The following is a 57,671-nucleotide window of genomic DNA, read 5'->3' as shown; positions in this document are numbered from 1 at the left end:
TACCCACACTTACGACACAAATCAAGAAGACAATAGCTTTATTTTTGGCCCCATCAACTTGACACTTTATCCTCAAGAATTAGTCTTCATTGTTGGCGGGAATGGTAGCGGTAAATCGACCCTAGCGAAACTAATTACTGGACTTTACATTCCTGATAACGGCGAAATTTTGTTTGATAATCAGCTAATTAGCGAACAGAACCGAGAATGGTATCGCCAGCATTTTTCTGTGGTATTTTCCGACTTTTATTTATTTGAAGAACTTTTAGGATTAAAAAACTTTAACTTGGATGCTCAAGCCACAAAATATTTAAAGCAACTGCAACTAGACCAAAAAGTTAAAGTTGAAAATGGGCAACTTTCCACCACAGCACTTTCTCAAGGACAACGGAAACGGCTGGCTTTGCTCACAGCCTACTTGGAAGATCGACCAATTTATCTATTTGATGAGTGGGCAGCTGATCAAGATCCAGTATTCAAGGAAATATTCTACACTCAACTTCTACCAGAACTGCGATCGCGGGGCAAAACAGTGCTGGTGATTAGCCACGACGATCGCTATTTTCATTTAGCAGACCGAATTATCAAACTTGACTATGGACAAATAGAGTATGACAAAACTTAACCCAAGCGGATTCAATACTGCATAGGTTTTGAGTAGATCCCCCCAACCCCCCTTAAAAAGGCGGGCTAAAAATGCCTTATTTTTCCCCCTTTTTAAGGGGGACTAAGGGGGATCTCAAATGACTATGCACCAAAAACCGAGCAGTATTGCAAGCGGATTGGGTTAAAGCAGAGCTTCATATAGAAATTATTTTAACTCGAAGCACTGGTATAAAACCGCAACGCAAACCGCCAAAACCAAGTAGAAGTAAAAAACAGCACTCCTGCTAATATTGCCGCACCTATTAACCAGCTTATTTCACTCCGACCCAACAGCGCTTGGGCTGGTATAGTAGTTAAGAAAGCTACTGGCATTACAAAGGTGAAGAAAAAGCGATAAGCAGTGGGATATGCAGCGATGGGATATCGTCCAGCTTCCAACAAACCACGTAACACTTCAGTAGCGTTGTATATTTTGACGAACCAAATACTCGTCGCTCCCAGCATAAACCACAGGCTATACAAAATCACCAAGCTGAACAATAACGGCAGTACACCAAGTAGATAGTCGTCTATCCCGACACCGAGGCGTTTACCTGCATACCCAATAATAATACTACCAAAAACTAGATCCGGCAGTCCCCAAGGTGAAAGGGTATGAGTGGAAAGCCAAAACTGACTACGGATAGGTTTTAATAATATAAAATCCAAAGTGCCTTCCTGTACATGACGGACAATGCGATTCAAGTTCGACGCCAGAAAAGTAGCAGAAAATCCTTGGAGTAAGGTAAAAATCCCTAGAACTACTAAAGCTGCTTCCCATGACCAGCCACTAAAAGTGTAGCCAGTCCGGTAAAACAAGAATAGGCCAAACAGGCTACCGATAAGATTTCCTAAGCTGCTGAGGGTAGCTATGAAAAAATTAATCCGATACTCCAACTCCGCCGCGATCGCAGCACCCCAAAATAGTCTTAGTACTTTCAAATATCTTCGCATCTTAAACCTATATAGCGTTTCCTAATCACATGAGGTACATCATAGCCCCCTCTTCGCTTGCTCTTAGGCAGGGTGGTTTCATACGAAAAAAGAAAAATATGGAAGTCTTTATTTCTCGTGTATAACCATAGATTTTGACCCCTCTCCAAACCTCTCCCCGAAGCGGAGAGAGGCTTTGAAACCCAGTTTTAGTTTTTCTCTGCTTGTATGAAACCACCCTGCTCCTCGCTTGCTCTTAGGGGGTTGGAGATGGGGTTCAGTACCCACTCAAGCGAGAACCGCTATAACTCAAAATCTGCCATCTGGAATGACATTTTCCAAAATTACACAATAACTTTACGTAAATTTAATATTACTTTTTATCCAGGAAAATTGCTAAACGTTAAGATGTTGTGGATCTATTCTTGAAACGTAAGAAATTCTATGCATCTGGATTTACCACAACTGATTAAATCACTCGGCTACTTTGGGGTATGGGCGATTGTCTTTGCTGAATCTGGCTTGTTAATTGGTTTTTTCCTGCCTGGAGATAGTTTATTGTTCACTGCTGGATTTGTCGCATCTCAGAATTTACTGAACATTTGGGTTCTGATTTTTGGTGCTTTTATTTGTGCAGTCTTAGGTGACAATGTTGGCTATTTTACTGGGCATAAATTTGGCAGAAGACTATTTCAGAAGGAAGATTCATGGTTGTTTCATAAAAAACATCTTGTGAAAACCCAAAACTTTTATCAACAGCACGGTAAAAAAACGGTTGTTTTAGCACGTTTTCTACCCATTGTACGGACTTTCGCGCCGATTGTGGCTGGGATTGGGGCGATGCATTATCGCACATTTATGTCTTACAACTTAATCGGTGGCTTTCTTTGGACATTCGGCATCACCATGTTAGGGTTTTTCTTAGGAAAATCTCTACCACCTGAACAAGTAGACAAGTATTTGTTACCGATTATTGGATTAATTATAGTTGTTTCTTTAGTGCCATCGATTATTCATCTAATACAAGAAAATAGAGGAAAGAAAAGTTAAAATATTTTTCGGATTTTGTGTAAATATTCGGTATATTTATTTACTTAATTTTGCTAAATATTGGTGATGTATGGCTAGACTGTCTAAGAGGTTGTTTGAAAAATATTTTTCGTAACATCAAAGCCTCTCGGACTGTGGGGGAGAGGAATGGAAGCGGGGTTTCTAGTATACTTTGCGACTTTTCAAACATCCTCTCAGGAAGATCGACTGGTTACAGCAGAAATCATGTATTTGAACCACATCTGTCGTAGGGGCACAGCAATGCTGTACCCTTACTGCGTGGTCTATTTACCTGAAAATAGCTGTAAAAAGAATTGAAGATCGCTCGTCCTCGTCTGAGCTATATGTGTACTACTTTAGCAGGTAGAGTGACCATTGGTATAGCGATCGCCTGCATTAAACTCAACAACATATTGCACTCCCTGTTCTCTAGCATTGGTTTGGATTTTCTAAAGGCAAGCGCAGTTGTTCACGAAATTCTCGACTATAGCAGGCTTGATCCCAATTTTCGGCTGTTTTTAACTTTTGAGGAGTTAGGTGACGAGCGCTTTTCAGGTTGGCACTCTTGAGCTTGGCACCTTCAAAGTTAGTACCTTCAAGGTTGGCATTTTCCAGGTTGGCATTTTCCAGGTTAGTACCCTCAAGGTTGGCATTTTCCAGGTTGGCACTCTTGAGTTTAGCATTTTCCAGGTTGGCATTTTCCAGATTGGCGTTGGAGAGCTTGGCACCTTCAAAGTTGGCGTTGGACAACTTGGCACCTTCAAAGTTGGCACTCTTGAGGTTGGCACTCTTGAGGTTGGCACTGGAGAAGTCGGCATCTTTGAGATTGGCACTAGAGAGATTGGCACCTTCAAAGTTGACATTAAATAAGTCCGCATCTTGCATTTGGGTACTTTCTTTGAGGTCAACACGTTTGAGGTTGGCACCTTCGAGGTTGGCACCTTCAAAGTTGGCGCGTTCGAGGTCAGCACCTTCAAGGTTGGCACTCTTGAGGTCGGCACTCTTGAGGTCGGCACTGCTGAGGTCGGCATCCTCAAGGTTGGCACTCTTGAGGTTGGCACTTTTAAGGTCGGCACTGCTTAGGTCGGCAGTATTGAGGTTGGTACGTTTGAGGTTGGCACGTTTGAGGTTGGCACCTTTGAGCTCGGCATCTTTGAGGTTGGCAGTGGAGAAATTAGCATCTTCAAGGTTGGCACTGGAGAAATTGGCATTTTCAAGTTTGGCACCTTCAATGTTGGCATCATTCAATGAAATATTATTCAGGGCGTTATCAGCCTTAACCAGTTTTTCCAGCGCTTCAATTCTTTCTATGCTGTCTTTTTGTCCTTGAAGAGCTTCGACAGTATCCAAAAGTTGTTTTATTCGTATCTTTTTGTATACAACAGTTCCCACAAATATTACTACAGCCACGAGGAGAATAGAAGTAAAACCAATTGACCTAGAGCGATCATTTTTTATGTCCATAATACTTTGCTAAATAAACTCACAAACTCAACTCGATTGCACCAGTTTTGCAGCTTTTTACTGCTGAAATACTTGACTTGATTTAAGTAAGTTGGCGTGAATAATTAAAGATTTGTAGTAAGCAGCTTTAGCCCGCTTCCCTCTTCAAACACAACTTCAACTGCACAAGAAAATTGGTCAGCATTGGCTGTGATTTGCTGGAGGTAAGCCTAGTTGTTTGCGAAATTCTAGGTCGTAGCAAGCTCTCTCCCAATTTTTAGCTGCTTTGAGCTTTTGAAGAGTTAGGTTTTGGGCATCTTGAAGGTTGGCATCTTGAAGGTTAGCACCTTGAAGATTGGCACCTAGAAGATTTGTACTCTTGAGGTCGGCATTTTCAAGGTTGGCATCTTTAAGGTTGGCATCTTCAAGGTTGGCACTCTTGATGTTGACACCTTGAAGGTTGACACCTTGAAGGTTGACACTGCTGAGTTTTGCACTCGTGATATTAGCACCTTGAAGGTTAGCACCTTGAAGGTTAGCACCTTGAAGGTCAGCACTACTGAAGTTGGTACCGCTAAGGTTAGCACCTTGAAGGTGGGCATCTCTGAGATTGACACTAGTTAGATTGGCACTGCTGAGGTTGGCATTGGTTAGGTTGGCATTGCTGAGGTTAGCACTGGTTAGGTCGGCATTGGTTAAGTTGGCATTGGTTAGGTCGGCACTGGTTAGGTCGGCACTCTTCAGGTCGGCATCTTTAAGAATGGCACGTTCCAGCTTGGTACCTTCGAGGTCGGCACTCTTGAGGTCGGTATCTTCAAGGTCAGCATCTTCAAGGTTGACACTGGAGAAATCGACATTATTCAATGGAATCTTATGCAGGGTGTTATCAGTCTTAACCAGTTTTTCCAGCGCTTCAATTCTTGCTGTACTGTCTTTTTGTTCTTGAGCAACTTCGACACTATACCAAAGTAGTTTTATTTGGATTTTTCTCCCTACAAAAATTGCTATAAGTATTACTAAAGCTACGAGGGGAATAAAACCAAAACCAATCGACCTAAAGCGATTATTTTGTATGTCCATGATACTTTACTGAATAAACTCACAAACTCAACTCGATTGTGCTAGGTTGACAATTTACTCCTGCTGAAATGCCTTGGCTTCAGGGAGCATCTTACTTTCGTAAAAAGCCTTGTAAAACCTCACCCCAACCCTCTCCGTGGGTTCGGAGAGGGAGCAAGAATCTTGTTTCTCATTTGGTATATTTGCAAAACTGAGATGCTCCCTTGGCTTCATTTAGTTGTTTCTTTAGAAGCAAATAATTCGTTGATTCATTGGCTGGTATTATAGAAAACCAAAAAATCCTAAATATGACTTCCTCGCTTCGGTAATTTCATTAGTATCAGTTTTGCATTATCCCACAGACTCTTAATTGAGGCAACAGTTTTGTTTTATTCGTGCTGATTTTTATAAATAAAGCTCTGAAAAACTCTCTGTCATACATGGAAGTTAGGATGCTAAAGCGAGATATTCAGAAGACATTAATAAAGCCTCTGAAATACGTGGTGGGATGATGAAAAAAACTTAAAGATAAGTAAAAAGCAGGTAATCCCACCTGATGCAAATGAATAAATATATTCATGCTCAGATTTGCACATTTGTTTGACAAATCTATGACAAATTCATGACGCAAATGTGACGAGATTGATTATGCTGCTTAAAAGTAACAACTTATTAACTTGATTGTATATAAAAAAATTATTGAAGAAGAATTCAGGAGTCAGAATTTAGGAGCGGAGCCGGAGGCGCTCACGGACTGGAAAAACACTAAATCTGCATATAGGAATCATATTTGATTTATGAAAAAATCTCGGTAGTCTTGTAGTGGACCGTCATGGCTTTAATGTTGCAAAAAAATTGTCGGTTGGGTGGAGGCTTTGCGTAACCCAACATCCTGATAATCAGTTGGGTTGCGCTCCGCTCCACCCAACCTACGTCTACGTCTAATGTACTATTAAAGCCATGAGAGTCCACTACGTGGATTTCAAAAATAAAATACTAGTCCTATATTTAGTAGGGGTGTAAAAAGGCCGTTTATTCAGATGCCAATCCTACAGAATTAATGCTGAATTATCGAAACAGAATAAAGGCGCCATTCGTCAGAATTCAGAATGAATTCTCACCGAAAAAGTGGATAACTAACCGGCGTTTTTGCACCCCCACCAAATTTTCAATTTGGTGGTCTTCAATTCATTTGGGGTCAGAATCCCCAAATGAATTAATTCTGATTCCTGAATTCTGACTTCTGAATTCTTCTTCATGACTCCTGAATTCTATTTTGATATAATTATTTGATAATCCTGACATTCTACCCTATAGGACTCACCAATTTCAGATTATTTGGCATCGTCATCTATACTAAGTTAGATTCTACAGAGGTTGAATTTTATAACCAGGGTTGTATATACAGAAGTTATCGGAAAGTAATTTAATATCCCAATATTACCTAATTCCTAAAAAATCATACTTAAGCACATAAAATCTATCTAAAGATACCAATTTGAATGATTAGAGAATTCCCTTTAAAGATAAAATAAATACCATAGATCAACAAAACTAATGTCTGGGGACAAAATATTAGTCGAAGTATATTCAATAATTACGCAAAATTATGAAATAACATAGACGCATTTGCGAGCGTCTCGTTGACGCAGCTTCTCCTAGAAAATAAAAGCAGCTGATCGCAAAGTTCTTGCGTAAGTCCTAATATTGTGAAACCATAGCTTGTGACTTACTGATTCAACTGCAACTAGTCTGTCTCTCGCCTGACTCCAGAAAAAAGTACTGGTACTAGTAACAATCATGACGCCATCTCCAAATTCAGAAAATAATCAGAAACCATCTAATCGTCGTCTGTGGCTTCTGCTTTTAGGACGTACCAGTTTGGCTCTAGGTGGGGTTTTGCTGGTTGGAATTGCAGTTGGTGCTTGGTGGGCTAGAAGCTATGTATATAAGGATTTAGCACCGTTAGTACAGCAAAATCTTCAGCAATTGCTTGGGCGTACCGTAAAAGTAGGGAAAGTTGAACGTTTTTCGCTCACTAGTCTAAGATTTAGCTCTCTATCGATACCAGCAACTCCCACCGATCAAGATCAGGTGGTAGCAAAAGCTTTGGAGGTGCAGTTTTCGCCGTTGCAAGTTCTCTTCACCCGAAAACTAGCATTAAATGTCACGTTAGTTCAGCCCAATGTCTACATTCAAGAAGATAAAGATGGTCGTTGGGTGACAGCCCAAGTTAAAGCTGCGGAGGGACAAGGCTTTATTCAAACTGAGTTGGAGACACTTCAAATTCAAGATGGTGATGTAGAGTTGAAGCCATTCGCCGCACCAACTAAACCGAAAGGCTCAGTAATATTAGATCAAGTTGGTGGTGTCGCCCGATTTTCCGATCGCAATCAAAGAATCGGTTATGACATCAATGCTCAACTCAGTAGGGGAGGCGCTGTTAAAATCGTTGGCGAAACACAACTAAAAGCTCAACAAACTAGCCTCAACCTGCAAGCACAAAATTTACAAGTATCAGAGGTCAGTCGATTAATTCAGTTGCCAATTACCTTGCAAGCAGGGTATTTAAATGCTGACTTAGGGGTTCAGATTCCACCCAAATTGTCAGAAATAGCCGTTACAGGAACAGCTACAGCTAATCAAATTACTGCTAAAATTCAAAATATTCCTCAGCAAGTTTCTAATTTTAATGGGAGATTTGTATTTCAAGGTCAGACAGTTGCTTTAGATAATCTGAATACGAACTTTGGTAAAGTTCCCATTCTCGCAAATGGAACAATTAATACTCAAACAGGTTTTAATATCTCTGCTCAGATAAAACCTATTAGTGCGAAAAATATCTTAGACACATTGAACGTAAATTCGTCAGTCCCAGCTAGTGGCGAAGTTCAAGCAAATATTCAGGTACGCGGCGCACTTGGGCAACCAGTCGTTAGCGGTACTGTAAGCAACACAAAACCTATTCAAGTTGACCGCGTTCAATTTAAAACCGTCAACACTGATTTCCGCTTAAATGCATCTCAAACTGCATCTCAACTTATCGTCTCCAATCTGAAAATAGTCCCCGCAGCCGGTGGTCAAATTATCGGCGGCGGTCAAGCTAAATTGGGAGTTAAAAAAGATGTAATTTTTAATGCTCAAGCTGATGGGATATCAGGGGATATACTAGCACGCAGCTATGGCGTTACTCTACCGATCACAGTTGGAAATGTTTCAGCAAAAGCCCAAATTTCTGGCTCTCTTGACAAACAGCCGTTGAAACTTGATGTTTCCAATGTTCGGGTGACGCCGCCAGCCGGAGGGCAAATCACAGCCAATGGTCAAATTCAACTGGCTCCCCAAGGTCAGGTAGGCGTAGATATTCAAGCTCAAGGTATCCCCGGAAATGCGATCGCTCAAGGTTATGGCATTTCAACTCCAATTCAGGTTGGTGGTATATCTGCGAACGCTAGAATTTCTGGTTCTCTGGGTACACCGTTAAACGTCAATGTAACTCGCGTTCAGGCAAATCCAGAGGTGGGAGGGCAAGTTACAGCTAGCGGTCAACTTCAGCTAGCACCCAAAGGTAGGGTATCATTTAATGTGGAAGCCCAAAATTTACCAGGGGATGCGATCGCACGAGCGTACAAATCCTCACCTTCGATCACCATTGGGAATGTGTCGGCAAATGCCAATATTTCCGGCACTCTGAACAATCTGCAAACAGTAGCGCGGGTGCAAGCACCGAAAGCCACCTATCCCACTACCGGACGAGTTGTTGTTGCTAAACAAGGAGAGAAAATTCTCTTCCCAGATGCAGTTTTGAACGTCGCAGGGGGGACAATCACGGCTAGTGGTCAACTTGCACAACAACGCTGGCAAGGGGTTGTCAAAACTTCTGAAATTCAACTTAACCGTTTCTCACCACAACTGCGAGGACGGCTTAATAGCAACATCCAGTTAGCAGGCACAACAAAATCTTTTCAGCTTGCAGATATTCGCGCCGCCGGACAAATCCGCCTTCCCCAAGGGATAGCACAGCTGCAAAAACCGCTCACCGCTCAATTTAAGTGGAATGGACAGCAGATTATAGTTGAAAACGCAAGTACCCCAGGATTGAGTGCTAATGGTGCGATCGCTATTCAGTCTCCACCAACTGGCGCACCCAAAATCGCCGGATTTAATTTAAATGTACTGGCGCAGAATTTCAACTTAAAAAATACAGGCTTCAAAGTTCCCGGTGACGTAGCGGTAGCAGGGTTAGTGGATTTTAATGGAAAAGTTACAGGGACTCCAGATGTTCCCCAAGCTAATGGCAATATCCGGCTGCGGAATTTCCAGGTGAGTGACTTAGCATTTGACCCACTTTTAACTGGAAACGTGAATTTTCAAGGGGGACAAGGAGCAAGTCTGCGATTAGCTGGGAAGCAAGATAAGATTGCGCTTAACTTAGGTGCAGATTATCGTCCCACTTCATTTTTAGTTCGACGTGATGGCGCAGTTACCACGGGGAGAACTGAGGGAGAGAACTTGCTCATCAACGCCCAACAGTTTCCCATCGCTCTGATTGGGGGCTTTTTACCTAACAATCAATTGAAACCACTGGGGGGGCAACTATCGGGAAATTTAGTTGTCAATCTTAATAATTATGCAGTTGCGGGAGACGTTGCGATCGCAGCGCCTCGTGTTGCTAGAGTTGCAGCAGATGAATTTCGCGGCACGATCAATTATGCTGATGGTACTGCTAGTTTGGCTAATGGTCAATTGCGGATTGGAGATAGCAACATCGCCCTGAGTGGAAATGTGCAAACAGGGAATGACCCGAAATTTCAATTTCAAGCTAATTTTGATCAAGCCAAAATCCAGAGACTTTTACAAGCATTTAATATCTTCGACTTTCAAGACTTTGGTACCGGGTTGCAGCCTCCGAAGTTGGCTAAAGCAGAAGTACTTAACACTGAATCTATCAGTTTGCCCGATGCAGATTTGAAAACACAGTTAGCATATTTCTCAAAAGTTACCGCATTGGCAGCAAAACAACGGCAAGTAGAGACAAAACAAACTCCATCTTTGCCCACCCTTGCAGAATTAACTGGTGCTTTAAGTGGAGCAATTACAGCGAATGGCTCGTTAAAATCTGGGTTGAATGTCGGCTTTAATTTTCAAGGTGCAAACTGGCAATGGGGTGAGTATTCTATTAATCAAGTCATTGCTCAAGGCACTTTTGCCGATGGTATCGTGACACTTTCGCCCTTGAGTGTTGGGATAAATCAAGGATTGGTGGCCTTTTCAGGACAGTTAGGAACTGAGCAACTATCTGGAAAGTTGAATGTAGCAAGTTTACCTTTATCACTTTTAGAGCCTTTTATTCAAAAATACCCCATAGATATTACTGGGAAAGTGAATGCTGACGCCACATTAGCAGGTAGTTTACAAGATCCTAGTGTTAAAGGGCAAGTTGCGATCGCGGATGCAACTCTCAATAAAAAACCTGTGCAAACCGGACAGGTAAACTTTGATTACAACAAAGCTCGCTTGAATTTTGATAGCACTTTATTAGTGACAGGAACGCAGCCAGTTACTATTACAGGTAGCCTACCGGCTCCTTTGCCTTTTGCGGCAGTGCAACCAGATAGCAATCAAATCAGCATCAACGCCAATGTGCAAAATGAAGGATTGGCACTGTTAAACGTATTTACCAACAATCAAGTCGCTTGGGTAGACGGTCAAGGAAAAGTAGATTTAAACATTCAAGGCACTTTAAACGAACCAATTATTAACGGAAATGCCACACTTAATAATGCAACTTTTAGCGCTCAAGCTTTATCTGAACCCCTAACGAATGTCACAGGAACAGTGCAATTTAATGGTAAAACGCTGAATGTCGAAGGTATCCAAGGCACTTACAATAAAGGGCAAGTGAGTGCATCAGGTATTCTGCCAATTTTTACTTCTGGGCAAGTCGCAGCGAATCCCCTAACACTATCAATAGCAGACAAACTCAATTTTAAGCTTGCAGGATTGTATGAAGGCGGTGTTGGCGGGGATGTCGTAATTCGGGGAACAGCGTTAAAACCTGTAATTGGTGGAGAGATTAAACTGAGTGATGGTCAGGTGATTATTGGAAACTCGGCTACTGCGAATAAAAAATCAGCAGCGACAGCAGAGGCTAACGCTAATGTCATAAACAGAGAAGAAGTTAATGCTAACGTCACACCTACACCAGAGAATAGCGCTGACCCAGTAGTTACAGCAACCGGAAGTACTAGCGCAGTAACTCCACCCAATTTACCTAATTTACCTATAGAGTTTGCAGATTTAAAGTTGACTTTAGATAAGGATATTCGTGTTACCACTCAGTCCCTATTGAGCTTTGTACCAGGAGGAGCCGCATTAAGTCAGCCCCTATTGAGCTTTGACGCCAAAGGCGACTTGACCATTAATGGTACATTAGCCAAGCCGCTTCCTGAAGGAGTCATTCGTTTGACAGGAGGAAAACTGAGCTTATTTTCCACTGAGTTCACCTTGGCGCGAGGCTACGAACAAACTGCGCGGTTTACTCCAAGTCAAGGACTTGACCCGACTTTGGATGTCCGACTTACCGCAATTGTACCCGAAGCATCGGTAAGGAACAGTCAAACTTTGGAATCACCATTGTCTTCAGAAGTCAGCGATGTTTCTGTAAACAACTTTGGGACTTTACGTACCGTTACCATTCAAGCCAGGGTGAACGCGCCAGCTAGTAAATTGGGTGACAGTCTAGAATTGACGAGTGAACCCAGCCGTAGTAAGGGAGAAATAGTTGCTCTACTGGGTGGCTCGATTCTGAATTCTTTCGGTCAAGCAGATGCAGGCCAAGGGCTAACTAATTTCGCTAGTTCGACCATTTTAGGTGGTTTGCAAGGAACCATCACTGCGATCGGACAGTCTGTTGGTTTCAGTGAGTTTCGGATCTATCCGACTCCATCTACTAATAATACTAAAACAGCGACTGCTTCAGTTCTTAATTTATCAGCAGAAGGTGTGTTTGACATCAATAGAAATTTTTCTGCCTCTTTATCACGCCCTCTTACTAGCGATGACTCTTTCCTTTACAATGTGCTATATCGAGTCAATGACGAAATTCTCATGCGAGGCTCAACTAATTTGGGGGATGAAAATCAATTCCAAGTTGAGTATGAAACCCGATTTTAGATTAACACAATTGAGTTAAGTATTTCTTCGTTCTATAGCGTTTCCTAATCACATGAGGTACATCATAGTCCAATACGCTTGGTTTTGTGAAAAATAGCTTTGTTGGGTTTCGTTCCTCATACCAATTCTGTATGAAGATGCGCTAAACCATATTTAAGTACAAGAAAGAAAAACGAACCGTAAAGGAGAGGCAGCGCGTTGCGGTGAGGCAGTCGCTCAGAGGGGGTATGAGGAACTGCCGTTCGCCCTTGGCGTGGCGGAGGCATCACCCGAAGGGGGGGTTCCAAGAGTTGTAGCGACTGCCGTCGCAAAGGACACAAAGAAAGAAAGAAGTTAAAAGGGTTTGGCGCCTGACTTTTCACGGCATGTGGAAAATACCATTTTGAGGGTTTTTCAAGCCCTGATTTTTCCGTTAGCTATTTTCACTAACTTAAAGCTATTGAGAGAAAGAATTGTGATAGTGACGACGAGTATCATTGAGAACTAGTTTAATATTCCATTGTTCGCCAGATTTTAAGTATAATTACTATGGATTTCTGGTTAAAACAAAGGTATGTCTTTATGAACATGAAAAGAATTGTTTCATCTTGTTTGTTAGGCGTGTTGCTGAGTTCGAGTGTTTTAGTAGAGCGTGCATCTGCTCAGATAGAAATAATTTTTGGAAACAATGATCGACATGAGTGGCGCTACCGAGAACGTGAAAGGTTAATATTTTTACGTAGAGAACGTGAAGAACGTGAGCGTCGTGAATGGCGACGTAGAGAACATGAAAGACGTGAATGGCGTGAAAGACGTGAATGGCGTGGGGGAGATGAAAGACATGAATGGCGGAGGGGAGATGAAGGGCATGAATGGCGTAAAAGACGCAGAGATTAGACCTTTGTTGCCAATTAAATTGCAATTTAGGCAATAAATCTTTAAACACTCGCTCAAATAATTCATCAGGAAAAACTAAAAATCTTTCTGATAGGGACTGTTGAGTAAATTTAGTAGGTATACACCATAATAAACCTTCTCTTGCCAAAAGACGATTTAACTCTTGAACACCAGGTACTTGCCTCCACAATAACGTTAATACTGCTGGTACCATGAACGATAAATTCAGAATTCTATCTCGGCATCCTACTGCTTATAATATTTTTGTTGAGCAAAAATAGCTGGAGTTAATAAAGCTTCTAATTGCTGAGAAATTGCCTCATTATCTATAGTAGGAGTATTATGTTTGTGTGCGTGGTCAGAGTTTTGCTTTGGTCGCTTGGGCATGGCGGTAAACCAAACTTTTCATTAACTCATTTAATAATTGAATTTACCTAATAATGTTGCCCGCTTCTTATAAATTTATTCTGCTGTTACAATACCCTTTCCCTTTAAATTTTAATTTTCAACAGCACTATTTTGAGTATTTTAACTGATGACAAAATGCGCTTTATTTTAACCTCTCACGGATGGACGCAGTTTCAGGTTTTTGGTTTTTGGCGCTAACCCAAGAGTATTGCATCATAGTCCCCTCTCCTCGCTTGCTCTTAGGGGGTTGGGGGTGGGGTTCAGTACCTACTCAAACGAGAACCGCAATATTGTGAACAACCAGATTCCCAATTTCTCAACCAAGTGGAAAATCTGACTCGTGGGAATATGACAGCCTGTCTTTTGACATGATTTTACTATTACAGCAACAATACTACTTGGTGACTGTTTTTACTTGGTGTGAAAGAGAACGTGAAAAAGGATTTTTCGTTGCTAACAGTAGCTTTACCGAGTTTACTGATAGCGTTTCCTAGCTTTGCTATTGAGAGTGAAATTAAGCAGAGAAATACTGATAAAAAACTCCACCCACAAGTGGATGGAGTTTTTGGGCATGGGGAATGGCGCATAGGGCATGGGGAAGAAGTTACCAATGCCCCATGCCCTATGCCCCAAGGGTTGGGGGGAGCAACCTCGACCACCCACGAGGGGATGAAGTTTCCCGCCGCTTTCAATAAATCACTTCGGTTGATTTCAGATATTCCGAGTTTGAGTGAAATCGAGCTACCCGCCACTAATGCCGAATTATTAACTCAACAATCTGCACCGAATGAAGTTAATCCAGAAACTCAGCCAGAAACAGAGCAAACTCCGAGCGATGAGCCAGATATTTCCTTAGAAGCGATCGCAGAACCAGATAACCTACCTCAATCTACTCCAACTTACGTAATTGATCAAGAAGAAATTAAAAAGCAGGGCGCTAAAAGTTTAGCCGATATTTTGAAAAGAATGCCTGGTTTTGCAATTAATGACGTCGGTCATGGTGCAGATATTCACACAGGTACATACTACCGGGGAGCCTCAATTAATCAATCTGTATTTCTGATTAATGGCAGACCAATTAACAATAACGTCAACATTTATCATGGTGGAACTGACTTAAACAGTATTCCGGTAGAGGCGATTGAACGAGTAGAATTATATAGCGGCACAGCTTCCGCTTTGTATGGTTCATCAGCCTTTGGGGGAGTTGTGAATATCATCACCAAGGAAGGTTATGGCAAACCTAAATTGAGTGCTAGTGCAGAATTTGGCTCATTGAGTTTAAATAATCAACAAGTTACCTATGGTGGTTCATCTGCTAATGTCAAGTATAACTTTAGCTTTGAAAGATTCTTTACAGATAACCGTTACCGTGTCCCTGTAGGTGCAGCAAATCGTGATATTCAGGGGTTTTTATCAAATGCAGACACAGCTACAAGTACTTACTTCGGTAGCATTGGACTAGATTTAGATCAGAAAAATTCATTGAATTTAGATGTTAGTAAATTCAGCAGTCGTCGCGGCTTAATTTATTTCGGGTTCCCTCTCCAAAGAGATAGATTAGACCACGATGGTTTAAACGTTGGCTTATCTTGGAAAACTCGGCTAGGTAATGGGGAAAGCTCCAATATTACAACCTCAATTGGTTATAACCAAGATTATTTTAGCACCTATGGCCCTACAGGAGCATTTTACCGTACAGGAGCTTTAGATACACAACAACTCACAGCCAGAGTCGAGCATGAGTGGAAAGTTACTTCCAGTAATAAATTGCGCTGGGGATTAGATTTTAAAAACACCGACTTAAGCGGTGATGTTTTGAGTACAGATCCTAGTAGAATTGCTAAAAACGAAACTGAAGATCGGAGTTTGTTCAATACAGCTTTATTTGCTGTCAATACTTGGAATATTGGCGAGAATTTTCTGATAGATTTAGGGCTAAGACAAAGCTTTGACAGCCAGTTTGGAAATTATCTTAACCCTAGTGTTGGCTTACGTTATGCCGTCACACCAATAGTAGCAGTGCGGGGAAGTTGGGCAGGGGGACAACGCAATCCTGGGTTAGATCAGTTGTATGTTTATGATACAGTTCATGGTTGGGAACCTAATCCCGATTTAAGACCGGAAAATGGCTCTACTTGGAGTGCGGGAGTAGATGTCAATTTTTCGGAAAATCTGATTGGACAGTTTACTTACTTTGGTAGTAGTATAGGCGATCGCTTGGGAGTCATCGCCGGAAAATGGGCAAACATTGGGCTAGTAGATACCAATGGTTTAGAGGCTGCATTGCAATTAAAAATTGCGGCTGGCTGGTCAACTTTCCTCAACTATACTTATACAGATTCCCAAATAAAAACAGGCTCAGAAAAAGGTTTACAATTAGGTTTGATTCCCTACTCTGTACTTCAAAGTGGTGTAGGTTATCAAAATGCGGGTTGGCAGGCTAACTTGTATGTTACTTACAATAGTGGCGCTCGTAGATCCATCTTCGCTAACCCTAGTGACAAGCCTACAGATTTTGCACCATCTTTCGTGAATTTAGATTTGAGCGGTCGTATACCTCTAACTAGCAATTTAGGGCTGACAGTTTACTTAGAAAATCTACTCGGTGAGCAATATGAGCGAGTTAATCGCATATATAGCCCTGGATTCACTTTTCGTGTGGGTTTAAGCTCCAATTTTTAGGTATTACAGCAGAATTCAGGATTCAGAATTCAGGAGTCAGAATTCAGAAAACCCGTCGCTACTTGATTGGCAGCCAGAGTAATTACTAGCAGGGCATCAATCGAGGCGATCGCTATTCCTGATATTAATGCTATGAATAATCCTAAGTAAATATTACCTGTAGTTACCCGTAGCCTATCACTGATGATTAAGCTGATTGTTTGGATGTTCATCCTTTGTAACTGTAGGTGATACTGCCATTACCACACTTTGTTCTTGGGCTTGTATTTCCAGTAGTTGGGGAATCGTCACAAATCGATAGCCTTGCGCTTTCAAACCTGCGATCATTTCTGGTAAAGCCTTCACAGATTTGGAACGGTTGCCGCCCCCATCGTGCAACAGTACAATTGCACCTGGTTTTGCATATTTAAGCACATTTTTGACCAGCATCGGCACTTGAGGCGAACGACGTTCAGCATCTCCTGACTCTTCTGACCACATCATGACGGCATACTTCTTGTTTTTGGCATATTCGGCTAATCCATTATTCAAAAAGCCACCAGGGGGACGAAACAGAGTAGTTTTCTCTCCAGTAGTCTTGTAAATGATCTCTGCTGTGCGATCAATTTCACTAGCCGCAGTCGCTAAGTCCATCTGGCGATACCAATGATGCCATGTGTGATTGCCAATTACATGACCATCAGCAGCCACTTGCTTGGCAACTTGGGGAAAATATTTCACCATTTCTCCAACCATGAAGAATGTCGCTTTGATTTGATTTTTCTTCAAAATTTCTAAAATCTGTGCCGTATTTTTGGGGCCAGGGCCATCATCAAAGCTCAAGGCGATGACTTTCTCATTTGCTTTTAGTTTCGCTTGATAAACGATTGTTCCCTGAAATTCCTTTGGCACTTCATTCATCTGGTTTATTGCTGGGGAAACAGCCTGTGCAGATGCACTCATCACCCTACCTAAACCCGCTCTCGTATTCTTGCTTTTTGGTGTTTGAATTCCCAACAGATGGTTAAATCTAGTTGTGCCTACAAGCAGACTGATACCCAAAGTACTAACACCAGTAAGCAATATAATGATTGCTACTTTCAAACTTAGAGCTAATTTATAACTGGACACATTAAATCTCCTTAAATATTAGTCATTGGGCAATTCAATATTGGATTTTGGTGAAGCAGCGCGGGAACAGGGGAGCCAGTACGTTGGGGAGCCAGCGCCGTGGGCGGGTTTCCCGACTTGAGGCGACTGGTGTCCGGCGAGCCACTCTTGCTGCATCTGGCGTGGTTTCCCCCATGAGTGACTGCACCAAGCCGTCCCTTGCGCGTCTCCCCTTGGGAGAAGGGATTGACGATTTTGGATTAAATTTCAATTCTTTAATCCCAAATCTAAAATCTAAAATTCTCATTCCCCCTCATCTCCCTCTTATCTAATTCGCACTCGGTTGTAAATTAATATATCTGCTGCTAAAAGAAAAAAGAATGAAATACCCCGAAACATCCCAACTAAAGTTAAAGGAAGTCCCAATTTACAGCTATTTTCAGGTAAATAGACCACGCGGTAAGGGCACAGAAAAAGCTCATTGGTGTCAACTTAAGGTGAAAGTTAGTCTAGAAGCAGCATTTAGAGATTGTCTCGTTGTCTCGTTCCCAGTCTCCGACTGGGAATGCATTCCGAGAGGCTCCGCCTCAAGACTTGCGGCAGAGCCGCGATGATCTGCATTTCCAGCCTCTGGCTGGAAACGAGGTTTTAAAAGGGTTTTGGCTTAAGTTTACACCAATGAGCATTGCTGTGCCCCTACGACATATGCGGTTCAAATACATGAAAACTGCTGTAATAGAGTTAGCCAAATTGTGCGTAGGTAATCGCTCTTTAATCCCACCATACACCGCAACTTTGGGACTCGCACCAACTACCCGCACGCTGAAACCAAAAAACGATAAATATTTAATATAAAAGCATTCAACATAAAAATCACCATTAGGTGATGTGGGGCACGATCGCTGTCTTCGGTGCCAGAAATCCCAGTATTCATCCGCTTATAGCCTCCCACATCACACGCAACACTATCTAATGTTACTCTTGAGACTCCTCAGATATAGGTTCTGATTCGGTTTCAAGTTCTTCTGTTTTGACTTTGGCTGGAGGTTTAACCGGTTTTGGGCCACGCGCTAGGGCAGGATTCCCCGGCTGCCTGTTATCATCCCCATAGTTGGATGCTTTTTTCTCTGTGCCAGACGAACGATTACGGCTCGGTTTTGAGCTTTTGGGGTTGGATTCAATCGGAGATATAGAATCCGACTTTTCGGAATTGTTGTCAGTACTTCCTTGGGACTGACGTTCCGATTTCTTGATTGGGCGTTCTACCATTGTTGATTTTTGTAAGTTTATCTTTTATCTTTATGCTACATCGGTTTGGTGACTATCAAGCTGTTAAGTAGCATTTTTTAAAGATTTTATCAGAAAAAAATTTAGTAGTCAGTAGTCAGAATTCAGAATTGAAATATGAAAATGGGTGCGTTACCGATAGCTGAACGCACCCGACAACTATTGAACGCACCCCAACTAAATCAAAGATTATAGTTGAGGGTTCTTTCGCTTTAAAGCCTTCTGACTTCTGGGCGTTACCAGGGATACTGGCGTTCTCAGTGTGTCGTGGGAACTTTTGACGTGCGTTCACCCTAGTAAAAAGTATTATTAACATAATGACTTTTTACTGGTTATAGATAATTAGTGAAATTGGTCTATGTCTCCAGATATAAAGCTTTTGCAGTACCGCAAAAACTAATTATTAGAATGATAACATGAAAGAAGAATTGTTACTTCGTGCAATAATATTTATTTCGCTAACCCCACCTTAAATGTAGATATTTTTTAGTATTTTTAGGTGGGGACTGCGCTCAACATTTTTGTTCAACAAAATCAGGTCGTGCCTGTTGCATTGATTTTAACTTTGACTCTAAAACTGTCCAATTTTCTTGCTCAATTAAGTTAGTCAACTCATCGAGATTGTGACGATATTGTTGCAGCGATCGCAGCAATGCTTGACGATTATATCGCGCCATCATCACGCCCAACTCTGGATTCCCACCACCGACACGACTGGTATCCCGAAAACCTGAACTAGCTAACTTTTGGGCTAATTGCAAAACATCGGGGTCAGTTTCACTCAAACAAGCCGCAATTAAGGAGGAACTGACCATTACAGGTAAATGGGAAATCCAACTTACAGCGCAGTCATGTTGCTCTGGTTGACAATAGTAGATATTCGCTCCCAGCGATCGCACAATTTCTTCCACAACTGTAATTGCTGTAGTTGGTGTTGTACTTGTCGGTGTTAAGACATAAGGTTTATCGACAAATAAATACCGTTGTGCAGCTTCTATGCCACTGTCTGCTGTTCCCGCCATTGGATGACCGCCGATAAAATTATCCCAAAGTGGAGAAATCGCCTTAACTATCTGTGTTTTCGCCGAACCCACATCAGTCACAACGGTAGCGACAGACAAATGAGCGATCAACTGTTCAAATTGAGGCACAATAAGGGCTAGAGGTGTACAAATAAATACAACTTCTGCGGCGGCTAACAAGCTCAGATCAACTGATGCTTGATCAACACTGCCGAGGGCAACTGCCTTTTCACAGGTGGCTTCACGGCGACTGACTCCTAAGATATGATGTCCTTGCGATCGCAAATCAAAACCCAAAGATCCGCCGATCAGTCCCAATCCTAAAATCCCAATATTCATTTTTGATTTTGACATTCCGTTTTTTCTGACTTTACCAACTATTAAAGTTGGCATCCAAGGGGTAGCATCAATGACTGTAGAGGAATTACTGGAACAATACGCAGCCGGAGTCTTAAACTTTAGTGGTGTTGACCTCTCGGAAGCTAACCTGAGTGGGGCTAAACTCAGTGGCATCAATCTTAGCGATGCTAATTTGAGTATAGTCAACCTAAGTGGCGCGAATCTGAGTGAAGCTAACTTGAGCAATGCCAAGCTGAATGTAGCCAGACTGAGTGGCGCGAATCTGTGTAGCGCCATCTTGAACAACGCCACTCTCAACGTCGCTAATTTGATTCGAGCCGATCTGGGTCGCGCTCAACTTAGAGGAGCCTCGCTGATCCGCGCCGAATTAGTTCGCGCTGACCTGAGTCGCGCCGACTTATTGGAGGCTGACCTCACCAGTGCTGATTTACGAGAAGCGACACTCCGCCAAGCCAATCTCCGTCACGCTAACTTGAGTGGGGCTAACTTAAGAGGCGCTTCCTTGACGGGAGCTAACTTGGAGATGGCTAACTTAAATGCCAGTGACCTCAGTCGTTCTGACTTGAGCGGCGCAAATTTGCGAGATACCGAACTCAGACAAGCCAATTTCAGCCATGCTAACTTGAGCGGGGCAGATTTGAGCGGGGCGAACCTGCGGTGGGGAGATTTGAGCGGCGCGAATCTCCGATGGGCAGATTTGAGCGGCGCAAAATTGAGCGGGGCTAATTTAATTGGCGCAGATTTAAGCAATGCCAATTTAACGAATACGAGTTTAGTACACGCCAATTTAACTCAGGCAAAATTAATGAGAGCGGAATGGATCGGTGCTGACTTAACAGGAGCAACTTTAACTGGGGTAAAACTTTATGCCACCTCCAGGTTTGGTTTAAAAACCGAGGGGATGATTTGTGAATGGGTTGATCTTAGTCCCGCAGGCGATCGCTCCATTATCCAAAAGTTCGATTCGGAAGACTCACGAGATTTTTTTAACGAAACACCGCCAACAATTCGGATTATTGTTGATTCAGCCCTAGAACACGAAGCCAATTTTGCGATCGCTGGCGCTTACTATCAAATTGCTCAGGAATATCGGGGGCTGAAACAACCTCCAAGCATTGAAAGTGGGCATCGTCGAACTGTTTTCACATTTCATGTAGATAGCGATGAAGGATTATTTCCCACTGCTTACATTGTGATTCTTCCTTTTCTAGATGCCGCATCTACCCAAAAGAATATTTCCAGTATGGTGGAAATTATTAACAGTCAAGTTGTTGCGAACCAAGATTTAAAATTGCCCGATATGGTAAAACAATTAAATATTCTTGTAGAACAAGCCATGAGTCAGGCTACAACAATTAAACAGATGAAAAAAAATATCGAAGTAGCCGCAAAGTTAAATTTTTGCAAAGCCCCAACCCAAATAATTTTAACGAATTCTAGCGCCTACACTTTGATTGTCCATGACAATCCTCACTTTGGCAAAAGATTTATTAATCGTTCTGCCCTCAATGCTTCAGCTTATGATATATCCAGTGAATCAATAAAATATATATTACCTTCGTTAAATATGGTTATGGATTTTGTCAAAGGATTTCACTATATTAGTCATTAGTCATGGAGCCTGGGGCATTGGGCATTGGGCATGGGGCATTGGGCATTGGGCATTGGGTATTAGTTATTGGACAAATAACAAATGACAAATGACAAATGACAAACAAAAAATTTCTGGAGGATAAAAATGCGCGATACCTTTAATAAAATGATCGGTCGAAATCGCTATGTAGTCTTTCGCCTATTTCTGCACTTAGGAGGAGGCGAGGTAGCGCCAATTTTGGGAGTATTAAATAGTGCTGGACGGAATGCGATCGATGCCGATGGAGACTTAGAAGTTTTGGGAGAAGCATTGGTAGAAATTAGTCAAACCCTGCTGCAATACGATGAATATTGGCTTTCTGCTGCCAACGAAGGCGATGTATTTTGGGACGAAGGCGAGGCGGGAGATTACGTGAATGAATTATTTACTGACTCTGCCCAAAGATATCTCAGTGAACCAGATTACAGTTCGGACTCTGGATTGAATGAACCTTTATCTATACCTGTAACCCGCAACGTCATTGTGATTATTACAGTAGCTTACGAAGGAGAAATACCAGAGTTAGAAACTGATCTTTCTAATATTCAGTCGCTGAAGGAAGCTTTTAAAGCCTTAATCAATTTACACTACAAACATAAACTCCAGGCAATCCAAGTGCATTTCTCGCCAGCGCAGTTAGGCGATGAACTCACTAGCGATCAATTGTTGCAATATTACCCAGAATTGATTCCTTTGTAATCTGTTGGGTAGTCCGTACTTACTACTTACATCAAGAAATTGTTAAGCTCAGAGATAGGACAATAATCCAATGATCATGACCATAGTACGTAAATTTACAGCCGTTTTTTTAGCTCTGAGTTTGTGTCTGACAACTGTCGCTTGTGGAGGCGAAAACCAAACTAATTCTTCACCCAAGAACGTTAGCCAAACCTCTACTAACACCAAACTAAAGGACGGAGAGTATCAAATACAACAAGCTACTTATGACGATGCATGTGGTGAGTACAACCTGTTTTTACTTAACAATCAGCCCCCAACCTTTGCAACCGAAAATTTGCAAATGGCACGGTTAACTGATGATGAAATCAAGCAGGGTAAAAAAACCTATCTAAAGGTAGAAAAAGGACAACCGATTTTATATCTGACGGAAGACTTTAAAATTGAGTACGTCCACAACGTTACCGAGAATAAGACCAATCCCCAAACAGGACAACAAGAGACGGTTGTAGTCCGTCGAGAAAATAGCTTCTGGGCACCCTTTGCTGGGTCTGTGGCTGGTGCTGTGGCCGGTCAAGCACTTGGTAGTCTATTGTTTAGACCCCAATATTATGTACCCCCTGTCTATCAATCAGGGCAAGGATTAAGTGGTTTCGGTGGATATGGCCCAAGCTATGGTCAAGCAGTTCAAAACTATCAAACTCGCTACAATGCGCCACCCGCATCTGTGACAAATCGCACTGCATTCCGCAATACAGGGACAATTAGAAGGTCATATCCTGGAAATTCAACTATACGCAATACACCGCGTAGCACTACAGGTAATAACCGTCCTTCTGGTTCTGGTTTTGGTGGTAGTAACTTGCGACCCTCTGGTAACTCCAGCAATACCAGACGCAATTCTGGTAGTAGTTTTGGTAGTGGGCGTAGTTCAGCACCCCGCCGCTCAAGTGGTTTTGGCAGCAGACGCCGTTAGGAAATTCCAAAAAATAAATAGACTGCCTAAGAAGTTAAGGTAGTGTATTATACAAAGAAGCCGGAGGTAACGCATGGACTACACCACTGTACAGCATTAATTGGCAGTAGAGCGCACCGCAGGAGTGATTGCTTTTTTGTCACCAGCATGATACAATGCCAACTGCATTTACTGCATCACATCGGATGACAATGCATTAGCCATATAGGAGAGTCCTGCGATATCTACGATAAGCTCCGCTAACGCTCTGAAGGCAGACGGGTACGCCATCGCAGTCTTTATCTTTGGTTACGTTTTTTGAGCTTTTTTCTGTTGAGCGCTAACTGCTGAAGCCGCTCAATTTCTGTTAATACATCTTCGGGTTTGGTTTCCATTTCTAAGTCTGCAAGCTCACTATCCTCATCATTATCAATGCCCATTTTGTCTTGAATAGCATCAAGCATTTGTAATACTCGTGTGACTTCATGCTCAGTCAGTAGTGCAATCTGTAAATTTAAGTTGGCGCGATACTCACTTTCTTCACTAAGGCGGTTTTGACTAATTAGCACAAATGTTGACAGAAAAATTGCTTCCAGCGATACTATCATTGTCAACAGTCCGTAAGGAAATGGATCGAAGGGATGCACACCAATTTTTCCAGTGTTCAAAGCAATCCAAGCTCCAAACCAGACGATATGAACGTAAACAAAAACTATATGTCCTGAAAAAGACGTAATAGCATCGGCAATTTGGTCTTGTAAGCTTCGTTTCTTAGCAGCCTGAAGCCGAAGACGGATAATAGTGCGAATATTCCGTTCTATGACTTTAGACAGTAGTGGATTATCATCTTCAAAGTCTAAGTATTCTTTTTCCACTTCGTTCATGCCGCCTTGCTGCATAATTCTGATGTCCTGCAATCCATACCACTTTGAAAATATACTGAGAGTGAAAAAGCCCGTTTGATCAGGATTTTATCTGTAATTGTGTTCAGAAATCAGACAGAAATCCGACATTTGGGCTACAAATCAAAATCAAGGCTGAATGTTTCGCTATCAGGATTTTCTGGTTTAGAGTCTGGTGATAGCTCTTTAGTCGGCTGAATAAGTTTGTTATCTTCGGTAGTAATACCATTTCACATAAAGCCTGATACATATAGATTTCTCGTAGGGGCACAGCAATGCTGTGCCCCTACCAACGTATTTGTATCATTATTAAAGTAAAACGGTATAATCGGGGTAAAAGTTGGTGTCTGTGTAACTCTACGCAGTCGGGAATTTTCATAGTACCAGTGTACTGCTTTGAAACAAGCGATGCCGTTCGCGGAGCGTCTCGTAGAGAAGGCGGTAAACTACGCTCTAGGGGTGCAATTTTTCCTCATTTCACTAAGTTTTTTGAGTTGGAATAACTTTATGCACTCTTAATAGTAGACTATGACTTACGCAAAAACCCTCTCAAACTCTCATTCCTCCGTGACCTCTGCGTCCTCTGTGGTTCGTTTTCCGTTCCCTTTGCGTAAGTCCTATAGACATTGGCTAATGGAGGAGCAATGAAGCTATATTACATTCCCACAACAAGAGCAGTACGCCCCCGGTGGCTATTGGAAGAAATGGGAATTGCTTATGACTTAGTTCGAGTCAATATGACCATGACAAAACAATCAGAATATAAAGAACTGCACCCACACGGTAAAGTACCAGTCTTGGTAGACGGGGAAGTAACGATTTTTGAGTCTGCTGCTATTTGTACTTATCTTGCAGACAAATATATAGAGATGGGGTTTGCTCCACCGCTAGATAGTTCTGAACGTGCCGATTACCAGCAATGGCTTTTTTATGCCGTAGTTACCCTAGAGCCACCTGTTGAGCATTATATGTTTAATTTGCTGCCAAATCTGCCAGAAAAACTACTGCCGGGTTTTGTCAAGTCGGAAACTTCCCTGCAAGAATCTCGACAATGGTTTGACCGAGTTGCTCAACCTCTCAGAGAAGTATTGGTTGGCAAGAATTATTTAGTAGCAAATAGACTAACAACTGCTGATATTCTCACTGGAGGAGTTTTGCTGTGGGCTAAGAAGCTAGGAATGCTCTTAGATAATGACCCCCTGACTGAATATATCAATGGTTTGATGCAGCGACCTGCTTTTATGCGTGCCGATGAAGATTTTTATGCCAAGATAGCTCCCTAGTTTTTATCTGTTTTAGGCGATCGCTCCTTTTGACTTGTCCTCGCTTGTATTTTATGGGGGGCGATCGCTTCTTGCGTGCAACGTTTAATTTCATGACTGTGAGAAACGCAACTATTAACAGGGTTCCCATTTGCTCAGGTACGATCCCTAGCTTGGGCAAGAAAGCGCGATGGGCTACGCCCCGCCGTAGGCGCAATTTTTAGGTGACATTGGGAATATCAAAGAGCAAGTTCCTCAACCAAACCGATGAGTTTAGCGATTTTTGGCGAAGTTTAAAAATACCAAATTTAATACCTATTGCAGATTGATTTCACGTTCAAACTCCGACCTAAGAGGGTAGTTTTGCAAGACTGCTTAAACAATACAACAATGAATTTCACCCTTTGACTAATCCGATAGGGCAATGGCAAAAGCCGATCAATTGAGTCAATCTGTTTATAGATATTGTTGACCTATTGAGTCAAAAATTTCGGTTAATAATATCTAACCGTTTTGAGGTAAGTCAGATGAAACTAAAGATTTTAGCTACCGCAGCATTAGTAAGTACGATTTGCTATGCCATTCCGGTGCAAGCTGCAAATCCTGCCCATGTTAGACAGTTACTAAAAACGGGGAAATGCCCGGGGTGTGAATTGGCAGGAGCAGACCTGCGTTCGGCTCATTTAATTGGCGCTGACTTAAGAAATGCTAATTTGAAGGGAGCTAACTTAAGAAATGCCAATTTAGAAGGTGCTGATCTAACTAGTGCTAATCTGACTGGTGCCAACTTGAGCCAAGTATTTGCAAGTGATATTGACTTAAGCGCTACTAATTTAACAAATGCCAAGCTGACTAATGCCAAGCTGACTAATGCAAACTTGGAGGGTGCTGTATTGGCTGGGGTTGATCTCAAGGAAGTTATACTCTACTGAGGGGTTATCGGCAAGCTACGCCCTTCAGAATTTACTAACCGTTTGGAGACAACAAGAAGAGCAAAGTAATATAAAAGTAATTTGATTGCGATCGCCCCTAATTCAAGCGAGGAAAAAATAGCATCAGGGAAGATGAATCTGACGAGAATATCATCACCTTCTGAGTAGAATAAGCGATCGCTTTCCGCTTCGTTGGTAGCTGGGGCAATGACAAGATATAAGAAGTGCGATGGCGTACCCGCCCGCCGCAGGCATCGGACTGACAACACTCCACCCTCTACTTGTTCCACGGTAGCTTTGTCCCCATTTCGGTCAATGCCGAGAACACCAGATATAGCAACCGCCAAGGCGGTTTCGGCATCAACTAGAAATAGTTTCTTTGCTTTTGCCTTGGAGCGCGATCGCGCTCCAAGGCAATATTTCCTCTTTGAATATCGAAACTGCATTACTGACTGAGGAGTAACTTAACCGGCGTTTGTGTCTATTCCTCTTGCATTATTGCTGCCAATAACGGAATCAAGCCAAAAAGTGACCAATAATTCAGATTTCCATTGGTAATGAACCCACAATTATTAATAGGGGTTGCGACTGTATTCCCTGGTGATTCCAGCTTTGAATCGGAAGAATTGGCTGGTATCGGCTTTGTTGTGGCCAATGTTAGAAAGTTTGATGGTTGTAAATGAACATAGGAATAATCGAGTCTTACAATAGCGGATTTTTAGAAGTTGTACCAGAGGGTGAAGACAGCGATTATTGGCAGATTGCAGCTATACACATCAATGGCCAAGCCTACTGCCCTACTCCTGTGCTTTATCGATCAGAAAAAGTGGCACTAGCGCAAGCTGCACAAATTTATGATTGGCTAGCTGACCACGAAGGAGAAATCAGTAATGGGGCTTACAACTGCTTCCAATTGAAACTCATTTTATGGCAGCAACCTAAAGTATCTTAGTTGACCTTGTATCAATAGCTGCTGAGAGCAAGCCTGTAGTCCCTACCTTAAGAGTAGGGATTTTGTTTGTAAGTGCGACGGTTTTTCCTCGAAAAGAATTTTATGGGGGTAAGCTAAAACACATCTAATTTGCATATTAAAATCTTATGTGCATACCCACACGGCACAGTGACCCCTAATTGTCTTGCTGATTTTCTGGCGAGTAAGGAACACCTAACCCCTGTGGTGGTATAGATTTACCAGCTAATCCTAGTAATGCAAATAAAGCGATCGCGTATGGTAACATGACTAAAAATTGATAAGGAATATTTGCACCTAGTGCTTGAATTCGTAACTGTAAAGCTTCCGTAGCACCAAATAAAAAACAAGCCAAAGTACTACCTAAAGGATGCCACCTACCAAAAATTAAGGCTGCGATCGCAATAAATCCTTTACCTGCACTCATCCCTTCGGTAAAAAATTTTATTTGCACCAAAGTCAGATCAGCCCCTCCTAAACTGGCAAGACAACCACTGACTACTACAGCCAAATATCGCACCTTTGATACTGAAAGCCCAGCCGTGGCAGCAGCTTGGGGATATTCCCCCACTGCCCGCAAAGTCAGCCCAAAGCTAGTATGAAAGAAAATATAGATACTGACAGCAACTAGAGTTATCAGTAAATATACAAGAGCATCTTCCTGGAATAACAGAGATCCAAGTATAGGTATGTTTGCAAGACCAGGAATGACCATAGGCTCAATTCCTGGTAATCTTTGAGTACTACTGCCATTAAATACTAACCGCGCTAAAAACGATGTCAGCCCCGCAGCTACCAGATTAATCGCTAACCCTGATACCAACTGATTAACATATAAAGTGACACACAGAAAAGCGTGAAGTAAACCGACTAATCCCCCAGCAATCAACGCACAGAGAACACCAAACCAAGGGTTGCCAGTATAAAAGGTAGCGGCTGCACTGGAAAAAGCACCAGTTATTAACATCCCTTCGAGGGCAATATTTAGCACCCCCGACCGTTCCGAGTACATTCCACCAAGGGCAGCAAATGCTAGGGGTACTGCTAAACTTAAACTAGCAACTAAGTAATCAGAGAAGAAGTTAAGGTTATTCATAGTTATTTTTTTAATGCAGAGGAACGCTAAGGGAAGCGCAGAGTATCGCAGAGAAACTTCCGCGTTAAACCTCAGCGTTAGTTTGCGTTTTTATTCGTCTTTCTATGGCGAGGCTGATGGCAATAAATAACACAGTTAATCCTTGAATTGCATAAATTATAGTCACTGGCACACCAGCACTACGTTGCATGACATTTGCACCACTACGCAAGGCGGCAAAAAATAAAGAAGTCAACACTACACCGCCAATACTACCGCGACTTAAAAAAGCGATCGCCACAGCATCAAACCCATAACCAGATGACACCTGTTCAAATAAGCGGTACTTCAACCCCATCACCTCAGATGCACCCGCTAACCCGGCTAAACCACCTGCTAACGCCATCACTAGCATGATCGTATTTTTGACCGAAATCCGCGCATAATGGGCTGCTGTAGGGTTAAAACCAACGGCGGCGATTTGGTATCCTAGAGGCGATCGCATTAATAATACCCACAATATTCCGGCTGCCATTAACGCCAGTATTATCCCCGCATGGGCTAAACTTTGGGGTAAAATAATCGGTAACTGTGCTTCTTTAGCAATTAATGGCGAATAAGGACTAGGGGAAGCTGGTGCTTTTAGGGGGTTTTGCACTAAGTAGCTAACTAAATTCACCGCGATGTAATTCAGTAATAGAGTAGTGATGACTTCATTGATTCCCCGTACTGCTTTGAGATAACCGGGTATCCAACCCCAAACCGCACCAAAGAGAAATCCCGCGAGAAGTGCTAAGGGAATGTGTATGACAGCAGGTATTCCTTGCACATATAACCCAATTAAAGTACTACCCAACGCGCCGAGATAAATTTGTCCTTCGCCACCGATATTAAATTGACCAGCCCGCAATGCGACTAATACCCCTAAACTGGTGAATAATAGGGGTGTCATTTTGGTGAGGGTGTTACCAAACCCAAAGTAAGTAGTTAGGGATTCTTGAAATAAAGCTGTGTAGGCGGTGATGGGATTTGCCCCAGCGATTAATATGAGGATGGCACCGACGAGGAGAGCAGAGGCGATCGCTATGAGCGGTGATAGGATTGGTAATTGTATAAATCGAATCCAATGATTTTTCATCGTCTCCCCGCGTCTTTGGCGCAATTTGATGTTTTACTGGCTCACAATAGTCAGGATAAGCCACAGGTGAGAGCGATTGCTAATGAACTTAAGCAGCGTGGTTTAAAGCTGTGGTTAGACGAAGAGCAAATTCTTCGTCCAGGAAGTTCTTTTCAACAAGAAATTCTACAAGCAATCCCATTAGTTAAAACAGCGGCTATATTTATTGGTGTCAAGAGGTTAGGGCGTTGGCAGGTTTTGGAATTAGAGTCACTGGTACAAGAATGTGTAGAAAATAATATACACATAATTCCTGTTTTGCTTCCTGATGTTAGTATGATTCCTGAAAATCTGCGATTTTTGCGACGTTATAGATTTGTCAGTTTTCTCCAGCAAGTCAGTGATGTTGAAGCGTTGAACTTATTGGAATGGGGCATTACCGGAAGAAGACCAGAACGAAAACTGGAGCCAAACCAAGTTATTCAAACTAATGTAATTAAAACTGATGATCTCAGTTCTGATAAGGCAGTAGACTACACGCGATTGCGGAATTTGTTAATAGCAGGGGAGTGGAAAGAAGCCGATGCGGAAACTCTAGCTGTCATGCTCAAGGCATTTGGGAGAGAAGCGGAAGCCTATCTTGATTACCGATCCATCAATAATTTTCCCTGTACTGACTTACGCACTATAGACCAACTTTGGGTAAAATACAGCAATGGGCGCTTTGGCTTTAGTGTGCAAAAGCGTATCTGGGAGAGCGTCGGGGGAAATCCTTATGCGATTCTGTATGAAACATTTGAACATTTTGGCGATCGCGTAGGATGGAGAGTGGAAAAAGACTGGATCGATAATGAGGGTGTAAATTTTAGCACTTCAGCACCAGAGGGACACTTACCCTACTCCATCTTAGAGGTACACTTCCAGATGGAAATATGCTTCTTCTCTCGCGCAAAGACTTGTAAAGTGTAACATTTAAACACTTCAGACTTTTATAAATATTTTTAACAGGGTGGTTTTCTACGAAATAATCGACATTTCAGGAATCCGATACCTGGCACTGGTGGTTGATATTCGGTTGAAAGAGCTTCTACATATTCAATAACTGTCTGAAAAGATACAGGGTTGCTCATTGACAGTGTTGATATCTTTGAAAAATTCAATACTTTTTAATTTTATACCATTTCTCTATAACAATAAGCTCAATCACTTATGGATTACGGCAATGCGATCACTCTTATGAGCATTAATTTATTGATTCTCTATTTGTCCCCCAGCCATCAATAAACCAATCTCCTCTAATGTCGCTGTCTGTGCATCCAAAATAGCGACAAACTCTCCTCTGTAGATTACGGCAATGCGAGCGCTCATTGCCATCACTTGTTCTAACTCTATAGAAATATACAAGATTGCGGCACCGCGATCGCGTTGTGCTAACAACTGAGAATGAACTGCGGCTGTCGCTCCGACATCTAATCCCCGTGTGGGTTGCATCGCTATAATTAAATTTGGTTCTCCCGCCAATTCTCTCGCCAATACTACCTTTTGTTGATTTCCCCCCGATAGTTGGCTTACCTTGATATCTTCCGCAGTCGCCCGAATATCAAATTCTTCCATGACAACTTGAGCATAATTTTTGATTACTAGTGGTTGTAATAAAAAATTGCGGCAGAATGGCAAGTTTTTAAAAGCATTCAAAATCAAGTTTTGGGCAATGCTAAACTGCAACACCAAACCCATTTTTTGCCGATCTTCAGGAATGTAACCTATTCTCTGACGAGTACAGGAGCTACTAAACTCAATCTTACCCTTGTTAATAGTTCTTAAACCTGCGATCGCATCAGCTAATTCTCGTTGTCCATTGCCATCTACACCAGCAATTCCTAAAATTTCCCCAGCCCGTAATTGAAATGAAACATTGCGGACAGCAGGAATATTTCTATCATCAACAACTTGCAAATTTTGTACCGATGCTATCACTTTTCCCGGTACAGATGCAGATTTATTCACTTGTAAAGCTACTTCGCGTCCCACCATCAATTCTGCTAATTGCTGAGGAGTTACTTCTTTAGCTGTCGTTGTCGCTACTACTTTACCTCGTCGTAATACTGTGACTGTATCGCAGAGATTGATTACCTCTTCTAACTTGTGGCTAATAAAAATAATCGTCTTGCCAGCCGCCGCCAGTTGTCGCAAGATATTAATTAATGATTCAACTTCTGTTGGTGTCAAAACTGCTGTTGGTTCATCGAGAATTAATAGTTGGGCTTGGCGATATAACACTTTGAGAATTTCTACTCGCTGTTGTGTCCCTACTGGTAAATTTTCTATTTTATCTGTAGGGTCAATTTCTAGCCCATAAGTTTGGGATAAAGCCGCAATTTCTCCTTGTTTTTGCCGCAGATTTAAGCACCAACTATTTTCTCTACCCAGGATGATATTTTCGATAACAGTTAACTTAGGCACAAGCATAAAATGTTGATATACCATGCCTATCCCTAGTTTGATTGCGCCCTTTGGAGAGGTAATTTTTACTGGTTTATCTTCTAGATAAATTTTTCCAGTATCAGGTTGATATAGACCACTAATAATGTTCATCAAAGTCGTCTTCCCTGCACCATTCTCACCTAAAATCCCATGAATTTTACCAGCATCAACACTGAAGCTAATATTCTGATTAGCAACAAATGAGTTAAAGCATTTACTAATATTTTCTAAACGTAAATACATTGAGGTTCATGCTTTTTTGACACAACGGGTATCTTTACCAGCTTCCTGACAATTTTCAAAGATAATTTTTTTATCGACAATTGCCTGTTGTACTTTCAAAGCATTTTGTTTAACTGTTTCCGGTACTGCTGCCCCAAATTTACCTAAATATAATATATCTTTTCTTTCTAAACCTATAGTATATATCTGCCCTTTGAGTTGTTTTTGTTTTGCGAGTTCTGCTAAATAAGCTATTGCTATATCTAATCGTTTAACTGCACTTGTTAACACTGCTTTGGGAGCAACATCTAATTGGTCTTTTGTATTACCAAAAGCATAAACTCCTCGATCGCTCGCTGCTTGTAAAACTGCGGCTGAAGAACTATCTAACCATTGATAAATTACATCAGCACCCGAAGAAATTAAGGCAAGTGTAGCTGATTTTGCCTTAGCAACGTCATTCCAATCACCTAGAAATGTAGAAGTAATTTGAATATTGGGTTTAACTGATTTGGCTCCTAATTTAAATCCCCGTAGTTCTTCTTGGGTAGCGGGGAATTCTTGTCCAGCAATATAAGCTAATTTATTAGATTTAGTGATAGCCGCGCCAATAATGCCACATAAATAACTACCTTGCAAATGATCTATTCGCAAAGAGGCAATATTTTTTCCCTTGTTATTACCATTTACACCCACAAAAAATGTATTGGGAAATTGTGGAGCAACTTGCTCTATGGCTGCATCAAATTGTCCACCGTGGGCGAATATAACATTATAACCCTTGCGGGCAAAGTCTGTTAATGCTTCTGTTTGATCTGCTTGGGCGACTTGTTCGAGATATGCAACTTCTGCACCCAGCTTTTGTTTTGCAAGGGTTAAGCCTTCGTAACCAGACTGATTCCAAGCTTGATCAGTGATCATTCCAGGGAGTGCGATCGCAATTTTAAAACCTTCCCCACTACTGCTAACTGTTGGTGTCGTGCTTTGATTGCTCCTGCAAGCTTTCAGTAATAGGCTAGTAGCGAAAGTAGCTGAACCATACAAAACAAATTTACGTCGAGGAAAATATAGTATCATATGCTACCTGATCATATATGATCATTTTAGTGAAGAAGGCAACTTGGCTGATATCCTATCACTGTTACAATGCCTATTACCGCAGATAAACGCTCTCACAACGACAACTCAAAACCCATAAACAGCCCATGCTTGATATCCTATCACTGTTACAATGCCTATTACCGCAGATAAACATTACCTCAATCATGACGATGTGCTGTGGCGGGAGTAAGCTTGCGGAGGTCTAGATGGATGTAATCAAGCGTCGTATCGGTATTGAGCAAGAGTTTTTTCTGGTAGATGAAGTTGGTCATCTGAGCGATCGCGCTGATGAGTTTTTGCAGGGTTGTCACTTAATGGCTCAAGCACAAGGTTTAAACCCAAGTTACTTCGTGCCGGAGTTCGTTAAAAGTATGGTAGAAATTAACACACCACCAGCGTATACTGGCACAGAGCTAGCTAGAGTTTATCTCAAAAATCTCAAATTGGCGCTCTCTGTAGCGCAACAGATGGGTTTACGCCTTTATCCTCTGTCTAGCTATCCTTTGCATACTATGCCAGTTATGCGAGATCACCCTAATTACCATATCCAAGCGCGGACTGTCGGCTTGCCAAAATTTTTGCACGCGGGAAAATGTACAGGTACACACCTGCATTTGGAAGTCCCGCCTGGGGTAATTGACCCTCGTGTTGCAGTATCCTACAACTCGACATCGGCAGAGCGAGAAGAACTATTAAATATCTATAATTTAGCTACAGCTTGCGACTCCGCACTTATTTCTCTGACGCGGGCGTGTCCTTTTTATGAAGGACAGGCGTTCGGGCTAGCCGCGCATACAATTCGTTATCGAGGTAGTAAAACTTTTGGCTGGGAAGGCGTTTACACCAATTTACAGCCTGTCGGCGGACTCATGCCTTATGCCGATAGTGTCGAGGATTTAGTTGAGCAGCAGTTCGCTCGTTATTATGCTTGGTTGCAAGCGATGGAAAAAGCCGGAATTGAACCGAACCTGTTCAAAGAAGCGGGAGTTAGCTTACTCAAGTCAGCTTGGAATCCAGTTAGACTCAACAAACTCGGCACAGTAGAAATAAGGTGTATAGATAGTAACTTTCCATCCGTAATTTTAGCTATAATTACATTGCTGGAAAAAGTGGCTCATCGAGTCAGGCGCGAGAAGTTAACAGTAAGACCAGCTAAAGGAATGCAGATATTTGAATTAGTTGGCAATCACCTGTATGTACCAGATTTTGAATATCTATCAGGTGAATTGCTCTATACCTCAGCTACAGAGGGAGTTAAAAACCCCAAAGTTAGGGCTTACGTCGATTCAATTTTGCAGTTTGCCAGCGCACTAGGTGGGGAAGGAGCAAATTTTTTGGCAAAACTCAGCAGACACCTTGATCAGTATCAGACAATAGAAGCCAGGATCTTGCAAGAGTTTACCCCAACAACTGCTCAACTTTCATTAGATGCCGGTTTGCGTTTAGTGCGCTCTTGTTGTGAGAAACTAGAAGCACAGCTTTCATGGATAGACATAGAAAATCCCCTAACAGCCTTGGATACTGATGAACGATTGTTACTACAACAGCATTAGGAGGTTGACGTCTGGGTAAACCCCATAGATTATGTCTGGATTGCGATCGCTCGATTGATCGTACCGTAGAGAGCGGATATTAAAGTTTACTACCATTACCAAAGATAAAAGCACTCTTCATGACTACCGGACCTAGTGGATACCGATGGTCAGTGGATGTCTCCAGCGTCACAAACATTTCTGATATCCCCGCATCATAGAAATCAGCAGGCATCGCAAATTTTTCGACAATCTTACCCTGTGTACTGGCAGGAAGCTGTCCGCACGGGATTTTTTCGCCCTCAACAACTGCCCAAAGTCGGTAAACAGTTCCAACAGGCTGAGGGGGAACATTTTGAATCGCAATCACACCTGTTTGCTGTTCCAGATTCAGCACAAAACTGCCGCTTGCTGCTTTTGCTACATTCACACCCCTTAAGGGAAACAGGCGGGTTGCTTTTTGTTGCAGCAGTGTCTTGAGATTATCAGCTATCTGCAATTCTATACGCAAGTGGTAGTTCTCTATTCCCAAATACAAAATTAATAGTGCCGCGACACTGCCGATGATTTTGCGCCAGGAGAGACTATAGGGAAAAGCGCTAACCGGACGACGCTGGGACGCGAAGAAATTTTCAGTCTCTACGTCCTTTAAATTGCTGAGGATAGCTGCACGCAAATGCGGTGGTGGCTCAACAGCATTTAAACCATAAACCACTTCATCTAATACTTGCTGTAACTGCTCTACTTCCACTGCCAAGGATGGATTTTCTGCGAGCATCTGCTGAAACTCAAGAGCTTCATCAGGAGACAGTTCACCCACGACATAGCCTGCTGCTAACTGTTGTACATATTGAAAATTTTCTGGTGCAGTCATAGGTAACTAATCAATAGCATCAAGTAATATTTGTTTTAGCTTCAGCAGTCCTTGGCGTGTCCAAGTTTTCACTGTTCCTAATGGTACATCTAGTTGTTGAGCAATCTCCGACTGGCTAAGTCCAGCATCATAAGCCATCTCTATAATCTGACGTTGGTTGTCTGGCAGTTGGGTAAGGGCAGAGCGAACGGCTGCTTGGCGTTCTGTTAACTCAGCTTGCTCAACCGGAGTTGGAGACAGGGTTTCGGCGGTGACTGTTTGCCCAAAGCGGTGCAAGAGATTCAGGGTGCGACTCCGAGAGCGGATTTTATCTATTGCCCTTGAGCGCGTCATCGTTATCAGATAACGCAGGAAATGACTGTGGTTGGGATTGACAGTCGGATTGCGCCACAAAGCCAGAAAAATCTCCTGTGTTAAATCCTCCGCTTCCTGCGGGTTTTGCAATACTTTCAGTGCAATTCCGTAGACAACCTGACCGTAACGGTCATAGAGAATACTTAACGCACCTGGATGTTTTGCTTTCAGGGCGTGGAGCAACTCTGTATCTGTCTGGTGCGGGGGAGAATGTGACTCCATGCTGGGGTGTGAATATACCTGCGTGGATATCAGATTACACCATTTGGTTGGCGATCGCAAAGGTTTTACTTCTATTTATATAACGATTGACGGAGGCAATTGGATTTGAGATTTGAGATTTTGGATTTTAGATTGAGATTAAATCCAAATTCTCATCTCGTTCGTTATAGGAATAGAAGCGAACACTAACCCACACAATTATTGATTTCGGTAATGCTTGATTGTAGAGACACGATGCCGTTAATGGCGTGTGAGTCTCTCTCAAATAGAACCCGCGCACTCTATTTAATTGTGTCTCTACTAAAATAGCCTTTTTCACTTACACATCACCCAGATGAAAACAAGTTGGGTAGGTTTTCCCCTACCTGCTTTCATTGCTTTATCCCAACAACTCTATTCACGAGGTAGAAATATGCAACGTTACATTCTCCCAATTTTATCAGCTTTGTTAATATCTCCTGTACTAGCAACCACTGCTGAAGCACAAACCTCAATTACATATAATTCAGTCGTGGCAAACAGTGCCAAAGCCAGTCAAATTAATCCTTCCAATCTGGCTTTTATGGCTGAACGTGGCTACTTAAAAAATGTAGGTATCGAGAGTGGGAATGCCCTGTTGAACGCGCATCAGTCGGGAATGCTAACAGCTAAAGATATTCTTCAAGGTGCGGTGAAGGCAAAGCTACTACCAGAGCAAACTCTATCTGACCAAGGATATTTAAACGCACTAGAAGCACAACTACAAGCCTTAGAACAAGATTAGGAATTTGATCATGAGATTAGTCTTCCGCAAATATCACCGACTAATTGCACTTACAATCTGCTTACCACTAATTATCACCGCAGTTACAGGTATTGCCATGACAGTTGCGGATGAGTGGTTGCATCAAGCCCAATTAGTCGGATTTCTTCTCAAAATTCATACCTTCCAATTTTTGGGACTGTCAGCAATTTTACCCGTATTCAACGGATTGGGATTGCTGAGTTTAATTGGCACCGGACTAAATATGACGGGTTTATTTTCTCAACGGCGCAAGTCATAACAAGTAAAAACAGGACTTACGCAAAAGATAACGACAGTAGCGGTAATTCATGAATTACCGCTACGCAAGAATAAGGTTTTCGGTCACATCTTGCGTAAGTCCTGAAAAAGTAAAAATGCAACAAATAGCCGATTTTTATCTGTTGTATTTGTGCGTTGTCTGGTGCAATTCCTTAATAACTTTCGGTTCTATCGATATATGAAATATATCTCTTACTTGCTTCAAGGACTTGCTTCTGCAATTCTGGTAATTGTGTTTTCTTTATCATCCTGCACCCCTAACCGACAATCTGTAACACCTACACCCCAACCGCAGGAAATTACCGCCAATACCGCAAATCCTACCGTCAAAATTGTCAATTTCAAATACTTACCGTCAAATTTCAAGATAGGTGCTGGTGAAACTGTGCAGTTCGTCAACCAAGATGAGGAACCACATACCATTACCGCCAAAGATGGCTCTTTTGATTCTAAGGGGCTGGATGGGGATCAAGTTTGGAAACACACTTTCACGCAGCCAGGAACTTTCCCTTACTTGTGTTCTATTCATCCCTACATGCAAGGAACAATTACTGTTAACACAAGTAAAAAGTAAAAAGTAAAAAGGTACTCATAAAATACAAGAGTGCTTTTGACTTTTGACTTAAAGCAAAGCAACTTTCACTTTAAATAGGAAAACAAAATGAGACGTAGAAAGTTTATTGAACACGTTGGCTGGACTGGTCTTGGTATTCTGTGGGTAGTGGGGGAAAATGGTTTACTTGCATCCTGTTCGGTCAGAGATTCGCAAGGCAAGAAATTAGCAAATTCTGCACCCTTATCATTTGTGCAAATCAGCGACACACATCTAGGTTTCAATAAGGAAGCGAACCCCCACGTTACTGCCACTCTGCAACAAACCATCAACGCCATAAATTCACTATCCACACCACCAGCATTCATTGTTCATACTGGAGACATCACTCACCTTTCCAAACCGGAGGAATTTGACACGGCAAAACAATTTCTTTCCCAATTGAAAGCACCACTGTTTACCCTCCCTGGCGAACATGACACCATCGGAGACAGGGGGAAAGCTTATGGAGAAGCATTCAGCCAAAAGGATAAAAGAGAAGGTTTGCAAATATGGGACTATAATGGCGTGCATTTGATTTCCCTGACCAATGTGCTGGAATTTGGGGAAACCGGTCAAGGGAAACTCGGCCAAGCGCAACTAGATTTACTAGTAAAAGACCTCGCAGCGCAGAAACAAGACACGCCAATAGTTATTTTTAGTCACATTCCTTTGTATAATCTTTATCCTCAATGGGGTTGGGCAACCGCAGACTCAGGCAAAGTACTCTCGTTATTATCCCGCTTTTCTTCTGTTACCGTCCTCAGTGGTCACATTCATCAAGTAATTCAACATAGCGAAGGTAACATTCGATTTAGTACAGCTGCATCTGTTTCCTATCCGTTACCTGCGCCAGGAAAAGCTGAAAAACCTGCTCCAGTCAAGTTACCAGAAAAGGATTTACTGGCTGTGTTGGGTTTCCGCACATTGGAATTTATACCTGGTAATGATGTCAAAATTGACCAGCATTCTCTGGCTTAGAGTCTCGATAGAAGTACCCAAACGTGTGGACGTAGTGATAAACCTTGGGGAGTAATAATTATCCTTTGGTCGTAAATAGACGATGCTGTAGGGGAAAAGCCATGCTAAACCCCTACGAAAGATGTGGTTTTTCACCTGAAACATATTTGGTATTTCTTGTCAATGCGTAATAGCTCTTTCAAGGTGGGTAAAATTTTTCGATAATAATTCCTCTTTTCTCTGTGTTCTCTGCGCCTAATAAGGTTCAATAAATAACTTTTAAACCGCTCCAGGCACGGAGAACGCAGAGAGGAAAGCAGATATTTTATCAGTGACCTTGAAAGGGCTAGTCCTGTAACTCTTATCTCAAAAGACTTTCAAAATTTTTAGAATCGCTCTTACGCCCTTACAATCTGTGTAATTCGTTTTTTAATCATCATCATCCGAACTCCACCATCAGGAGCAAGGGTAAACCCACGTCTTTGCAGTTTAACAGGTTTATTTTCCACCAATGCAAGTTGATAATTAGATAAAACGGTTGCCAGGACTAACTTCATTTCTAACAAAGCCAGGGTATATCCTAAACATCGCCAACTTCCACCACCAAATGGAATGAACTCCCAAGGGGAATACTGGCGTTCTAAAAAACGTTCGGGATTAAATTGTTAAGGTGGACTGGGTGCCTCTGTCCTCGATGCTTTTGTGGGTATAGATGCTTTTGCCTCTGGTGGATTGCCACTAAACCTAATCAAACTAGCTGTGCGGGATCTGCCCGGTTCTGGTACTCCTGAAGAACTACTTCATGCAGCAAAAATTGACGCTTCTTCTATTGTCGAGGCTGTGCGATCGCTCGTTAGACAATCTGCTTGGGTATCAACCAAGGGCGTTGCCTAAATGCGGGATGAATCAGTTTGTGATTGTAATGGTACTCAAAAGCTTGCTGTGTCTAGGCGGGCAACCACATTATGATCCGATACCAAGCGGCTGATACTTTGTTGGCTCTTGGCGATCGCTAACTTATGATTCCCATAGCTGATTTTTCAGATTTTGATGTGCATCAATTATATTCTTGTAGCTCCTGACTACAGCCATGATGAATTAATTTAACTTTCATTCGGTGGGTTTAAGTCCCCGGCTACAAAAGAAGCCGCAAGTATGTAAGTCTTGTTCTGTCTTACAAAGTTGCACAAGAGGGGAGACCCCAAGACCGCAATGCAGCGCTGTCTTGAGAAATCGCTCCACTTGGGCAAAGCCCAAGACCGCGTTTCTCGCTAAATCCCCGTTACAAAACTGTACTTCAGACGAACGACTTCTTTAACCAAATGCTACGCTAACCTTTATGATGACGATCGCAACAAGCAAAAATTTTACCTCGTTAAGTCAATGAAATGGATCTTAACAACTGCTCTGATTTTGATTAGCATTACCCAATATTCAGCACAAGCAACAGATCAAACCAAACAACCAGTCACTAATAAACAGCCTGCACAACCAGTCAAAACACCTGCTTCACCTCAGCAACCTACCTCTAGACCAGTTTTTATTTTGCCAAAAACACCTGCTCGGTTAAGTCCTGTATCTGGGCGGAGAGCCGGAATGGGTAGTCGAGATAATTGCCCTGCGGTTGGAACCCCGCTCACCGCCTTAGTACCATTTCAAGAGGAACAAAAGGTTGGCGGACAGGCAAATAAATCAATTATCGGGGTTGTAGAGGGACTAACCACTTCTGAACGTCCGACGTTTTGGTTTTACATCCCTTACACTAAAGATTTGTCTAACTCAAGGGCTGAATTTAGCTTACAGGATAGCGCCGAAAATGATATTTATAGAAATGCGATCGCGCTACCTTCAAAGCCAAGTGTCATTGGTATTTCTCTCCCTAGTACTGCTTCATTAAAAGTAGATCAGACATATCGCTGGTATTTAAAAGTACATTGTAAGCAAGAGGCAGCAAGCATTCCTGTGTATGTAGAAGGCGATATTAAAAGAATCAATTTAGATTCTCGTGTTATGCAACAATTAGAAGCAGCAACTAATCCTCGACAGAAGATTATAATCTATGCTGAAAAAGGGATTTGGTTTGACGCTTTAAATATGCTGGCACTAATACGCATTACTCATTCTAATAATGCATTTATTCAAGAAGATTGGCAGACTTTATTGCACTCCATCAATTTGGATAATCTTGCTAAGGCTCCTATAGTCAATTTACCAAACCGCCAATAATTTAATATCCAACAAAGTATCTATAAGTCTAAATCTCTACAACCAATTACCAACTAACACGTAGGATGCCCAGTACATCGGACGGCTGTATTCGGGAGATTCAAGTAGTTTTAATTGAGCAAAACGTAAAGCTTCTGCCGTAGTTTTAACCTGCACTAACTGGCGGTAGAACTCATCAATAAACAAAGCTGTGGAGTTATCACCAATTTGCCATAGAGAGGCTAAAGTACTCCGCGCACCAGCACGCAGAGCAACTCCTGCTAATCCTAATACAGCTCGGTTATCTCCTGCTGCTGTTTCGCAAGCACTTAAAACAAGTAATTCAACTGGCTCTGTGCGTTTTTGCTCTCTACTTTTGAGCAAACTATCTAATTCACTCACATTGATGCGTCCATCATCTGCTAGGATAAATGTGTCTTTTGCTTGAGAGCTAAATTGCCCGTGAGTTGCCAAGTGAACAATTTGAAAAGGTTGAGCATTGATGGTTTTTGCTAAAGTCGTACTGGTAAAATTTTTATCCAATAATGTAGTTGTCGATACCCCTGATTCCTGAATTAATTTCAGTTCAACCTTAACGTAGGGAAGCGCTGCAAAATTTTCATTTTTGGGTGGTTGCGATAGTCCTCCAGCCAGGGCATTTAATTTTTTCTGTCCTAGAGGTTTGGGAGTAAATAGTTGCAGTCCGGGACTAATAACTACAGAGTATTTTTGGACTAAATACTCTTTGCCATCATATAATGCAGACATTGGGATATTTCGCAATAACCCATCTGGAATAAAGACTAGAGTATTAACTTTACTATTTTTAAGGTCTGTTTCAACTGGTTTAATTAACCAGTTATAAAGCTGTTGAGAAACTGCTTTAAATTGCTGATTAGCATCGGGTTGGACTATTGTCTCTCGTATTTTTGTAATAATTTGCTCTACTTGCTGATGGTTGACTTTAGAAGTTTTATGCATCAACGGTTTATTGGGAAGTTTGATAATAATTTCTAACTGGTTATCTAGGATAATCGGGTAGAAAATAGCAGTATTTGGGTTATCGTGGTCTACTACTTTGTCCAATACCACAGATTGGTTGTTCAGGCAAGCTTCTCGGAAAAAATTGTCGAGTTCTGCGACTTGCAAGGCTTCCATTCGCTGACGTGCTTTATCTAAATCTGGTTTTCCTTGTCCTTTCTGTTGTAAAATCAACTCTACAGATTGCCGATAAAGCGGTTCTATGCGATCGCGAAAATTGAACTGCACCTCTCGATTAACCGCAACTAAATCACTACGAAGAGATTGAAGAGTTGTGACAGCAACATCATAAGCAGATATGGCGGCTGGGATATTTCCCTGTGCTTTGAGTAAGCGTCCTAACTGCCACTCAAGGCGATAAGCTATATCTGAGGCATTAATTTTTTGAGCCATAAACAACGCTTGCTGCGTCAAATCTTGTGCTTCTTGCAATTGTTGGTTCTGCTCGTAAACTTCTCCCAAGCTGCCCAGTGCATAGGATTCGGCACGTTTATCGCCAATTATTTTGGCTTGCTGAACGCTACTTGCCAGAATCTCTGCAATGTCTTTTTTATTACCAATTGGGGTCAAAGTCTGAGCAAAATTTATCCGTGCATAAATACCAGCTTGATTGGTAGGCAGATTCGGGACTTGAGATTGGATTGTCGGTATTAATGACTTTGCTTGAGTGATGCGTTCGTTTTCGACAAGTAAACTCAGCTGATTAATCAGGGCTTGAACTTTGGCCAGAGGGTTTGGTGCAATTTTGGCAGCATTTTCATAATGAGCGATCGCACCTTTAATATTACTTAACGACCTAGCAGTATTACCAAGGCTAAATTCCGTCAAACTAATTTCTAGAGGCAGTTGCAGACGTTGAGCGATTTCTAAGCTTTGTTGTAAGTTTTTCTGGGATAACTCAAGTTCGCCTAATTGTTGTAAGACATTGCCAAGCGATCGCAAAGCTGTTACTTTTACAGGTGAGTCAGGTTGGGAAATTAATTGTTGGGATACTTCATTTAATATATCTAAGCTACGGCGGTAAAAACCAGCAACTCGTAGAGCTTGTGCTTGGTTAATCCGGCTGCGCGTTACTCCAGCATTGTCACCTAATTTCTTCCAGATTTGCTCTGCTTGTTGTGATGTTTTTATAGATGCATCAGTTTGTCCGTCTGCTAATTGCAATTCGCCCTGAATATTTAGAGTTTGTGCAAGAATTTCTAACAATTCAGATTTGGGATTGTTGACATTTAACTTTTGATTTATCTCATTCCAACCAAGCAAATTTAAGCTATTGTCAATAGTTGCATAAGCTTCTTTCCAGGAGCCGAGTTGCTGGTATACAAGACAGAGGTTAGTCAGCGCTGCGGCTTGTGCGAGGTTATTACTTTGTTGTTGATAGGTACGGACAGCTTGTTGTAAAATAGTTACTGCTTCAGTAAAGCGTCCAGCTTGATAAAGCGCTTCTCCTTGCTCAAGAAGTTCCTGTGGTGTTGTGCCTGGGGGTTTATTGGTTTGGATGTGAAACCCGTTTGGTGAATTTGTCTGGATTTGTTTAGCAAATGTACTAGGGATAATAGTCACGAAAACAGCAAGGGTAAATAGGACTACGGGAGTTATCGCAAATCTAACTACTCGCTTTGGCAGCTGAAGTTTTGCCATATTTCACACCTCCCTGAGATACAGGACAGGAAGCAGGTGTTTGCCAAGGGCTGTGGGGGTTGAGTTGAGGAACTTGTGCTACTAGTTGTATGTTTCCATTGCGATCGATTACCCAGCCAGAAGCTTCCACAATTGGAGTTGTAGCAGCAATGGGAGTAGTTGAAACTGCTGTTGGTTGTGGCACAGGCTTTGTGTTTGCCAAATTTTCTGGTTTTGCTCTTAATTTCACCCACGCAGACACAGTACTTGAATCTTGTAATGGTTCAGTGGGACTCATGGGTAATCCGCCGCGTCCTGTTGCTACAAATGTATTTTGGAATTGCCGAGTTCCAGGTGTGCAGGCATTGGAAATTTGCCTAGAAGCATCAACTAGATTAGTGGGGAGTTCGACTAAGCCGTTACTAGGGTTTACATCAGGTGTATTAATTTGCACCGTGCCATTGATTCCCAATTCAGAACTGGCAGTGATGTCACTTTCAGGGGTTTGTTGTTCCTGGCGTTGAATACCAAAGACGGCTTGGGCTGTAATTTTGATATTACCCCCTCGACCCTCGAAGGCATTGGCTGTGATGTCGCTGTTTTCTCTGGGCACAGCGACGAGGAAACCATTAGGGACGTTGATGATGATGTTACCACCATCGCCGCCTGCTTGAGCAGTGCCCGCACTGGTGGAGATTTGGCTGTTGTGACGCAATATTAACAAGTCTTCGACTGGTAAGGTGATGTTACCACCATGACCAGATGTAGTTTCAGCTTGGATATCAGCTTGGTTGTCTAGCTGAATAGAGTTAGAGATAACTTCGATATCTCCAGCAGTCCCCTGTCCCAAGTTGTTAACATTTAGTAGACCGCCACTAGTCAGAGACAGTGAGCTTGTAGCGATATTAATATCACCTCCATTGCCTACCCCTTGTGATTCCACTTTACTAAAGATCGCTCCGCCATTCTCCAAGGAAATCTGCTTCTGAGCAGAAATGGTGATCTTACCCGCATCTCCACGTCCACGATTACTGGCATAGAGTTGGGCGGCATTGGTTAGAGACAGTGAGCTTGTAGTGATGTTGATATCACCCCCCTTGCCCATAGTGTCTGGTGATTCTATACCACTGAACATTGCTGCCCCATTCAAGCTAATCCCGTTTGGGGCAGAAATGGTAATGTTACCCGCATCTCCCTGTCCCAAATTGCTTGCAGACAGTAGACCGCCACTAGTCAGAGACAGTGAGCTTGTAGCGATATTAATATCACCTCCATTGCCTACCCCTTGTGATTCCACTTTACTAAAGATCGCTCCGCCATTCTCCAAGGAAATCTGCTTCTGAGCAGAAATGGTGATCTTACCCGCATCTCCACGTCCACGATTACTGGCATAGAGTTGGGCGGCATTGGTTAGAGACAGTGAGCTTGTAGTGATGTTGATATCACCCCCCTTACCCATAGTGTCTGGTGATTCTATACCACTGAACATTGCTGCCCCATTCAAGCTAATCCCGTTTGGGGCAGAAATGGTAATGTTACCCGCATCCCCCTGTCCCAAATTGCTTGCAGACAGTAGACCGCCACTAGTCAGAGACAGTGAGCTTGTAGCGATGTTGATGTTTCCTACCTTTCCAGTGACCCCAAATGGCACTATATTTGCAATTGAGCTTCCATCCTTAAGATTAATTGCTGCTTGTGTATTCACTTCAATATTTCCGGCAATACTTTTAGCCGATCCTAAGCCTTCAGCAATTCCCGCTTGTAGTGTGCTTGTTCCTTCAAGCTTTAGGGAACGAGCATTAACCACAATACTGCCACTATTATCACCACGCACATTCACTTGAACACCATTAGTGAGCGACACATCACTGCGTGCCACCTCAGAGGGAAAACTCAGACTCAGATTATTGTCATTCACACTCAGGATAACCGCTCCTGTGCCCACCAATCCTCCCAATTCAACTCGCCCACCGAAAGCATTCAATCTTCCACCATCCATACTGACATTACCGCCTACTAGCAGTAAACTTCTACCATCTCGAACTCGTAAACCAAAAGCGTCCAAACGGGCTGGGTCTTTCCCTGCTGGCGCAGTTGAACTATTTTGAATTGGGGAAGCCCCAATTTGATTGAATAATAAGGTATTTGGATTTACTGTTAACAAGGGTGAAGGTGCTTCTGGATTCAAGGCGCTGAAATATCCCAAATTGCCAAACCCAATGGCATTGGCTGTTGTGGCGACAAAGGAACCGCCGATGTTCAACTGTGCATTCTGCCCAAAAACAATACCATTGGGATTAAGTAGGAATAAGTTTGCTTTATCGTTAGCACGAATTAAGCCATCAATATTAGAAATTGACTTACCTGTTACTCGTGTCAGGATGTTCTGAATATTCAGTGCATTATTGAAGAAAGCAGTACTGCCATTGGGAACAGAGAACTCCTCAAAGCTGTGGAACAGATTAGCACCTCTTGTGGTTCCACCCTCAATAATCCTGGTATTGCCCTCTAATTTCACATTGGAATTATTTGGGAGAGTGCCGTCTGGGGTGATTTGGGCAACTGAGATATTTGCATATAAGGGAATGGCACTGACAATGGCAATTCCTAGACCTTGCAACCAGTCCAAACGCATAGCTCTAAAAGACATTGCACTCTCCTATAGAAAAGGAAATTTAGCTAGGAAGCCTCAATCAAGAGTATAAGTGTCAGCATAATCAACTGATGCACAAGTGAGCATAGCAAATTGGTACTGCTGAATCAAGTGAATAACATCAACTCACTGCTACCAATTAAGAATCAGAAGGGGAAGCCAAAAAAACCTCTGATTCTCAGCCGTGAATAAAATCAACTCACCGCTACCAATTAAGAATCAGAAGGCGAAGCCAAAAACCTCTAATTCTCAGCCGTGAATAAAATCAACTCACTGCTACCAATTAAGAATTAGAAGGCGAAGCCAAACCAGCGATTACCTTCAATTCAAGCTCAAATTTGAAGTTTCGGAGATCAACAATGTCTAACATCAACAACAACGGAGTAGATATGAACAATCAAACATTAGCCCAATTGAGTTTCAGCGCAGTGAAGGAACTTAACGATGAGGTGGCTGCTAGCTGTAGTGGTGGTGGTTTTGTAGGAGGCCCTGACCCAGATGTAATTCTTTTCAAAGATCCGGGTGAACAAGGGGGGGCCTTAGGACTCAATTCAGTGACAGGTGATGGCATTGGCAACATCGGGCTAGATAACGAAGGCAATAATAACGGTTTCAACGATCAAACCTCATCGATTAAGATTCTACGGGGTAGCTGGAATTTCTTTAGCGACTCAAATTTTAAAGGACAGTCTACTGGTGTTCTCGGACCAGGAGACTATTCTCTTGGGGCTAATAACGACAATATCACTTCCGCCTTCCGTGTAGTGTAGATTTGACTTAATAGCAACCTTAAGAGTGATTTTTGTCTAGAGTTCAAAGCTACTTCAGAAATCTATATTCTGAGGCAGTTGAATATTCGTATTGATCGCTGAATCAAGTGAATAAAATCATGTCACTGCTACCAATTAAGAATCAGAGTCAAGCCAAACCAGCGATTACCTTCAGTTCAAGTTCCAACTTGAAATTTCGGAGATCAACAATGTCTAACATCAACAACCACGGAGCAGATATGAACAATCAAACATTAGCCCAATTGAGTTTGAGCGCAGTGAAAGAACTTAACGATGAGGTGGCTGCTACCTGTAGTGGTGGCGTTCATTACAAGGGAAGCAACGACCCAGATGTAATTTTCTACATAGATTCAAATGCGCGAGGGAGGAGTCTAAATCTCAATGCATCGACAGGTGATGGCGATCCCAACATCGGGCTAGATAACGAAGGCAATAATAACGGTTTCAACGATCAAGTCTCATCTATTAGGATTATACACGGTAGTTGGAATTTCTTTGACGATTCTAATTTTAAAGGACAGTCTACTGGTGTTCTCAGACCAGGATTTTTATATAATCTTGGGGCTAATAACGACGCAATCACTTCCGCCTTCCGTGTAGCAGCGTAGATTTGACTTAAGAGCAACCTTAAGGGTGATTTTTGTCTAGAGGGCAAAGCTGCCTCAGAGTAGAATGGCACTAAGTTAAAATACAGCCCTTGCCCTGACTGGTTAGGAGCCTCCAGGCTGGGAACCCATTCTGGGAGGCTCCGCCTCCTCTTTCTTGACCAGAGGTAGAACCTCTTGGAATACATTCCCAACCTGGAGGCTGGGAACGAGTTGTAACACAAGCCTTTGGGCTTTTCTTAGTGCCATTCGCCTCAGAGTATATATCTCTGAGGCAGTTGAATATCCGTATTGATCTGTGTTGACTCTACGGCATCAAAAACTTCAGTAATTTAACTATGAAATACCAAAGCGTACTGCAACACAGTGAGGAAGACTGTGGTGCAGCAAGCCTTGCTACTGTTTCCAAACACTACGGACGCACCTTTGCCATGAACCGCGTGCGAGAAGCAGTCGGCACAGGTTCGCGGGGAACCACACTACTAGGTTTGAGACGGGGAGCAGAAACTCTGGGATTCCATGCTCGTCAAGTCCAAGCCACCGCAGAAGTACTTGAGAAATTAAATGAAGTTCCCTTGCCCGCGATCATTCACTGGAAAGGCTACCACTGGGTGGTATTTTACGGGCTAAAAGGGAAAAAATGTATTATCTCCGACCCCGCAGTTGGTATCCGTTCTCTCAGCTTAAAAGAGTTAATGGCGGGTTGGAGTGATGGCGTGATGCTGCTGCTGATGCCAGATGACAGCCGCTTCTATGAGCAAGCAGAAGATAAAATTGGCGGTTTTGGGCGCTTCATTGCCCGAATATTACCCTATCGTAACCTGCTGATTCAGGCGATCGCCATCAACTTTGCGATCGGGCTATTGTCCCTCGCCTCCCCTTTAATGATGCAACTGTTGACCGATGACGTACTAGTGCGGGGAGATACCCAACTGCTAACAACGGTGGCAATTGGCGTCATTGTCATGAACCTAATTCAAAATGCCATTGGTTTGGTACAATCTCACCTGATTGGTCATTTTGGTCAACGGTTGCAATACGGGCTAATTCTAGAATATGGGCGAAAACTGTTGCGCTTACCCTTATCATATTTTGAAGCCCGTCGCAGTGGAGAAGTCGTTAGCCGGATTGCAGATGTTCATACCATCAATAGTCTAGTTTCCCAAATTGTCCTTGGTTTACCCAGTCAATTTTTTGTGGCTCTGGTTTCCTTGGGTTTCATGCTCTTCTATAGTTGGGAACTTACTTTAGCTTCGGTCGCCGCCTTTGTCATCGTTACAGGAATCAACCTGCTTTTTCTTCCCGCCTTGCGCCAGAAAACCCGCAGCCTCATCGTTAAAGGTACGGAAAATCAAGGCTTTTTAGTCGAAACCTTTCACGGTGTTCAAGTCCTCAAAACCACCCAAGCTACAGAACAAGCTTGGCAAGAATATCAGACAAATTTTGGTCGGATTGCTAACTTAGGCTGGACTACAATGAAGTTGGGGCTTTACACCAGCACAGTCACTAGTATTCTTTCCAAATTAACGAGTATTGGCATACTTTGGTTAGGTTCTAGCTTGGTGATTAATCAGACATTATCCATCGGTCAACTGCTGGCATACAGTGGGATGAGTGGCAGCTTTCTTGGCTTTTTAGGGTCAGTAGTCGGGCTAATTGATCAATTTATCACTGCTCAAATTGTCGTTCAACGCTTGACAGAAGTCATAGATGCTACCCCAGAAGATGAAAATGACTTTAAAAAACCTTGGGCAGAAATTTCTGGGAATGCAGATATTACTTGTTCTCAAGTTAACTTTCACCATGCTGGTAGAACTGACCTGTTAGAAAATTTTTCTTTAACTATCCCTGGTGGTCAAGTAATAGCCTTAATCGGTCAATCTGGCTGTGGCAAAAGCTCCCTTGGCAAATTAATTACTGGTTTATATCAAGTCCAATCTGGTAATATCCGTTATGGTTTATACAATCAGCAAGACTTATCTTTAGATTGTTTGCGGCAGCAAGTCGTATTAGTTCCCCAAGAACCTCATTTTTGGAGCCGTTCGATTGTTGATAATTTTCGCTTTAGTTATCCCAACATTAGTTTTGAAGAGATAGTCCTTGCTTGCCATATTGCTGGTGCAGATGAATTCATTAGCAAATTACCCGATAAATATCAAACTGTTTTAGGCGAATTTGGTGCAAATCTTTCTGGCGGACAAAGGCAGAGATTAGCGATCGCTAGAGCAATTGTTACTGATCCACCTGTATTAATTTTAGATGAATCCACAGGCGCTCTTGACCCAGTAAGTGAAACCAAAGTTTTGGATAGATTACTTAATCACCGTCAAGGCAAAACCACAATTATGATTAGCCACCGTCCTCAAGTTATCAAACGGGCTGATTGGATTGTGTTACTTGAAGATGGGCGCTTAAAAATTCAAGGAACTCCAGAAGAATTACGTCATATTCCTGGAGAGCATTTAAGCTTTATTGATGAAATTTCTCCTTCTCAGAATGGGTTTAAATCTTCTTTAGTTATTCGGAATTAGTTAATCGGCATTTTAGATAATATACTCAGCACTTATGATTAGTAACTCTAAAACCAATTTTTTACCCCCACTTCAAGATAACGACTTTCTCCCACCTATTAGCCGTTGGACTACATTTGGCGGACTATTTATCGTGTTTGTGTTGTCGTTAGCTCTTCCTGTGGCTGCGGTTGTTAAATATAAAGTTACGGTTATTGGGCAAGCTGTTGTCCGTCCTGCGGGTGAATTGCCAATTGTGCAGGCTGCAATCGAAGGACAGGTAATGCAGATTTACGTCAAAGAAAATCAAACGCTGCAAAAAGGAGATAGAATTGCCACTATTGATGACTCTCGACTGCAAACCAAAAAAAACGAGTTGCAAACCAATATTCAACAAGCTAGGTTACAACTAATTCAAACCGTTCCTCAAATGAATGCAATAGATAGTCAAATTCGTGCCCAAAACGATCGCACTAATCGGACTATCGCCTCTGCAAAAGCTGAATTCAAAGGACGCGATCGCGATCATCAAGACAAAAATATTACCAGTATTACCGAACTCCAAGAAGCATCAGCCAACGTCAAAATAGCCCAAGAAGAATTATATGCAGGACAAGCACAATTACAAGCAGCACTAGCTAATCTTTACGCTACGGAGGCAGCTTTAGGAGCTGCGACATCAAAGCAGAACCGATATGACAGTGCTGCTAAACAAGGGGCATTATCCCGCGATCAACTAGAAGAAGTCCAGCTGGCTGTGAAGCAGCAGCAACAAGCTGTACAGGCGCAAAAAGCAACTTATCAGGCTCAAGAAAAAACAAATGAACGGCTAAAACAAGCTGTTTTAGGGGCTATTGCCAGACGATCTCGCGCTCAAGTAGCTCTCAACCCAAGCAATGCAGATGTAGCAATGGCAACTGAACACATTGCTCAAGAAAAAGCCTCTGGGGAAGTGAATAAAGCAACATTAGAAAGAGAACGTCAAACACTTATAAAGGAGAAAATTGAAACTGAAAAACAATTAGAGCGCCAAGAGAACGAACTCAAGCAAGCTGAAATCGACCTGAAGCAAACTACTATTACCGCTACAGCAGACGGGATTATTTCCAAGTTAAATTTGAGAAACCCCGGTCAAACTCTACACGCCGGGGAGGAAGTTGTCCAAATTGTTCCCAGTCATGCGCCTTTAGTTATCAAAGCAGCGATCGCATCTGAGGCTAAAAGTAAGGTAAAAATTGGTCAAAAAGTCCAAATGCGAGTCACAGCTTGTCCTTATCCCGATTACGGCACTCTCAAAGGCGTTGTGAAAGCGATTTCCCCGGATGCTGTTAGTCCCCAAAAAAATGATGCAGATGCTGATACAAACTCTACCCCCAAAGCAACTGCTATAGGCGCTTTTTACGGAGTCACAATTGAACCAGAGAAACTTGCTTTAGGTCGCAGTACAAAGAAATGTCAAATTGAATTGGGTATGGATGGCAGAGTTGATATTATTACCCGCGAAGAAACTGTACTGCAATTCTTACTCCGCAAGGCAAGATTAATCACGGATTTTTGAGATCGTCAATCGCCAAATTGACGTTATTTTTCAGTTGTAAAGGAAAACTTTATTCAACTAAGGGTTGGGGAATCGTGGAAAATTCCTGACGGCGTTGAATCAACACAACAATAGCACCGCTTGCAACCACGGCAAAGGCAGAAGGAATAAATGGCAACCATAGCCCTTGTTTTAAAAGAGCGATCGCACAAACTCCATATAAAATGACAACTATCGCAAAGATGGCGCATCCCTTATTTGACAGCGAACGAACGCGCCAAATAATCAGACTCCCAACTACAGACCAACCGCATATCCAGAGAATATCGCCCCAGTAAGGCAAAACCCAAAGAATTGGACGTTGGTCTAAAACTGCACTCAAAACTTGGCTAACCATTTGCGCTTGGATAAATATCCCTGATATTTCTTGGTAATCTTGCTGTGCAGTACTGTAGGGAGTTGACCAAGTATCTCTGACAGTGTTAGCTGTCACTCCAATAATAACTACCTTATCTTTAATTAGATCAGGATTAACTTTATCGCTCAATATATCTTCAAGGGAAACTCTTAGATAATCAGTATTACGGTAATTGATAAGTATTTGATTCCCACCTAAATCAACTCCTTGTTGATAGCCACCACTGCGACCAGGTTTCAAACGGTTAAATACTTTAGAGCCAAACTGTATAGAATCTTCATTAAATTTAGGTTGAATCTTTTCGGAAGATAAGTAACGAGCAGCTAATTGTAACGAAAGCGAATAAGGCGTTGTACAAGCCGAAGAAGGCTCTTGTGCCATCATCAAAATTTGGCGACGGACGATCCCATCTGGGTCTTGAATTGCATCAGTAAAACCCTGACGTTCTACAGGTACTCCTTTCGGAGGTTTAACACCTTGGGGATCATATTTACTATCACGGCTTTTGCAGGCAACAACAACATTCTCTTTGCTAATTTCTGCGGGAAGTTTTATTGATTGTAACTTATTCGGTGGGTCGGCAAAATCTCTGTAAATATCTAATCCAATAATTCGCGGTTGATGCTTTTGTAATTGCTTAACTAATGTCGCTAAAGTACTATCCGAAATTGATTTCAGCCCTAGTGTTGTCTCTTGTCGAGATTGAATATCTTTTTCGGTGATTTCAACAATTATCAACCTGGGATCTGGGTCTTCTTTAGGTTGCAGTTGCAGTATTTGGTCAAAAGTTTGCAGTTCCATTTTCTCAAAAACTCCCAAATATCTCAAACCTATTGTTGAAATAGCCACAATAAAAGTACTAAGTAGTACAGTCCAAAGTTTAGATTTTGGTGTTGCAATTTTACCTTTTGTCGAAACTTCACCCACAAATTTAGGATCACCAAAATTGCCAGATAGTTCTTGCCACGTAGTCGGAACAGTTGTAGGATTTTGACAGATGATTGGCAACCAACTGGCGCAAGGAAATTCATTTTCCAATCCTTGAAGTCTTTCTCGTGCTTCTCGCACAGCTAAGTAAAATGGTTTGCTAGCTGCAAAGGTAATAAGAAAGTTTTTTAAGAACTCCTGTGCTATCATATCTGGCACTATTTCCCGCATTACAATCATTTGGGGAATGTTCAAATCAGCTAAATTCCGTGCCAAACCAATTCCGTCACAAGAATTGAAAATTGCCAGTTTTAAGCCGCGACTAATTGCTGTCTTAAGTGCATTTTTAAGCTGGGTAATTGTTAAATTTTCTGTCTGATTGATGTAAATTTCTCCTATCTCTCCATCAGCAATACTAGTGCTATGTCCGGCAAAAAATAGGATATCCCAATCTAGATTCCATAGATGCTCATCAAGTTCTTTACGTGTTGGTTCGACAAGAAACGTAGTTTGGGCATCTGTTAAACCTTGTAACAAAGCGCCGTCTTGGTCAATATCAATACCAACACTGTTGCCTAAAATTGCCAAAATTTTGACTTTACCTGTGGGAGATTTTGGCAATACTTGAGGAGATGCATATTCATGATTGCTCAAAGCTAATTCCGCTTTCGGATAATCTTCAAAAAAATTCCACAGATGCCAAGGCAACCGATGCAGTAGAACTATATTCGTTTCAATAATGACTCTAATTTCATCATCCCGACTAAGTAGAGTCCGCAACTGCCGCTCAATATTTTGAAATGACTCAAATTTCAACCAAGCATTGATATTTGCTTGTAGCTGTTGACACACTTCATCGAAGTCATTGACAGAAATATTGGTTATGTCTTGCGAATGCACTTTTATCCGTTGATTGCTACCCAGGCTTTGATGGATGGCTTCGTAAAGTAGCTGCCATCTGCGGTAGAGTTTGCTTAGTTCTGGTACTGCTGGCAAACTCCCTGTTAATTTTACCAGTAACAATTGATTATGATGCCAAAGTTGAGCCGTGACAACAGGAAATCCTTTATTTAAATCTCCTCCTAACAAGCTGAAGACAACTAGCTTACTCATAACTCAAGTTAACTTTGCCATTCGTGATTAACTAATAATTAATCAACGCCAATTTGACGCTGCTGACTATTAATAACTAAATCATAAAATTTTCTGTTATTTGATAATTATTCAGAGCAACCTGGATGCTAAAACATTCTCCCACTTCCCCATCAAAGAGTTTCAATTGGACGTAGATATCTTGAACTCTTGCTTCTACTTGTTGAATTATCTCCCCTTGATCTGAAAGTAAAACTAGCTTGATATTAGCAGGTAGGTAAGGTTGATTACAAGCTGGATGTAGCTGCACGCGAATACTAACTTGTTGGTTAGCCTCTGGGATTAAGGCAACTAATAAAATAACTTTTTGAGCCTCTATTTCCATTCCCAAGTCAATCAGCTGGGCGCGTTTAATAGCAGCAGCATTTAACCCAGAAGAACTGCGGAGATTAAAAGCTAGGCTACTGGAGTTTGGCTCAAAAAAACTCTCTATAGCTTGCCAAGAAGCATCGTAAATCTGCTCCAGCCAACGACTAAGATTCACTTGTACTTGGGAAAATTGCGTAGGCGCAGCCCCTCGTAGAGATTGCTCTCGCTGTTGATACAACCATTGCCGCCACTGTTCATTTTCTAGTAGCATTCCCCAGGTTGTAAATGGTACTGCTAATCTCAGAAATGTCACTGAAGGATTGCTTAACAGCTGCTGCACATATTGTACTTCAGCAGTGGATAATTCTGGTAGTGGTGCGATCGCAGTTTTCATCTCCTCTCTTGGACAAAATTGGTAGGTCATCCAAAAAGCATTAAGGTCTTTAATTAAGTGCTGTGCATCTATACAATAAGTCCGATCTACTTGGTCATAGTCTGCCAGTGATTTAAGTTGAGTATGGGTTATGTAGCCCCAAAATTTTACCCTCTCGCCATCTGGTGTAACTTGTACTGCTAAATAATACTCTGCCGCCCAAGTGGGAATGTCTACCCATTCTTGAGGAACTTCTAACTCACTATCATCAATTGCCTCACTGGGAATTAAAACAACTCGCTTTTCCTTTAACAAAATTGCTGTGCCATTGACAAATTCCCAAAAAGCCGGAATGCCAGGAGAACTGTACCAGATACTTGCTTCTGGAACATATTCAGCTTTTACCCAATTCAAAAATGCATGAAGGCAAATTTGATTCATGTAAGCACGCCAGCGACTGCTAAGTGTGGCGTAAACTTGGCTTTCTTGCCAAGAGCTTGTCTGTAATAATGGTGATATTTCTAACAATATTTCCTGCGGTTCTGTAAAAGCAGAAGTCATTTTTACTACCTCATCTTTCATAACGTCAGCTAGATTCACCATACTTAACTTTCAACCATTCTTCCAAAGCGGCACTCATATCATTAACTAGGTTGGAAGTCACAGAAATATTAAGCGTATCTTGACTCCATTCGAGCAATGCTTTCAGCATTGATTCTCTAGCTTTGAGCAGCCGGCGAGAAACAGTAGGCTGACTCATTTTTAGGCGTTGTACAATCTGTGGCTGAGTCAGCCCCTGTTGGTAGTAAAGTTTAAGTATTTCCTGGGTTTTCGCCTCAAGATTTTGTAAAGCTTTTAACAATATATCTTGAATCTGAGATTGTTGATTTTTTTTGTTTTGAGCATCCTCTTGGGCTATCATCTCAGCGATTAATGAGTCAGAAGATGGATCTGGCAAATCAAGGGTTGTTCTGCCGTCATCTTCTGACATGACTAAATTTAGAGAGCTAACAGGCGGAAACAGATAAGTACGCACGTAGATAGCTGCCTGGGTTAACCACTGTTCAATTTTTTCTCTCGTGCATTGTGGAGTAGGTTGAGTTAATTGACTTTGGCATTCGCGGTTATAGAGGTTGACAATAGCTTCCCAAAGCTGGCGATCTGGTTCCGGTAGTGCCTTTGTGCCTCCTGGTTGGTTTTGCACATAAAGTTCTTTGAAACAAGTCCAGGCTAAACGATATTGGGCAATTACAGAAGGTGATAATCCAGTTTTATCAAGAGCTTCTAAAAACTGCTTTTTGCTTACTTTGCGTAATAATGCCCAATTTGTGCAAATATCAGCTTCCTTACGTTGGCGTAAAATGTCTTTTAGCCGACTAGGAATTGCGATAGTGGCATAGGCTTTTAAACTAGAGCATTTTTCTGGGTTAAAGTTTTTGAGAATTGTTTCGATTTCAGCATTCGCCATTTGAAAATAATCTGCTAGGCTGTGTTGAGTATTTGTAAATTTGGCAATTGTTTTTTTGGCAGCCCAATAATTTGGTTCTTGTAAATAAGCAGACAGATGCATTCTAGCAAGGCGATTAGATTGCGATCGCCAGCGCTTGTGCCAATGTAACGCCCAAAAGTTTTCTGAGTTAGGGACGAGTGGTGAAGACTCCAAGCAATTTTGAATGCTTCGATGCAGTTTGATATCAATCAACCATTTCCTAAATCTGTCTCCTTCCAACTCAACGAAGGTTGAGAACATCTCGGTAATTTCTTGACGAGGACGCATAAGCAGTTAAAAATTTAAATTGATCCGAAGTTAAGCAACTATCAAAGCCGCAGACACCTCTGTGGACAATCGTAAGATACTGGTTTCCTAATTTGCAATTCAATAGCGCACATAAGTAAGGAACGCAGATTAAATAAAATGCAAAACCGGTGGCTCTACCGCAACGGGTTATAGAAGTCATAATTTCCGATCACAAATTCGCCAGAATAATCGGGTTCGCTCAAAGGCTGCTTGGTGACATAGTTAACGATGCCACCTTAATTATGAAGATACTTTTAACTCATCCCCCGGCTTCAAGCCGGGGGATTTCAAGTCATTAGTTATTAGTCATTAGTCATTAGCACCAATGACCAATGACTAATAACTAAATCGGCGGGCGGCTATTCCGGACACCCAAGAATGTTGGGATGGGATTCCCGCCGATTTTCGTTGAGAGATGATCCGAAAACTCAACGAGTCGTTTATTCACGGTCGTAGTAAAATCAAACGCCGCGACCATAATTCCATAAGCTCCTGAACGATTCCTTGAGCTTTTGCTTTTTCAGTTTTCAATCTGCCATGAAGGTAAAATAATTGCCATATCGTACTTTGAAGCACTGCTAGACCAGTTCTTTTGCAGTATGTTGTATAAATTTTGAAAAGGAACGCCCGTCAGATTGACCTTCGCTCCAGTCAAGGCTTCAAACCCAGCAATGCGTCTCTTAGTACACGTCACCGCAAAAAGGGGTCGGAAATAGAGGAAAATATTTTTTGTAGGGTGGCAGGAGAAACCAGAATATGCAGGGACGTATC

The 57,671-nt window shown here is 42.1% G+C and carries 46 protein-coding genes and 2 pseudogenes (1 of these 48 running past the window's edge); 24 read left to right on the top strand and 24 right to left on the bottom strand.

Going from position 1 to position 57,671, the window contains the following annotated elements; translation table 11 throughout:
• Positions 1–625, top strand: the 3' portion of a protein-coding gene (locus V7L05_RS29130) for a cyclic peptide export ABC transporter (protein ID WP_335169384.1). It extends 995 nt beyond the left edge of the window; 625 of the gene's 1,620 nt are visible here — the last part of the coding sequence; its start codon lies beyond the left edge, outside the window; it ends in the stop codon at positions 623–625.
• A 191-nt stretch (positions 626–816) separates the two neighbouring features.
• Here V7L05_RS29130 and V7L05_RS29125 read toward each other — a convergent pair whose 3' ends face one another.
• Positions 817–1,599, bottom strand: coding sequence for an ABC transporter permease (locus V7L05_RS29125; RefSeq protein ID WP_335169382.1), 783 nt, complete (start codon positions 1,597–1,599; stop codon positions 817–819).
• Between the two features lie 423 nt (positions 1,600–2,022).
• Here V7L05_RS29125 and V7L05_RS29120 point away from each other — a divergent pair, with 423 nt between their 5' ends.
• Positions 2,023–2,628, top strand: a complete 606-nt coding sequence (locus V7L05_RS29120) for a DedA family protein (protein WP_335169380.1) — start codon at positions 2,023–2,025, stop codon at positions 2,626–2,628.
• Positions 2,629–3,057: 429 nt separating this feature from the next.
• On the opposite strand, the gene V7L05_RS29115 is transcribed toward V7L05_RS29120, so the two are convergent.
• Together V7L05_RS29115 and V7L05_RS29110 are read right to left on the bottom strand one after the other, a co-directional pair.
• Positions 3,058–4,092 (bottom strand): pentapeptide repeat-containing protein, encoded by a 1,035-nt coding sequence (locus V7L05_RS29115; RefSeq protein WP_335169379.1) that lies wholly within the window; start codon positions 4,090–4,092, stop codon positions 3,058–3,060.
• 177 nt (positions 4,093–4,269) lie between these two features.
• Entirely contained in the window at positions 4,270–5,151 is an 882-nt protein-coding gene (locus V7L05_RS29110) for a pentapeptide repeat-containing protein (protein WP_335169377.1), read from the bottom strand.
• Between the two features lie 1,779 nt (positions 5,152–6,930).
• Here V7L05_RS29110 and V7L05_RS29105 point away from each other — a divergent pair.
• Both V7L05_RS29105 and V7L05_RS29100 read left to right on the top strand, forming a co-directional pair.
• Complete coding sequence (locus V7L05_RS29105; protein ID WP_335169376.1) at positions 6,931–12,306, top strand: translocation/assembly module TamB domain-containing protein; 5,376 nt, start codon at positions 6,931–6,933, stop codon at positions 12,304–12,306.
• A 561-nt stretch (positions 12,307–12,867) separates the two neighbouring features.
• Positions 12,868–13,182 carry a hypothetical protein gene (locus tag V7L05_RS29100; RefSeq protein ID WP_335169374.1) on the top strand — a complete coding sequence of 105 codons (315 nt, stop codon included), beginning with the start codon at positions 12,868–12,870 and terminating at the stop codon, positions 13,180–13,182.
• A 246-nt stretch (positions 13,183–13,428) separates the two neighbouring features.
• On the opposite strand, the gene V7L05_RS29095 is transcribed toward V7L05_RS29100, so the two are convergent.
• Complete coding sequence (locus V7L05_RS29095; protein ID WP_335169373.1) at positions 13,429–13,569, bottom strand: hypothetical protein; 141 nt, start codon at positions 13,567–13,569, stop codon at positions 13,429–13,431.
• Positions 13,570–14,022: 453 nt separating this feature from the next.
• Between V7L05_RS29095 and V7L05_RS29090 the strand changes: the two genes are divergently transcribed.
• Positions 14,023–16,275 carry a TonB-dependent receptor plug domain-containing protein gene (locus V7L05_RS29090; RefSeq protein WP_442937060.1) on the top strand — a complete coding sequence of 751 codons (2,253 nt, stop codon included), beginning with the start codon at positions 14,023–14,025 and terminating at the stop codon, positions 16,273–16,275.
• A gap of 29 nt (positions 16,276–16,304) precedes the next feature.
• Here V7L05_RS29090 and V7L05_RS29085 read toward each other — a convergent pair whose 3' ends face one another.
• From V7L05_RS29085 to V7L05_RS29075, 3 genes are read right to left on the bottom strand one after another with little or no spacing between them, the layout of a single operon-like run.
• Entirely contained in the window at positions 16,305–16,487 is a 183-nt protein-coding gene (locus tag V7L05_RS29085; RefSeq protein ID WP_335169371.1) for a hypothetical protein, read from the bottom strand.
• Positions 16,453–17,385: a polysaccharide deacetylase family protein gene (locus tag V7L05_RS29080; RefSeq protein ID WP_335169370.1), complete on the bottom strand. Its 933-nt coding sequence runs from the start codon at positions 17,383–17,385 to the stop codon at positions 16,453–16,455. The genes V7L05_RS29085 and V7L05_RS29080 overlap by 35 nt, the downstream gene beginning before the upstream one ends.
• 34 nt (positions 17,386–17,419) lie before the next feature.
• On the bottom strand, positions 17,420–17,671 hold the full coding sequence (locus V7L05_RS29075; RefSeq protein ID WP_335169369.1) for a hypothetical protein: 252 nt from the start codon (positions 17,669–17,671) through the stop codon (positions 17,420–17,422).
• Between the two features lie 230 nt (positions 17,672–17,901).
• Between V7L05_RS29075 and V7L05_RS29070 the strand changes: the two genes are divergently transcribed.
• The gene (locus tag V7L05_RS29070; protein ID WP_335169367.1) at positions 17,902–18,219 is read left to right on the top strand and encodes a hypothetical protein; all 318 of its coding nucleotides are present in this window, start codon (positions 17,902–17,904) and stop codon (positions 18,217–18,219) included.
• A 120-nt stretch (positions 18,220–18,339) separates the two neighbouring features.
• On the opposite strand, the gene V7L05_RS29065 is transcribed toward V7L05_RS29070, so the two are convergent.
• The gene (locus V7L05_RS29065) at positions 18,340–18,633 is read right to left on the bottom strand and encodes a hypothetical protein (RefSeq protein ID WP_335169366.1); all 294 of its coding nucleotides are present in this window, start codon (positions 18,631–18,633) and stop codon (positions 18,340–18,342) included.
• 530 nt (positions 18,634–19,163) lie between these two features.
• Positions 19,164–20,012 (bottom strand): prephenate/arogenate dehydrogenase, encoded by an 849-nt coding sequence (locus V7L05_RS29060; protein WP_335169389.1) that lies wholly within the window; start codon positions 20,010–20,012, stop codon positions 19,164–19,166.
• 70 nt (positions 20,013–20,082) lie between these two features.
• Between V7L05_RS29060 and V7L05_RS29055 the strand changes: the two genes are divergently transcribed.
• From V7L05_RS29055 to V7L05_RS29045, 3 genes are all read left to right on the top strand, one after another.
• Positions 20,083–21,645 (top strand): pentapeptide repeat-containing protein, encoded by a 1,563-nt coding sequence (locus V7L05_RS29055; protein WP_335169364.1) that lies wholly within the window; start codon positions 20,083–20,085, stop codon positions 21,643–21,645.
• A 126-nt stretch (positions 21,646–21,771) separates the two neighbouring features.
• On the top strand, positions 21,772–22,365 hold the full coding sequence (locus V7L05_RS29050) for a DUF1517 domain-containing protein (protein ID WP_335169363.1): 594 nt from the start codon (positions 21,772–21,774) through the stop codon (positions 22,363–22,365).
• Positions 22,366–22,435: 70 nt separating this feature from the next.
• Positions 22,436–23,320 (top strand): hypothetical protein, encoded by an 885-nt coding sequence (locus V7L05_RS29045; RefSeq protein WP_335169361.1) that lies wholly within the window; start codon positions 22,436–22,438, stop codon positions 23,318–23,320.
• A gap of 278 nt (positions 23,321–23,598) precedes the next feature.
• On the opposite strand, the gene V7L05_RS29040 is transcribed toward V7L05_RS29045, so the two are convergent.
• Entirely contained in the window at positions 23,599–24,198 is a 600-nt protein-coding gene (locus V7L05_RS29040; RefSeq protein ID WP_335169360.1) for a DUF1003 domain-containing protein, read from the bottom strand.
• A gap of 647 nt (positions 24,199–24,845) precedes the next feature.
• Between V7L05_RS29040 and V7L05_RS29035 the strand changes: the two genes are divergently transcribed.
• Positions 24,846–25,484: a glutathione S-transferase family protein gene (locus tag V7L05_RS29035; protein WP_335169358.1), complete on the top strand. Its 639-nt coding sequence runs from the start codon at positions 24,846–24,848 to the stop codon at positions 25,482–25,484.
• A 506-nt stretch (positions 25,485–25,990) separates the two neighbouring features.
• Complete coding sequence (locus tag V7L05_RS29030; RefSeq protein WP_335169357.1) at positions 25,991–26,395, top strand: pentapeptide repeat-containing protein; 405 nt, start codon at positions 25,991–25,993, stop codon at positions 26,393–26,395.
• On the opposite strand, the gene V7L05_RS29025 is transcribed toward V7L05_RS29030, so the two are convergent.
• Positions 26,389–26,841 (bottom strand): hypothetical protein, encoded by a 453-nt coding sequence (locus V7L05_RS29025; protein ID WP_335169356.1) that lies wholly within the window; start codon positions 26,839–26,841, stop codon positions 26,389–26,391. The two genes, V7L05_RS29030 and V7L05_RS29025, sit on opposite strands and share 7 nt — an antisense overlap.
• 233 nt (positions 26,842–27,074) lie before the next feature.
• Here V7L05_RS29025 and V7L05_RS29020 point away from each other — a divergent pair, with 233 nt between their 5' ends.
• Positions 27,075–27,347: a hypothetical protein gene (locus tag V7L05_RS29020; protein ID WP_335169354.1), complete on the top strand. Its 273-nt coding sequence runs from the start codon at positions 27,075–27,077 to the stop codon at positions 27,345–27,347.
• 175 nt (positions 27,348–27,522) lie between these two features.
• On the opposite strand, the gene V7L05_RS29015 is transcribed toward V7L05_RS29020, so the two are convergent.
• Complete coding sequence (locus V7L05_RS29015) at positions 27,523–28,461, bottom strand: ABC transporter permease (protein WP_335169352.1); 939 nt, start codon at positions 28,459–28,461, stop codon at positions 27,523–27,525.
• A gap of 64 nt (positions 28,462–28,525) precedes the next feature.
• Positions 28,526–29,578: an ABC transporter permease gene (locus V7L05_RS29010; RefSeq protein ID WP_335169351.1), complete on the bottom strand. Its 1,053-nt coding sequence runs from the start codon at positions 29,576–29,578 to the stop codon at positions 28,526–28,528.
• Here V7L05_RS29010 and V7L05_RS29005 point away from each other — a divergent pair.
• Positions 29,567–30,526, top strand: coding sequence for a GUN4 domain-containing protein (locus V7L05_RS29005; protein WP_335169349.1), 960 nt, complete (start codon positions 29,567–29,569; stop codon positions 30,524–30,526). The two genes, V7L05_RS29010 and V7L05_RS29005, sit on opposite strands and share 12 nt — an antisense overlap.
• Positions 30,527–30,805: 279 nt before the next feature.
• On the opposite strand, the gene V7L05_RS29000 is transcribed toward V7L05_RS29005, so the two are convergent.
• Positions 30,806–32,284: an ABC transporter ATP-binding protein gene (locus tag V7L05_RS29000; RefSeq protein ID WP_335169348.1), complete on the bottom strand. Its 1,479-nt coding sequence runs from the start codon at positions 32,282–32,284 to the stop codon at positions 30,806–30,808.
• Positions 32,285–32,290: 6 nt separating this feature from the next.
• Entirely contained in the window at positions 32,291–33,340 is a 1,050-nt protein-coding gene (locus V7L05_RS28995) for a BMP family protein (RefSeq protein ID WP_335169346.1), read from the bottom strand.
• A 230-nt stretch (positions 33,341–33,570) separates the two neighbouring features.
• Between V7L05_RS28995 and V7L05_RS28990 the strand changes: the two genes are divergently transcribed.
• Positions 33,571–34,917 carry a glutamate-cysteine ligase family protein gene (locus tag V7L05_RS28990; protein ID WP_335169344.1) on the top strand — a complete coding sequence of 449 codons (1,347 nt, stop codon included), beginning with the start codon at positions 33,571–33,573 and terminating at the stop codon, positions 34,915–34,917.
• A 79-nt stretch (positions 34,918–34,996) separates the two neighbouring features.
• Here V7L05_RS28990 and V7L05_RS28985 read toward each other — a convergent pair whose 3' ends face one another.
• Positions 34,997–35,770: an anti-sigma factor gene (locus V7L05_RS28985; protein ID WP_335169343.1), complete on the bottom strand. Its 774-nt coding sequence runs from the start codon at positions 35,768–35,770 to the stop codon at positions 34,997–34,999.
• A gap of 6 nt (positions 35,771–35,776) precedes the next feature.
• Positions 35,777–36,346, bottom strand: a complete 570-nt coding sequence (locus V7L05_RS28980; protein WP_334946251.1) for a sigma-70 family RNA polymerase sigma factor — start codon at positions 36,344–36,346, stop codon at positions 35,777–35,779.
• A gap of 334 nt (positions 36,347–36,680) precedes the next feature.
• Here V7L05_RS28980 and V7L05_RS28975 point away from each other — a divergent pair, with 334 nt between their 5' ends.
• From V7L05_RS28975 to V7L05_RS28960, 4 genes are all read left to right on the top strand, one after another.
• Positions 36,681–37,109: a hypothetical protein gene (locus V7L05_RS28975; protein WP_335169340.1), complete on the top strand. Its 429-nt coding sequence runs from the start codon at positions 36,681–36,683 to the stop codon at positions 37,107–37,109.
• A 10-nt stretch (positions 37,110–37,119) separates the two neighbouring features.
• Positions 37,120–37,389 carry a peptidase gene (locus tag V7L05_RS28970; protein ID WP_335169338.1) on the top strand — a complete coding sequence of 90 codons (270 nt, stop codon included), beginning with the start codon at positions 37,120–37,122 and terminating at the stop codon, positions 37,387–37,389.
• Positions 37,390–37,587: 198 nt separating this feature from the next.
• Positions 37,588–37,983, top strand: coding sequence for a cupredoxin domain-containing protein (locus V7L05_RS28965; RefSeq protein WP_334787710.1), 396 nt, complete (start codon positions 37,588–37,590; stop codon positions 37,981–37,983).
• An 87-nt stretch (positions 37,984–38,070) separates the two neighbouring features.
• A complete protein-coding gene (locus V7L05_RS28960) occupies positions 38,071–38,982 on the top strand; it encodes a metallophosphoesterase family protein (RefSeq protein ID WP_335169336.1) in 912 nt (303 codons plus the stop codon).
• Between the two features lie 377 nt (positions 38,983–39,359).
• Here V7L05_RS28960 and V7L05_RS28955 read toward each other — a convergent pair.
• Positions 39,360–39,626 (bottom strand): annotated as a pseudogene (locus V7L05_RS28955) (cytochrome P450); the annotation flags it as partial.
• A gap of 4 nt (positions 39,627–39,630) precedes the next feature.
• Between V7L05_RS28955 and V7L05_RS28950 the strand changes: the two are divergent.
• Both V7L05_RS28950 and V7L05_RS28945 read left to right on the top strand, forming a co-directional pair.
• Positions 39,631–39,855, top strand: a pseudogene (locus V7L05_RS28950) (transketolase); the annotation flags it as partial.
• 489 nt (positions 39,856–40,344) lie between these two features.
• Positions 40,345–41,187 (top strand): DUF928 domain-containing protein, encoded by an 843-nt coding sequence (locus V7L05_RS28945; protein WP_335169335.1) that lies wholly within the window; start codon positions 40,345–40,347, stop codon positions 41,185–41,187.
• A gap of 36 nt (positions 41,188–41,223) precedes the next feature.
• Here V7L05_RS28945 and V7L05_RS28940 read toward each other — a convergent pair whose 3' ends face one another.
• Both V7L05_RS28940 and V7L05_RS28935 read right to left on the bottom strand, forming a co-directional pair.
• Positions 41,224–43,848 (bottom strand): CHAT domain-containing protein, encoded by a 2,625-nt coding sequence (locus V7L05_RS28940; RefSeq protein ID WP_335169333.1) that lies wholly within the window; start codon positions 43,846–43,848, stop codon positions 41,224–41,226.
• Entirely contained in the window at positions 43,814–46,477 is a 2,664-nt protein-coding gene (locus V7L05_RS28935; protein ID WP_335169332.1) for a two-partner secretion domain-containing protein, read from the bottom strand. The genes V7L05_RS28940 and V7L05_RS28935 overlap by 35 nt, the downstream gene beginning before the upstream one ends.
• Before the next feature lie 362 nt (positions 46,478–46,839).
• On the opposite strand from V7L05_RS28935, the gene V7L05_RS28930 reads away from it, so the two are divergent.
• From V7L05_RS28930 to V7L05_RS28915, 4 genes are all read left to right on the top strand, one after another.
• Positions 46,840–47,250: a beta/gamma crystallin-related protein gene (locus V7L05_RS28930; protein WP_335169330.1), complete on the top strand. Its 411-nt coding sequence runs from the start codon at positions 46,840–46,842 to the stop codon at positions 47,248–47,250.
• Positions 47,251–47,459: 209 nt separating this feature from the next.
• On the top strand, positions 47,460–47,879 hold the full coding sequence (locus V7L05_RS28925; RefSeq protein WP_335169328.1) for a beta/gamma crystallin-related protein: 420 nt from the start codon (positions 47,460–47,462) through the stop codon (positions 47,877–47,879).
• 335 nt (positions 47,880–48,214) lie between these two features.
• Positions 48,215–50,407, top strand: a complete 2,193-nt coding sequence (locus tag V7L05_RS28920) for a peptidase domain-containing ABC transporter (protein WP_335169326.1) — start codon at positions 48,215–48,217, stop codon at positions 50,405–50,407.
• A 34-nt stretch (positions 50,408–50,441) separates the two neighbouring features.
• On the top strand, positions 50,442–51,944 hold the full coding sequence (locus tag V7L05_RS28915; protein WP_335169325.1) for an HlyD family efflux transporter periplasmic adaptor subunit: 1,503 nt from the start codon (positions 50,442–50,444) through the stop codon (positions 51,942–51,944).
• Between the two features lie 49 nt (positions 51,945–51,993).
• On the opposite strand, the gene V7L05_RS28910 is transcribed toward V7L05_RS28915, so the two are convergent.
• The 4 genes from V7L05_RS28910 to V7L05_RS28895 form a co-directional block, all read right to left on the bottom strand.
• Positions 51,994–54,381, bottom strand: a complete 2,388-nt coding sequence (locus V7L05_RS28910) for a CHASE2 domain-containing protein (protein WP_335169323.1) — start codon at positions 54,379–54,381, stop codon at positions 51,994–51,996.
• A 76-nt stretch (positions 54,382–54,457) separates the two neighbouring features.
• Entirely contained in the window at positions 54,458–55,663 is a 1,206-nt protein-coding gene (locus tag V7L05_RS28905) for a DUF1822 family protein (RefSeq protein ID WP_335169321.1), read from the bottom strand.
• A 25-nt stretch (positions 55,664–55,688) separates the two neighbouring features.
• A complete protein-coding gene (locus V7L05_RS28900) occupies positions 55,689–56,879 on the bottom strand; it encodes a sigma-70 family RNA polymerase sigma factor (protein ID WP_335169320.1) in 1,191 nt (396 codons plus the stop codon).
• Between the two features lie 541 nt (positions 56,880–57,420).
• Positions 57,421–57,671 (bottom strand): hypothetical protein (locus tag V7L05_RS28895; protein ID WP_335169318.1); only part of this gene is annotated, 251 nt, incomplete at its 5' end.

It is taken from the genome of Nostoc sp. (genome assembly GCF_036917755.1).
Lineage (GTDB): Bacteria > Cyanobacteriota > Cyanobacteriia > Cyanobacteriales > Nostocaceae > Nostoc.
This window is presented reverse-complemented; position numbering and strand designations above follow the sequence as displayed.

What these genes read in the sequence shown, in the direction of transcription:
- V7L05_RS28935 (WP_335169332.1), bottom strand. Translation starts at nt 46,477, where the DNA reads ATGTCTTTTAGAGCTATGCGTTTGGACTGGTTGCAAGGTCTAGGAATT.
- V7L05_RS28925 (WP_335169328.1), top strand. Translation starts at nt 47,460, where the DNA reads ATGTCTAACATCAACAACCACGGAGCAGATATGAACAATCAAACATTA.
- V7L05_RS29045 (WP_335169361.1), top strand. Translation starts at nt 22,436, where the DNA reads ATGATCATGACCATAGTACGTAAATTTACAGCCGTTTTTTTAGCTCTG.
- V7L05_RS28945 (WP_335169335.1), top strand. Translation starts at nt 40,345, where the DNA reads ATGAAATGGATCTTAACAACTGCTCTGATTTTGATTAGCATTACCCAA.
- V7L05_RS29040 (WP_335169360.1), bottom strand. Translation starts at nt 24,198, where the DNA reads ATGCAGCAAGGCGGCATGAACGAAGTGGAAAAAGAATACTTAGACTTT.
- V7L05_RS28930 (WP_335169330.1), top strand. Translation starts at nt 46,840, where the DNA reads ATGTCTAACATCAACAACAACGGAGTAGATATGAACAATCAAACATTA.
- V7L05_RS29025 (WP_335169356.1), bottom strand. Translation starts at nt 26,841, where the DNA reads ATGCAGTTTCGATATTCAAAGAGGAAATATTGCCTTGGAGCGCGATCG.
- V7L05_RS29000 (WP_335169348.1), bottom strand. Translation starts at nt 32,284, where the DNA reads ATGTATTTACGTTTAGAAAATATTAGTAAATGCTTTAACTCATTTGTT.
- V7L05_RS28940 (WP_335169333.1), bottom strand. Translation starts at nt 43,848, where the DNA reads ATGGCAAAACTTCAGCTGCCAAAGCGAGTAGTTAGATTTGCGATAACT.
- V7L05_RS29095 (WP_335169373.1), bottom strand. Translation starts at nt 13,569, where the DNA reads ATGCCCAAGCGACCAAAGCAAAACTCTGACCACGCACACAAACATAAT.
- V7L05_RS29100 (WP_335169374.1), top strand. Translation starts at nt 12,868, where the DNA reads ATGAACATGAAAAGAATTGTTTCATCTTGTTTGTTAGGCGTGTTGCTG.
- V7L05_RS29125 (WP_335169382.1), bottom strand. Translation starts at nt 1,599, where the DNA reads ATGCGAAGATATTTGAAAGTACTAAGACTATTTTGGGGTGCTGCGATC.
- V7L05_RS28985 (WP_335169343.1), bottom strand. Translation starts at nt 35,770, where the DNA reads ATGACTGCACCAGAAAATTTTCAATATGTACAACAGTTAGCAGCAGGC.
- V7L05_RS28970 (WP_335169338.1), top strand. Translation starts at nt 37,120, where the DNA reads ATGAGATTAGTCTTCCGCAAATATCACCGACTAATTGCACTTACAATC.
- V7L05_RS29010 (WP_335169351.1), bottom strand. Translation starts at nt 29,578, where the DNA reads ATGAAAAATCATTGGATTCGATTTATACAATTACCAATCCTATCACCG.
- V7L05_RS29075 (WP_335169369.1), bottom strand. Translation starts at nt 17,671, where the DNA reads ATGAGAATTTTAGATTTTAGATTTGGGATTAAAGAATTGAAATTTAAT.
- V7L05_RS28905 (WP_335169321.1), bottom strand. Translation starts at nt 55,663, where the DNA reads ATGACTTCTGCTTTTACAGAACCGCAGGAAATATTGTTAGAAATATCA.
- V7L05_RS28980 (WP_334946251.1), bottom strand. Translation starts at nt 36,346, where the DNA reads ATGGAGTCACATTCTCCCCCGCACCAGACAGATACAGAGTTGCTCCAC.
- V7L05_RS29050 (WP_335169363.1), top strand. Translation starts at nt 21,772, where the DNA reads ATGCGCGATACCTTTAATAAAATGATCGGTCGAAATCGCTATGTAGTC.
- V7L05_RS29055 (WP_335169364.1), top strand. Translation starts at nt 20,083, where the DNA reads ATGACTGTAGAGGAATTACTGGAACAATACGCAGCCGGAGTCTTAAAC.
- V7L05_RS29020 (WP_335169354.1), top strand. Translation starts at nt 27,075, where the DNA reads ATGAACATAGGAATAATCGAGTCTTACAATAGCGGATTTTTAGAAGTT.
- V7L05_RS29030 (WP_335169357.1), top strand. Translation starts at nt 25,991, where the DNA reads ATGAAACTAAAGATTTTAGCTACCGCAGCATTAGTAAGTACGATTTGC.
- V7L05_RS28920 (WP_335169326.1), top strand. Translation starts at nt 48,215, where the DNA reads ATGAAATACCAAAGCGTACTGCAACACAGTGAGGAAGACTGTGGTGCA.
- V7L05_RS28995 (WP_335169346.1), bottom strand. Translation starts at nt 33,340, where the DNA reads ATGATACTATATTTTCCTCGACGTAAATTTGTTTTGTATGGTTCAGCT.
- V7L05_RS28910 (WP_335169323.1), bottom strand. Translation starts at nt 54,381, where the DNA reads ATGAGTAAGCTAGTTGTCTTCAGCTTGTTAGGAGGAGATTTAAATAAA.
- V7L05_RS29035 (WP_335169358.1), top strand. Translation starts at nt 24,846, where the DNA reads ATGAAGCTATATTACATTCCCACAACAAGAGCAGTACGCCCCCGGTGG.
- V7L05_RS28960 (WP_335169336.1), top strand. Translation starts at nt 38,071, where the DNA reads ATGAGACGTAGAAAGTTTATTGAACACGTTGGCTGGACTGGTCTTGGT.
- V7L05_RS28915 (WP_335169325.1), top strand. Translation starts at nt 50,442, where the DNA reads ATGATTAGTAACTCTAAAACCAATTTTTTACCCCCACTTCAAGATAAC.
- V7L05_RS29065 (WP_335169366.1), bottom strand. Translation starts at nt 18,633, where the DNA reads ATGGTAGAACGCCCAATCAAGAAATCGGAACGTCAGTCCCAAGGAAGT.
- V7L05_RS28965 (WP_334787710.1), top strand. Translation starts at nt 37,588, where the DNA reads ATGAAATATATCTCTTACTTGCTTCAAGGACTTGCTTCTGCAATTCTG.
- V7L05_RS28975 (WP_335169340.1), top strand. Translation starts at nt 36,681, where the DNA reads ATGAAAACAAGTTGGGTAGGTTTTCCCCTACCTGCTTTCATTGCTTTA.
- V7L05_RS29110 (WP_335169377.1), bottom strand. Translation starts at nt 5,151, where the DNA reads ATGGACATACAAAATAATCGCTTTAGGTCGATTGGTTTTGGTTTTATT.
- V7L05_RS29120 (WP_335169380.1), top strand. Translation starts at nt 2,023, where the DNA reads ATGCATCTGGATTTACCACAACTGATTAAATCACTCGGCTACTTTGGG.
- V7L05_RS29105 (WP_335169376.1), top strand. Translation starts at nt 6,931, where the DNA reads ATGACGCCATCTCCAAATTCAGAAAATAATCAGAAACCATCTAATCGT.
- V7L05_RS29005 (WP_335169349.1), top strand. Translation starts at nt 29,567, where the DNA reads ATGATTTTTCATCGTCTCCCCGCGTCTTTGGCGCAATTTGATGTTTTA.
- V7L05_RS28900 (WP_335169320.1), bottom strand. Translation starts at nt 56,879, where the DNA reads ATGCGTCCTCGTCAAGAAATTACCGAGATGTTCTCAACCTTCGTTGAG.
- V7L05_RS29015 (WP_335169352.1), bottom strand. Translation starts at nt 28,461, where the DNA reads ATGAATAACCTTAACTTCTTCTCTGATTACTTAGTTGCTAGTTTAAGT.
- V7L05_RS29115 (WP_335169379.1), bottom strand. Translation starts at nt 4,092, where the DNA reads ATGGACATAAAAAATGATCGCTCTAGGTCAATTGGTTTTACTTCTATT.
- V7L05_RS29085 (WP_335169371.1), bottom strand. Translation starts at nt 16,487, where the DNA reads ATGAACATCCAAACAATCAGCTTAATCATCAGTGATAGGCTACGGGTA.
- V7L05_RS29060 (WP_335169389.1), bottom strand. Translation starts at nt 20,012, where the DNA reads ATGAATATTGGGATTTTAGGATTGGGACTGATCGGCGGATCTTTGGGT.
- V7L05_RS28990 (WP_335169344.1), top strand. Translation starts at nt 33,571, where the DNA reads ATGGATGTAATCAAGCGTCGTATCGGTATTGAGCAAGAGTTTTTTCTG.